The sequence below is a fragment of the Paractinoplanes toevensis genome, from assembly GCF_018332695.1.
GTDB lineage: Bacteria > Actinomycetota > Actinomycetes > Mycobacteriales > Micromonosporaceae > Actinoplanes > Actinoplanes toevensis.
Genome location: NZ_BOQN01000120.1, coordinates 1 through 41,265, shown reverse-complemented (window position 1 = coordinate 41,265; position 41,265 = coordinate 1). Strand labels below are relative to the sequence as shown.

The window sequence follows — 41,265 nt, the reverse complement described above, 5'->3', positions numbered from 1 at the left end:
GATCCACTGACCGGCGGTGTTCTTGCCGATCTGCACCTGGGTGCCGTCGTAGTACGCGTTCTGGTCGTTCAGCCCGACCCGGATCGGCCACGCGCCGCCCGAACCGTTCTGACCGTTGCGGCCCAGCCAGGACGACAGCATCGCGTACTGCTTCTGGGCGACGTAGAACGCGTCCACGCCGCCGCTCTCGCGGTTGGTGCCGACGCCGTTGCCCCACACGTTGTCGGTCCCGGAGAACGTGGCGTTCCCGGTGGCGTTCTGCGCCTTCACCGTCGTGTGCGAGGGGTCCTGGAGGAGATAGGTCGAGCCGGACTTGGTGGTGTCGATCGACACCGAGCCGTAGATCCAGCCCTGCCCGGTGCCCGCCACATTGGTGACGTGCTCCTTCGTGCTCAGCACCGCGCCGGTCAAGGCGTCCACGTTGACCGAGAGCCGGCTGACGCCCTCAGCACTGGTCCCGTTGATGGTCGACTGCCACGCGAGGCGGGCGGCCGCACCTTCGGAAGCGACCACGACGAGCTTGGTGCCCTCCACCGACGAGACCGTCTTCAGCTGCTTCTCGGCCGTGGCCAGCGCCGCCGCGTCGGAGATCTTCGGGACGACGGACAACTCACCGATCGGGCTGGTCTGCGCGACCGAGGTGTAGGTGACCTTGCCGGTGGCGTCGGTGGCCACGACCAGGTCACCGCCCTCGACCTGCAGGCCCTTGTACGACCGGGTGAACGGCACGTAGTTGTGGCCGGCCGAGCTGATCACCGGATGCCGCTGGAACGTGTCCAGGCGGCTGGCGTGCAGCGCGGCCGGCTTGGCGGCGATCAGGGCGTCGGCGCCGTTCGCGGCGGCCGCCAGGGTCTGCGCGGCGGTGGGCGCCGACGGCTGGGCGTTGGCCGGCCCGGCGGCCAGTGCCGCTGCCACCACCGTCGCGGTACCGACGGCGACGGCCATTGTGCTTCGGATCATCACGCGTACTCCTTCTCCGCCCGTGCGGGGGGTGCAAAGGCGGGTGCGATCGATGATCTTTGATTACTTCGGCGGCCGACACCCTTTCCGGCATATCAGTCTGATAGGTAGCGAAGCGGTATGTCTCGATGGCTGACGAACGGCCCGGGCCGGAAGCCGACGAAGGCCGGCGCGTCACCCAGCCCCAGACCGAGGGCGTCGTTCTGCAGGTCGAGGGACCAGCGGCCGGTGCGCACCCGGTGCTCGGCGGCCCGGATCGCGGCGAGGTACTCCGACGGTACGAACGCGCAGTGCCCGCGCCGGTTGACGTAGGACTGCCGCAGCAGCGGACCGCGCGCCTGCCGGGCGTAGCGGTTCTCGTACTCGACCGGGGCGAGCTGGTCGTAGAGGGTGTGCATGGTCAGCATCGGCACATCGAGCCGGCCGGTCACCGTCGACGTACGGGTCAGCTCGGCCAAGGCCGCACGATCCGCCCGGACGGCCGCGTGCCTGGTCAGATCCGCGAGGTCCGCGGTTACCGAAAGACCGGCAGCACGGTAGAGCGCCTCCACCGTCGACCGGTAGGGCGACCGGGCCAGCAGCGCGCCGTAGTTGACCCCGGCGTTCCAGGAGGCGTTGCCGCCGGCGCTGAGCTCGATGAAGTACCGCGACGGCATGATGAACGGCAGCATCGCCACCAGCCAGTCGTACTGGGCCCGGGCGATGCCGGCGGCGTCGCGCGGCGGCGTGGCCTGCCCGGCCGACCAGGTCGGCATGTTGAGCAGCGCGGTGCCGAGGGCGACCCGGGCCCGGCCGGCCGCGGTGTCCTGGGCCGCGGTGGCCAGCGCCGACAGCTGACCGGCGGCGGCCGCGCCCTCGGCCGGGCTCGCGTAGCCGACGAGTTTGATGGCAGCCGTCGGGGCGAGCAGCCGGGTCAGGGCGTACTCGCCGTCGAGCTGGTAGTTGTTCAGGTCGACGCCGCCACCGAGCAGGCCGCAGGTGGAGACCGCGGCGTCGAGCCGGTGCCCGGCCCGCTCGGCCTCCTGGGTGCTGACCAGCCCACCCATGGAGACCCCGAGCGCGACGGTGATTCGTGGGCGCCCGATTTGTCGCGTGACGGCGGCGAGCGCCGCGAACTGGTCCCGGGCGGCACTGGCGAGAGCCCACAGCGACCCGTTCGGGTCGTAGGACGATCCGACGAGGGCATAACCACGATCGAGCAGGGTTCGCTGGGTCGCGGCATCGGGCGCGTCGGCCGCCGCCAGGGACCCGAAGCCGTGGCTGTACAGCACGAGCGTGCCGTTCCACCGGGACGGAACGTCGGCGATCCAGGTGGCGCCGTCGGCCAGCGTGCCGGTGTAGTGGGTGTCGGCGGCGCGGGCCGGAGCGGCCGGAGCAAGAGCGAGGACGAGGACGACAAGTACCGAGAACAAGCGTTTCATGAGGACCTCCGCAGGGTGGGGACGATTCCCTTCGGGACGAACAGGACGACGGCGATCAGCAGCAGCGCGTAGACGGCGTACGACAGGACGCTCGGCGCGTAGCTGGGCATGCCGGGCTGGGTGGCGAGAGTGGTCAGCAACTGGACTCCCACCGTGATCAGGGCGGCGCCGAGGAGCGCCCCGGCGATGCTGCCCAGGCCGCCGACGACGGCCATCACGACGTACTCGATCGAGAGCAGCACCGGGAACGAACCCGGCGCGAGATAGCCGAGGAAGAAGGAGTAGATGCCGCCGGCGAGGCCGGCGAAGGCGGCCGAGACGGCGAAGACCAGCAGCCGGTACGCCCCGACGGGCACCCCGCTGGCCTCGGCCGCCATCTCGCCGGTGGCGAGCGCGCGCAGCCCACGCCCGACCCGGGAGCGCACCAGCCGATGGGCGATCAGGCTGACCAGCAGGACGCCGGCCACCACCAGGTAGGCGTAGTCGAGATCCTGGTCCAGCTCGAACCCGCCCACCGACAGATAGGGCAGCCCCTGCAGGCCGACCGCGCCGCCCGCCCACTCCGCCCCGCCGAGCACCGACAGCAGCAGGATCTGCAGGGCGAGGGTGGCGAACGCGAGCTGGTGGCCGCGCAGCCGCAGGACGGGCACGCCGACCAGGACGGCGGCCAGGGCCGCCGCGACCGGCGCGGCGGCGAGGGCGAGCAGCGGCGGGGTGTGGTGGAGGGACAACAGACCCGAGGTGTACGCCCCGAGAGCGGTGAACGCCGCCTGCCCGAGCGACACCTGACCGGCGTAGCCCATCAGCAGCGACAGCCCGACCACCGCCATCGCGGACAGTCCGAGCAGGATGAACACGGTCAACTGGCCGGGCGCGAGAAACGCCGGCAGCACCAGCGCGATCACCGCCGCGACCGGATAGGCCCACTTCATGCCGCCTCCACCACGTCCCGGCGCCCGGCCCGCGCGATCAACACGACCAACATGAAGACCAGAGCCACATCCGACTGGTACGCCGTGGAGAGGTAACCGCCCACCAGGGCCGACACGACGCCCAGCAGCAGACCGCCGGCCAGCGTGAGCCCGGGCCGGGTGAGGTTGCCGAGGATGGCGGCCGAGAACCCGTTGACGACCAGCGCGACGTCACTGTCGAACGAGACCTGCTGCACCGGCGTGATCAGCACCCCGGCCAGCCCACCGAGCGCCCCACCGACCGCGAACGCGAACAGCCCCATCCGCACGACGTCGATCCCGACCGCCCGGGCCGCGTAGGGGTCGGCCGCGGTGGCGGTGAGCGCCCGCCCGAGGTCGGTGCGGGCGAACAGGAGCGCGACAGCGCCGAGCACCACCGCGGTGACCGCGATGATGAGGAGGTAGTGGATCTGAACCCCGCCGATCGCACCGCCCAGGCCCGGGAACGACCGCGGCTGGTCACCCCAGAAGAGGATCTCCACGGCGTACGCGAACACCCCGAGCCCGAGCGTGACGATCAGCGCGGCCTGCGGCGTGGTCCCGGGTTTCCCGGTGGCGACCAGCCCGACGAGCAGGCCGACCACCGCCGCGAGCAGCACGCCGAGCCCTTCGGCGACACCGTGCGGCAGTCCCGCCGCGAGCACCGTGGTGACGCAGAGCGCGGCCAGCACCGCGAAGCTCCCCTGCGCGAAGTTGACCACCCGGGTCACCCGGTAGATGACCACCAGCCCGCTCCCGGTCAGGGCATAGGCACAGCCGAGCCCCACCCCGGTGACGAGATACTGCGCCAGCTCCCCCATCACGACTCCCGGCCGAGCACTCGAGCAAGCGAACTCATCACGACTCCAGACCCAGGTAGGCGGCGGCGACCTCGGGGCTTCCGGCGAGCTCGGCGGACGGCCCTTCGGCGACGACCCGGCCGGCCTCCAGGACATAGGCGCGGGCGCAGAGGTCGAGCGCGAGCCGCGCGTTCTGCTCGATGAGCAGCACCGCGAGCCCTTCGGCGTTGCGTTCGCGCAGATGGGCGGCCAGATGCTCGACGACCCGCGGTGCCAGGCCGAGCGACATCTCGTCGATGACCAGCACGTCGGGCCGGGCCATCAGCGCCCGCCCGAGCGCGACCATCTGCTGCTGCCCGCCGGACAGTCGCCCGGCCGCCTGCTTCCGCAGCGGCACCAGCTCCGGCAGCAAGTCGTAGATGTGCCCGGTGTCGCGCCCCGTCCGGTCCCGCCACGCGCCGAGCCGCAGGTTGTCGTCCACGGTCAGCGGCCCGAACAGATGCCGCCCCTCCGGCACCAGCGCCAGCCGCCCGGTGGTCGCGAGCTCCCCGGCGGCCGGCCGGAGAATCCCGCACACGGTGTTGACCAGCGTGGTCTTGCCGGCCCCGTTCGCCCCGATCAGCGCGACCATCTCGCCGGCCCGCACCGACAGGCTGACCCCGTCGAGCGCCGTAGCGGCCCCGTAACGCACGACCAGATCCCGAGCCTCAATCATCGCGACCCCTCGCCGGCCCGGTCCGGGTCGCCCAGGTAGGCGGCGATCACCGCCGGGTCGGCGCGGATCTCGGTGAACGGGCCGCTCGCGATCACCCGGCCGAGATCCAGGACGGTCACCCGGTCGGCCAGGCGGGCCACGAACGCCACGTCGTGCTCGACCAGCAGGATGGACAGACCCTCGCCGCGCAGCTGTTCGATCAGGGTGGCCAGCGCGGAGCGCTCCGGGCCGCGCAGGCCGGACGCCGGCTCGTCGAGCAGCAGCAGCCGCGGGTTGCCGCACAGCGCCCGGGCCACCTGCAGAGCCCGCTGCCGGCCGAGCGGCAGAGCGTCGGCCTGATGATCGGCCCACTCCGACAGGCCGGCCCTCGCCAGCGCGACCGAGGCCAGCTCGCGGATCCGGGCCTCCTCCCGGCGGTGGCGGGGCAGGCGGAGGATCGCCGAGACCGGGCCGGCGCCGGTGATCGCGTGGGCGCCGACCATCACGTTCTCGGCGACGGTCATGCCGCGGAAGACCGGTGAGTCCTGGAAGGCGATGGCGATGCCGCGGCGGGCCCGGCGGTGCGGGGCCAGCCGGTCGATGCGGTCGCCGTCGTAGCCGATGGTGCCGGCGGTGGCGACCAGCTGGCCGCCGATCAGTTTGAACAGGGTCGACTTGCCGGCGCCGTTCGGGCCGATCACGGCGTGCGTCTCGCCCGGCGCGACCTCCAGGTCGACGTCGCGCAGGGCGTAGACACCGCCGAACCGCCGGGTCGCGCCGGACACGGTCAGCAGTGCGGGCACGGCATCACCCGCCTGGGCTCGCCGGACACCGTCAGCAGTGCGGGCACGCCGTCACCCGCCGGCTACCGCGGCCAGCTTGCCCTTGGCCCAGTCGGTGGCCTCGAACTTGCCGGCCTTCACCACGTTGATCGAGATGTACTCGGCGGTCAGGCCGGCGTGGTCGGTCGCCGAGTAGCGGTAGGTGCCGTTCGGCGTGGTCAGGGAGAGGGCCTCGAAGGCTGTCCGGATGTTCTCGGGGTCGGTGCCGCCGGCGCTCTTGACCGCCGCGGTGAGCAGCTTGAACCCGGTGTATCCGTCGGCGGCGAACTGCGGCGGCGGATAACCGTGCTGGGTGGTGAACGGCGTGGCCAGCTCGTCGATCGCGGTCTTCTGCGCTCCGGCCGGCAGGGCATCCCCCACGACGGCGATCGAGCTGGCCACGAAGACGCCCTCGGCCGCGGCGCCGGTGGGCTTGAGCCAGAGCGTGCTGGCCTGGGCGCCGGTGAACATCAGCGGCAGGCCGGCGCCGGCCGTGGCGTACTGCTTGGCGAAGGCGACGGCGGGCGGGCCGGTCGCCCAGACCGTGAGGGCCTGCGCGCCGGATTTCTTGATGTTGTTGATGACCGCGCCGAACTCGGTGGTGGACGTCTGGAACTGTTCGCCGGCGACCAGCGTGATGCCGTACTGCGCGGCCTTGGCCTGCATGCCGGCCGCGCCCGCGTTCGCGTACGAGCTGCGGTTGTCGTGCGCCACGGCGACCTTGCTGATCTTCTGCGACTGGTAGTACTGCAGGATCCGGTCGGCGTAGGTCGCGGAGGTGGCGGGCACCACGAAGACGTACGGATGGATGGGTTTGATCTGTTCGTCGGCGGGGGTCAGCGAAACGTAAGGGATCTTGGCCCGGTCGACCTGGGGGATGGTGGCCAGCGCCGAGTTGGAGAACGGCGAGCCGATCACCGCGACCACCCCGCTGCCCTTGAGCTCGTTGAAGCTGAGCACGGACTGCTCGGGCTGGCTCTTGTCGTCCCGGACGATCAGTTCGACGGTCTTGCCGAGCAGCCCGCCGGCGTCGTTGAGCTGCTGGACGGCCAGCTCGACGGACTTCTTGTCCTCGCTGCCGAGCGGTGCGTAGTTGCCGGTCAGCGAGACGATCAGGCCGACCTTCAGTTTGTCCTCGGTGGTCGACGAATCGTTGCTGCTGCAAGCGGTGGAAAGCAGAAGCAGGACTGCTGCGAATGAGGCGGAGAGGCGTCGCATGAGTACCTCCGTGTACTCAGGAGCGGGTGTCGCCAAGTTAGGCGTAATTTTGACGCTGGTCAATAAATTGCCCGACATCACAGCACATGCCGCTAACACCGCCGGTACTGTGCGCCACGTGCCCCCGTCACCGGCCGCCTCGGCGATCATGCTGACGTTCCTGGGTGATCACGTCCTGGACCGGGACGTGTGCGTCTACTCCGGAAGCGTCATCGAGGTGCTCGCGCGCGCCGGCGTCTCGGCCGAGGCGACCCGCTCGACGCTGACCCGGATGACCGCCCGCGGCCTGCTGCGCCGGCAGCGGCACGGCCGCCGCATGTACTTCGGACTGACCGAGCGCTCGGTGCGGGTGCTGCACGACGGCTCGGTGCGGCTGTGGCAGACCGGCGCCGTCAACCACGACTGGGACGGCACCTGGACGCTGCTCGCCTTCTCGTTGCCGGGCGAACGGCAGCGCGAGCGGCACGACCTGCGTGCCGCGCTGGCCTGGGCCGGGTTCGGCCCGGTGCAGGGCGGCCTGTGGATCGCCCCGGGAACCCCGGAGATCGAGTCGGTCCGGGCCCTCGGCCCGCACATCCGGGTCTTCCACGCGCGGGCCGACGCGAGCACCGACGTGACCGAGATGGTCGCCGGGGCCTACGACCTGCCGGCCCTGGCGGCCCGATACACCGATTTCCGTACGCGCTGGGAGAACGCCCCCGAGCTGGATCCGCTGGCGGACAAGCTGCACCTGGTCACCGACTGGCTGCAGATCATCCGCCGCGATCCTCGCCTGCCGGTGGCCCACCTGCCGCTCTCCTGGCCGGCGGCCGGCGCTCAGGAACTGTTCTTCCGCCTGAACGAACGACTGGCCGGCCCGGCCTCGGAGATCGCCGCCGGCCTGCTCGACACGGTGCCGGTGCTACGGGACGACGGTCACCGGCCAGCGGCCGCAGCGGACCAGCTTGGTGGCTAGCGAGCCGGCGATCCGGTGCAGCGCCTGCGCCGACCGGCCGACGATCACCGCGTCGGCCTGGATCTCCCGGGCCACGTCGAGCAGCTCGCTGTAGGGCTCGCCGGTGCGGACGACGAGCCGGGCGTCGACCGCCATCTCGGCGCACAGCCCGATCGAGGCCCGCAACTCCTTCTCGACGTCGTCGTGGGTGGCGATCAGCGTGGTGGTGGCACTCCCGCCGAGATCCGCGAGCGGCAAGATCGTCGAGGGCAGCGACCGCACGTAGACGGCGACGAGTTTGCAGTGTTGCCGGCGGGCCAGCCCCACGGCGTAGGCCGCCGCCCGCATCGAGGGCGTCGAGCCGTCGACGCCCACCAGGATCGCGCCGGGACCGTCCATGGCCGCCTCCGTTCGCCTGTTCCGGACGGTATCGCGACGGTAACCGTTCAGCAATAGCTACGTTCCCATCGCGAAACATTTCCCACTGAGAAGATCCCGGCTACCGCACCTGCGGTATCCCGGACCGCCGCGCCGGGTGGACGACCTTTCCGGCCCCTCGGGCCACGCTGAGCAGGTCGAATTCCCCTGGGAAAGGTCACCGCCGTGCAAGCTCTCGCCCACTGGTGCTCCCGCCGGCGGTTCGCCGTCGTCGGCGGCTGGATCGTCGCCCTGGTGGCCCTCGCCGCCATCGCCATCGGCGGCGGAACCGCCTTCACCGACTCGACCAACCTGCCCGACAGCGAGTCCGCCCAGGCGTACGCCCTGCTGCCGGCCTCGCCCGGCGAGTCCGGGACCATCGCCTGGCACAGCACCGGCGCCGCGCTCACCGACAGGTCCGTGAACGCGTCGGTCACGGCCATGCTCGCCGAGGTCAAGGCGCTGCCCGGGGTGCGGGCGGTGACGATGGGAGCCACCACCGCCGACACGGCGTACGCCAACGTGACGGTCGCCGACGGCACCGACGTCGAGCCGATCATCGCGGCCGCCCGCGGGCACGACTCGGCGACGCTGGACGTCGAGGTCGGCGGGACGGCGTTCGCCGACGAGGTGGGCGCCTCGCACGGCACCGAGGCGGTCGGCATCCTGGCCGCCCTGGTGATCCTGGTGCTGATGTTCCGCTCCGGCTGGGCGGCCGCGCTGCCGATCCTCACCGGCGTGGTCGGGGTGGCCGCGTCCCTGCTGCTCGTGATGATCGGCTCGCACTACGTCGACCTGGCCGCCACCAGCCTCACCATGGGTGCGCTGATCGGCCTCGGCGTCGGCATCGACTACGCGCTGTTCATCGTCAACCGGCACCGCAAGGGATTGCTCGCCGGGCAGTCGGTGCACGAGAGCATCGCGGACGCGCTCAACACCTCCGGTCGCGCGGTCGTGTTCGCCGGGATCACCGTCATGGTCGCGCTGCTCGGCATGTTCGTGGTCGACCTGAGCCTGCTCACCGGCATGGCCCGGGCGGCCGCGGTCACCGTGCTGTTCACCGTCCTCGCCGCGATCACCCTGCTCCCGGCCCTGCTCGCGATGCTCGGCCACCGAATCCTCCCCCGCCGCAGGCGCGTCGCAGCCCGGCAGCCCGGCCTCGCGGCCCGGTGGGCGGGCGTGGTCGGCCGGGCACCGGTTCGCACCGTCGCGGCGGCGGTACTCGTGATCGGCATCCTGGCCGCGCCGGTCACCGCGATGCGGGTCGGGGACGCCGACGCGAGCAGCGACCCGGCCGGCGCCTCGGGCCGGGCCTACCACGACCTGATGGCCCCCGCGTTCGGGAAAGGCTTCGACGCCACCCTGCTGCTGGTGGCCGACGCACCGGACGCCGCATCCGAGCAGGCGCTCGCCGCCCTGGCCACGGAACTCCGGTCGGTCACCGGCGTCGCCTCGGTCACCCGGGCCGGCGCGACCGCGCTCACCGTCGTACCGGAAACGAGCGCTCAGACCGAGGAAACCGCGGACCTGGTCCACCGCCTGCGGGATGAGGTCATCCCGGCTGCCGAAGGCAGCACCGGACTGCGGGTCTACGTCGGCGGTACCACCGCCACCAGCATCGACCTGTCCGACGCCCTGCTCGGGAAGCTGCCGCTGTACCTGGGTCTGGTCGTGCTGCTCGGTTTCCTGCTGCTGGTGATCGCGTTCCGCAGCGTGCTGGTGCCGCTGGTCGGCGCGCTCAGCAACCTCACCACCATCCTGGTCGGCCTGGGCGCCGTCACCGCGATCTTCCAGTTCGGCTGGGGTTCCGAACTGCTCGGCGTCGGTTCCGGCGCACCGATCATGTACCTGATCCCGGTGCTGATCGTCGGCATCGTGTTCGGCCTGTCCATGGACTACCAGGTGTTCCTGGTCAGCCGGATGCACGAGGAGTTCGCACACAGCCGCGACAACAACCGGGCGATCCGGGTCGGCGTCGGCGAGACCGGGCAGGTCATCGCGGCCGCCGCCACCATCATGCTGTGCGTGTTCGCCTCGTTCGGCTTCAGCGGCGAGCGGATCGTCGCCGGCATCGGCATCGGCCTGGGCATCGCGGTCCTCATCGACGCGTTCGTCGTGCGGCTCACCCTGATCCCCGCGCTGATGCGGCTGATCGGCCGGGCCAACTGGTGGTACCCGCGCTGGGCCGACAAGGTCACGCCACGCGTGTCGATCGAGGGCCCGGCGGCGCGTGAGTTGGAGAAGATGAGCAGGTGACGATCCGGGTGCTCCTCGCCGACGACCAGGCTCTGCTACGGGCGACGTTCCGCCTGCTGCTCGAGGCCGAAGAAGACATCGAGGTCGTCGGCGAGGCCGCCACCGGCGCGGAGGCGGTCGCCCTCGCCCGGTCGGCGCGGGCCGAGGTGATCCTGATGGACATCCGGATGCCCGGCATGGACGGCATCGAGGCGACCCGCCGCATCACCGGCGACGAGGACCTGGCCGGCGTGCGGGTGCTGGTGCTGACCACGTTCGACAGCGACGACCTGGTCGTCGCGGCGCTGCGCGCCGGCGCCTCCGGATTCCTGGGCAAGGGAGTCGATCCCGGCGATCTCCTTGCGGCCGTACGGGTGATCGCGGCCGGCGAATCACTGTTGTCCCCGAGCGCCACCACCGCGCTGATCGAACGGTTCCTGGCCCAGCCCGACCCCGGCACCGTCGCGGTCGCGGCCACCCTCGCCGAGCTCACCGGCCGGGAGCGGGAGATCACCGCGCTGGTCGGGGCCGGGCTCGCCAACAACGAGATCGCCGACCGGCTCGGCATCAGCACCGCCACCGCGAAGACCCACGTGAACCGGGCGATGATGAAGACCGGCGCCCGCGACCGCGCCCAGCTGGTGGTCTTCGCCTACGAGAACGGCCTGGTCCGGGCGGGCCGCCGTGACTAGGAAACACCGGCTCTGGATCGCACCGCTGCTGGTCATCATGATCATGATGGCCACCGTCTCCTACAGCCACGGCCGGCCGGTCTTCGCACCCGGCGGCTTCCAGCTGATCCTGATCCTCACCGGCGCGGTGGCGCTGCTGTTCCGCTACCACTTCCCGGTCGCGGTGACCGCCGTGACGGTGGTGACCGGCAGCCTGCTCCCGCTCACCGCCCGCCACCTGGTCCTGATCGACGTGGCCGCGGTGGTCGCCCTCTACACCCTGGCCACCCTGCGCGACCGCCGCACGGCGTGGACCGCCGGCGTCCTCGCGGCGGTCGCGCTCACCGCCGCGAGCCTCCCCTGGCAGCCCGGCGGTCTGCTCGACCTGGCCAACCTGGTGCCGATCAACTACGTGGCGATCGCGGTGGCGGCCGGCGACGCCACCCGCAACCGCCGCGCCCTGCAGACCGAGATCGCCGACCGGGCCGTGCAGGAGGAACGCCTGCGCATCGCCCGCGACCTGCACGACGTGGTCGCCCACCACATCGCCCTGGTCAACGCACAGGCCGGGGTGGCACACCACCTGATGCCGACCCATCCCGAGAAGGCCCGCGAGGCCCTGGCCGGCCTGCGCGACACCAGCCGGGCGGCGCTGGACGAGCTGCGCGCCACGGTCGGCCTGCTCCGCCAGGAGGGCGACCCCGACTTCGAACGGCGGCCCGCACCGACGCTGGCCGGCCTCGACGACCTGCTCGACGGCTTCCGCACGGCCGGCATCGACATCACCGTCACCGGCCCGCCCCCGGCACTCGACGCCGCCACCGACCTGGCCGCCTACCGCATCATCCAGGAGGCCCTGACCAACGCCGGAAAACACGGCACCGAACGCCGCGCCTCGGTCACCCTGACCCGAGCCGACCGCACCCTGGAGATCACCGTGACCAACCCGGCCCGGCCCGGCCACCGCGGCGAGGGAACCGGCCACGGCCTGACCGGCATGCGCGAACGGGCCACGGCCGCGGGCGGCACGGTAACGGCCGGCCTCCAGCCGGACGGCACGTGGACCGTGCACGCGACCCTGCCGATGGGCCGATGATGGGATCATGACACCTTCGCAACCACCGCCCGCCCCGGTCACCGACGGCGACCACCTCTGCTGGCGGGACGCGATCGTCGCCGAGGTCGACGGCTACCGTCCGCTCACCCTCGACCTGTTCCGGCCGGCCGGGGCCCCGACGCCGGTGCCGCTGGTGATCTGGGTGCACGGCGGCGCCTGGCGCTTCGGCACCAACAAGCGGGAGTCACCGCAGCTGGTGCGCGGGCGGATCGGCGAGCGCATCCTCGGCGCCGGGTTCGCCCTGGCCCGGATCACCTACCGGCTCAGTGGCGAGGCCACCTTTCCCGCGCAGCTCGACGACGTCCGGGCCGCGACGACCTGGCTGCGCGAGCACGCCGGTGAACTGGGCCTCGACCCCGGGCGCTTCGCGGTGTGGGGCGAGTCGGCGGGCGGCCACCTGGCCAGCCTGCTCGCGCTGACCAGCGGCGAGATCCGGGCCGGGGTGATCTGGTACGGGCCGAGCGACCTGCTCACCATGGCCGCCCAGAACCATCCCGAAGGCCTGCAGGACCACGACGCGCCCGATTGCCCGGAGAGCCTGCTCGTCGGCGGGCCCGTCCAGGACGTACCGGAAAAGTCCGCCGCGGCCAGCCCGGTCAGCTACGTCTCCGCCGATGCCCCGCCGTTGTTGCTCGTGCACGGCGACGACGACCGGATCGTGCCGGTCGGGCAGAGCCGGGAACTCCATGACCGGCTAACCGCGGCCGGCGCCCCCGCGCAACTGCGGATCGTGCCCGGCGCCGACCACTGTTTCGCCGGCGCCGACCTGGACCCGATCGTCCAGGAAAGCCTCGACTTCCTGAGCTTCCTCAGCTTCCTCAGCCGAAAGTGAACGCGTACGCCCGCGCGCCCGGCTCGCTGAAGGTGATCTCCAGCGTGCGCTCGCCGACTTTCTCCCTCTCCCGGAACAACTGATAGAGGCGGCCGGCGCCGAGTTCGCCGTTGCCGTCCTCGTCGACGTCCTCGCCGTGGTTCGCGCCCGGTGCCTCGCCGTCGACGAACACCCGGAACGGGATCGGCTCGTCGCCGGCCGCCGACAGCACGACGTGCGCGTCACGTGCCTGGAAACGGAAGCCGATGGTGCCGCCGGCCGCGTCGAGCTCCACACTCTCCCGGCCGATCGTCCAGGTGCCGTCCAGCGCCCAGTCGTTGAAATCGAGGTAGCCGGGCCGCGCGTAATCGTGGGAGCCGCTGCGGGCCCCACCCGGCGACGCGAACCGTTCGCCCCGCGCGGTGCCGAGGTACGTCTCCGGCGTACGCAAATGGTCCCAATCGGCCGGCGCCTCGACGCCGAGCGCACGCACCGCGGCCGGCTCCCGGTGAATGCCGAGCAGCCGCTGAATGCGGCGTTCCGACTCCTCGTAGCGCCCCTCACCGAAGTGGAAATCGCGCAGCCCACCGTCGCGATCGGCGAAATACAGCGCGGGCCAGTAGTGGTTGTCGAACGCCGACCAGATCGCATAGTCGTTGTCGACCGCGACCGGATAGTCGATCTCCCGCACCTCGACCGCCCGTTTCACACCGTCGACATCGTGCTCGAAACCGAACTCCGGCGTGTGCACCCCGATCACGACCAGACCGTCGTTACGGTAGGCCCGCGACCAGGCCCGGACATACGGTTCCTGGCGCAGCCAATTGATGCAGGTGAGCGTCCAGAAGTTGACCAGCACGACCCGCCCGCGCACCTGCTGCGGGCTCAGCGGCGCCGAGTTGAGCCAAGCCGCGGCCCCGGTGAACGACGGCAGTTGCGGACTCCCAGCCATGCCAGCCAGCGTCCTCCCGCCGCGCCCCGCGCACAAGAACGTCCACTGAAGACAGACCGGCAGATCTCCCCTCACAGGCCGCGGCCGGGGTCGAGCCGGAATGGGCGTTTCCTCAGTACGTTGCCGCATCAAGCGTGCTGAATGGATGGCACAGCGCATTCGCGGGCATCATTGTCGCCACCGGGGAGTTGCTGCTCTGTCCTCGGCGGGACCATGCCCGGGATGCGGGACGACGACCCGGTATCCGAGAGCGGGCGACCACCCCGCGGGAGGTCGATGGCCGGCGCCCGGGACTGTTCGGTGGGCGGGTTGGGGTGCGCTGAGCTACGGGCGGGGTGACTGGCCGGATTCGAACCGGCGATCTCCGGGGCCACGACCCGGCGCTCTGCCACTGAGCTACAGCCACAGTTTCGGCCTTGCGGCCCGTGTCGCCGGGTGGGATCGAACCACCGGCCTCGGAGTTATCAGCTCCGCGCTCTGACCTGCTGAGCTACGGCGACGCCGAGCGGCTGACCGGAATCGAACCGGCGACCTCCACCTTGGCGGGGTGGCGCTCTCCCTGCTGAGCTACAGCCGCATGAAACAGAAAACCGCCGGTCCCGTTTTCCGGGGCGGCGGCGGTGGGCCTTGCTGGCGCACTGTCAGTGGCGCCACCGCTCCCCGAGACCTCGCACGGCAGCCTCGCCGCGCGACGCATGCCGCCGCGGAACAATGAGGATCTGCCGGAACATCGGTCTCTCCTGACCTTGGTGATCGGTGGTGAGCACTACGGTAGGGCCCCCTCAGCAGGGCGGCAACGCAATTGTTCCGGGCCGACGGCACGAATGGAGGAGCACAGAAAGTAGCAAGATCCCTACCGTTCATGCCATGAAGACGCAGACGACGGTCCTGGCCCTGGCCGCGACCACGCTCGTGATCCTGTCCGGCTGCAAGGCCGGCTCCTCCCCGTCGGCCGCGTCCACCACCGGGGCGCCGACCGAGACCACCGCGGCCGCGGCGGCCGGTGACAACCCGGCGCCGGCCAAGGCCACCGCGACCGTGACCACGACCGGCCCGGTCACCGCCGAGCCGGGGTCGACCAGCTCGCCGAAGGCCGAGAAAACCACCAAGCCCGCTCCGACGGCGACGAAGCCGACCGACTCCGGACCGACGATCGTCTCGTTCAAGCTGGTGCAGAAGCCGAAGTGCCCGGAGGGCACCGCGGTGTTCCGTGCCCCGGCCGTCCCGGCGATCATCAAGTGGAAGATCACCGGTGCGGACAGCGCGGCGCTCAGCGTCGACGACCCGACCCACACGCCCGGCACCTACGGGCCGGAGCCGCTGTCCGGCACCGAGGAGTTCCAGTTCAGCTGCGCGGGCGAGGTCGGTTCGGTGGAGAAGCACACGTACGCGATCTGGGCCCTGGGCGGCGGCAAGCAGCACTCGAAGACCATCACCGCGACCGCCAAGATCCTGGACAACGGCAAGAGCTAGAGATCCGTTCGGGTCGAGGTCCGGAGGACGGGACGCTTCCGCGCGGAAGATCAAACCTTTGCGTACGCGCCGCCCCACTCCCGTGGCACGCGGTCCCGGCAGGTGCCACTCACCCTCCGCGAGCCCGCTGCGGGCGGGCCCGGCCCGCCCCCGGCTACGCCCGAACTTGTGGACTTTCCGTGCGGACAGAGCGGCAACTCCACAAGATCTGCGATGCCGGGCGTTCGCGTGCGGGGGGCTGCGTGCGTTCCCTCGGAAAGAGTTAGAAGATCCAGCGCTCGACCAGGGCCTCGTGGGCCTCGAGGCGTTCCTGGGTGCGCTGCGGTGCGGTGCGGGCGATCGCGTCGAGCAGGCTGATCGCCAGCACCACCACGGCGGCGTGCGAGTCGAAGACCAGTTCGGTGCCGACCGGCGCGACCAGCAGCACGTCGGCGTCGCCGGCGAACGGGACGAGGGCGGTGTCGGTCACCACGACCGAGGCCAGTCCCAGCTCGCGGGCCAGCCGGATCGCGCCGACCGTCGCGGCCGGGCAGCGGGGCATCGCGAAGACCAGCAGGGCGGTGGCGCCCTGCTGGTGCAGCTGCAGGACGGTGTCGTCGATGATGCTCGCGTCGGTGCACACGCTCACCGCGGGCAGCAGCCGCCGTGCGAAATATCCGAAATATTCGGCTAGAGCGGCCGAGGCGCGCAAACCCAGGACGCCGAGCGGGGTCGTGCCGGCCAGCAGACTCACCGCCTCGCGGGCGGCGTCGCTGTCCAGGACCCGTTTCACGTACGCGAGGTTGGCCAGTTCCTGATCGACCGGCGACGGCGCGGGAGTCGCCGAGGCCGGCGCGGACGCGGACAGCACCGCGTCCCGCAGCGCGGCCCGGAACTCGGGGAACCCGGCGAACCCCAGGGCGGTGGCGAGCCGGGTGACCGTCGGCTGGCTGACCCCGGCCAGCTCGGCGATCTCGATGGTCGACTTGAACGCGACGTCCGGGAACAGGCCGAGCATCCGCTGCACGATCTGCCGCTGGGTGGGCGAGAGCCGGTGCCGCTGGGCCAGGGCGAGCAGCCAGTCCTCCGCGCGCGCCATGGGGCTCCCCTCGGCCGTACCTGAATAACTTGAAACACCTAGGCTATAGGGTGCATGTCATGATTCAGATTCGCTTCCTCTCCGGGGGCGACATCGACGGTCTCGGCATCACCAGCACCGAGGTCATCGCCGCCGTCGAGTCGGTCGTCGACGCCCACGGCCGCGGCCACACGGTCTTCGAGCCGCGCACCCACCTGGTCCCGGACAACGGCGGCGCCGGCCATTTCAACATCCTGCGCGGCCACGTCTCCACGCTCGGCCCGCGCGGCCTGAGCGGCGTCAAGGTCGTCGGCGACTTCGTGCACAACTACGAGCAGGGCCTGCCCAGCGAGCTGGCCCTGATGACCGTCTACGACCCCACCACCGGGGTGCCGCTCGCCATCCTGGACGCCACGCTGATCACCGAGGTGCGCACCGGGGCGATGACCGCGGTCGGCGCCAAACACCTGGCCCGCCCCGACTCCCGCGTCCTGGGCCACGTCGGCGCGCGCGGCACCGCGTTCGCCAACGTCACCATGCTGGACAGCCTCTTCCCGCTGGAGGAGATCCGGGTGACCAGCCGCCGCCCCGAGTCCCGGGAGGCGTTCGCCGCGCGGCTGCGCGAGGTCACCGACACCCCGGTGCGGGCGGTGGCCACCGCCGACGAGGCGTTCGACCAGGCCGACATCCTGGTCGAGGCGTCCAGGCTGGAAAAACCGACACCCCTTTTGCGTACGGCGGTGGTAAAGCCGGGCGCCTTCGTCGTTCCGTACGGAACCATCAGCGCCGTGGAACTCGACCTGCTCGACGTGATGGACAAGGTGGTCGTCGACGACTGGCGAGAGTCCCGCTCCGGCCGGTTCGGCGCGCTGCGCGCCCACGTCGACACCGGCCGCCTGAGCGAGGACACCCTGCACGCCCAGATCGGCGAGATCGTGAGCGGCGCCAAGCCCGGCCGCGAACACCCCGACGAGCGCATCCTCTTCTGGCACCGCGGCCTGTCCATCCTCGACGTGGCCCTGGCCCACCTGATCCTGACCCGGGCCGAGACCGCCGGCGTGGGCACCATGCTCCGCTACCGATGAGGATCGACCGCCCCGAGCAGCTCGATCGGGCGGTGATCGCCGCGCTGGCCCGCTCCGAGCAGCGGATCGTCCTCTCCGACGACCTGCTCGCCACCGTGGCCGCCAACCGGCGCGCGATGCTCGGCGACCTCGCCGGCGACGAACCGGTCTACGGGGTGAACACCGGCATGGGTGCGATGGCCGGCGTACGCCTCGATGCCGACGGCCAAGCCCGCCAGCAGAACACCCTGATGATCGGCCGGGCCGTAGGCTCGGCGCCGTGGTTGCGCCGGGCGGAAGCCCGCGCCCTGCTCGTGTCCCGCCTGCGCACCCTGCTGCACCCCGCCGCCGGCGCCTCCCCCGGCCTCTGCCTCCACCTGCTCGCGCTGCTCGACGCCGACGTGGTCCCGGCCATCCCGCTGCGCGGCGGCGCGGCCGGCGAGATCATCCCGCTGGCCCACGCGGGCGCCGTCCTGATCGGCGCCGGCCAGGTGCTCGACCCGGCCGGCCTGGCGATCGACGCGGCCCCGACCCTGGCCGCGGCCGGCCTCTCCCCGCGCCCGTTCGAGGCCAAGGAGGGTGTGGCCTTCCTGGAGGGCGTGCCCGGCCTGACCGGCCTGGCCGTCCTCGCCGCCGCCGAGGTCCGCACACTGCTGAATCAGGTCGTCATCGCGGCGGCGGCCTCGCACGCCGTGATCCGGGCCGGCCCCGACCCGCTGCACCCCGCCCTGGCCGACAGCCCCGAGCTGAGCGAGGTCCTCGCCTCCCTCCGCGCCCTCCTCGGCCCGGACCACCGGCGCGAAGGGCGGGCGCTGCAGGCGCCGGTGTCGTTCCGGGTCACCGCGCCGGCCGTGGCCGTGGCGATGCGGGCGGCGGCGGCCGTGGAGGACGCGGCGGATCGGGCGCTGGGCGCGGTCACCGACTCGCCCGCTCATCTGGACGGACGGTTCGTGGGCACGTTCGGCTTTGCCGGGACCGATCTGGTCGCGACGGCCGGGGCGCTGACCACCGCGCTGATCCACCTCGCCGAGCTGGGTGCGGCCCGGCTGCACCGGCTGCTGGACGGCGCGCTCACCGGGCTGCCCCGCCAGCTGTCCGACTCCCCCGGGCTGCATGCCGGGATGGTGACGGTGCACAAGCGGGCCGTCGGCGTGATTCATCGGCTGCGCCGGTTCGCCGCGCCGGCGCTGATCGGGACGATGGAGACCTCGCTCGGTCAGGAGGACGTGCAGAGCTTCGGTTTCGAGGCCGCCGAGTGCCTCGGTGAGGCGGTGGGCGGGCTCCGGGACGTGCTGGCGTGCGAGCTGCTCGCCGTACATCAGGCGAATTTGATCGGTGCTCCTGTCCCCGCCGTGATCGATGAGATCGCGGCGGTGGTGCCGGCCGGCACCGCCGACCGGCCGTTCGGCCGCGACCTGGACCGGATCATCAGTCTGCTCGAGGGCGGCTGGGCCGGAGGAATCTCCGCAGGCTCCTCCGGGTAGGTCGCCGGCGGGCCGGGCTGGGTCCGAGGTGGTGAACGGTGAGGCCGACGGCGGCGGCGAGGTATCTCATGCGGTCAATCTAGGAAGGATCTGGTCCACCCCTATAGTCCAGTTGCATGGCAGACCAGTGGGCCAGGTTCGGTTTGGATCTTCATCTGCGTGTCGACCGTGAACACGGCCTGCGCGACGGGCTGGAGCAGAGCCTCCGCGAGGCGATCCGGGACGGCCGGCTGACGCCCGGGGAGCGCCTGCCGTCCTCCCGGGCGCTCGCCCAGGAACTCGGCGTCGCTCGCGGCACGGTCAGCCAGGTCTATGAGCAGCTCGCGGCCGAGGGATACCTGGCGGCGCGGCCGAGGTCGGGCATGCTGGTCGCGCCGCGACCCGGTCCGGCGCCGGGCCCGGCGATGCCGCCGGCACCATCGTTCCGTACGCCGGTCGACGGTCACGATCTGCGCCCGGGTATGCCGGACCTGTCGATGTTCCCCCGCCGGGAGTGGCTGGCCGCCACCCGGCAGGTGCTGCAGTCCGTTCCGCACGGCACGTTCGGTTACAGCGACCCGGCCGGGCACGCCGAGCTGCGGGAGGCGCTGGCCGACTACCTCGGTCGCGCCCGCGGCGTGATCACCACCCCGGAGCATCTCGTCGTGTGCGCGGGCTACACCCACGCGTTGCGCATCGTGTGCCAGGCACTGAGCCGGGCCGGGTCGGCGATCGCCTTCGAGGATCCGACGCTGCCCGACTACCCGGCACTGGCCGAGGTCGCCGGCCTGCGGGTGAACCGGATCGCCGTGGATCGCGACGGACTGATCGTCGACGATCTCGGCGACGAGGTGGCCGCCGTGGTCACCCCGGCCCACCAGTTCCCGCTCGGTGTCACGCTCAGCCCCCGGCGGCGCATCCGGCTGCTGGACTGGGCCCGGCGGACCGGTGCGGTCGTACTGGAGGACGACTACGACGGCGAGTTCCGCTACGACCGCCAGCCGGTCGGGGCACTGCAGGGCCTGGCCCCCGATCACGTCGTCTACGCCGGAACCGTCAGCAAGACCGTCGCTCCCGCCCTGCGGATCGCCTGGCTGGTGGTGCCGACCAAGCTCCTTCCGGCGGTACGGGAGGTACTGCGGTTCGAGGAGACGCACGTCAACGTGATCGACCAGCTGGCACTCGCCCACCTGATCCGGCGCGGCGAGCTCGATCGCCATCTGCGACGCTGTCGCACCCGGTACCGCCACCGGCGGGATCGCCTCGGTCAGGCGGTCGCCGACCGGCTGCCCGGCGCCCGGCTGTCCGGGATCGCGGCCGGGTTGCACGCCGTCCTGCACCCGCCCGGCCGTTTCCGGTCGGAGTCCGAGCTGCTCGCCCGGCTGACCGCGCACGGCGTCGCCGTCGACGGGCTCGGCTCCTTCTACCACCGGCCGGGAGATTCGCCGCTCGGCGTGGTCATCGGTTACGCCACTCCGCCGCAGCATGCGTACGACAGCGCGGTCGACGCCCTGATTTCACTACTTGACATTCTCTAGTACCTGGCTTTGTATATAAGCGTGACCGAGACCCACGACCCCCAGCTGCTGAAGGGGGTGCTGTCCCTGCTGCTGCTGCACCTGCTGGCCGAGCACGAGTCCTACGGCTACGAGGTGGTGCAGCGGCTGCAGGCGGCCGGCTTCGCCGACGTGCTCGAGGGCAGCGTCTACCCGGCCCTGACCCGGCTGCAGCGCGAGGGCCGGCTGGAGACCCGGCTGGTGCCGTCGTCCAGCGGCCCCGCCCGGAAGTACTACCGGCTGACCCCGGCCGGCCACCAAGCACTCGCTCAAGGCACCGACTCGTGGGCCCGGCACACCGCCGCGGTCGACGTGGTGCTGTCCCGGCCGCTGCCGCCCGCTTCGAAGGGAAACTGACATGTGGTTCGACCGACTGCGCATCGAGCGTCTCGTCTGGAGCCTCGACCAGCAGATCTACGACCTGCCCAGGGCCCAGCGCATTGCCGTCCGCCGCGAGGTGCGCGCCAACCTGCTGGAGGCGGCCCAGGACGTGGGCACCACCGAGGCCCTGCGCCGGGTCGGCAGCAGCCGCCGCCTGGCCGAGCAGTACCTGGCCGCCGAGTTCGGCGACGGCCCCCGCCCCTCCTGGATCGGCGCCATCTACGCGGCCGGGCTGGCACCCCTGCTGCTCAACTTCTTCCTCAGCGAGGCCGCCAACGCCTACCGCAACGCGGTGACCGCCGCCGACCCGCACGCCACCGGCACGTACGTCTGGTCCGGGGTGAGCGGCCTGCAGTCCGCCATCACCTACACCTTCACCGACGGCGCGGCCAGCTCACACGGCGGCGCCTGGACCCCACTGACGTACGTCCTGTGGCTCCTCGTCATCGTCGGCACCGGCCGCCTGTGGCGGCTGCGCCCACGCCGCCGCCCGGCGGTCGCCACCGCCTGACGGGGATCCGCCTCTATGGTGGAGCGATGGCATCGATCCGGCAGTTCCAGGTCACTTTCGACTGCGCCGAACCCGAGCGGGTCGCCCGCTTCTGGTGCGAGGTCCTGGGCTACGTCGTGCCGCCGCCGCCCGAGGGCTTCGCCAGTTGGAGCGACTACGACCGTTCGCTGGCGCCGGAGAAACAGGGTGCGTCGTTCGCCTGCCTCGATCCCTCCGGGGTGGGCCCGCGGCTGTACTTCCAGCGCGTCCCCGAGGGCAAGGTCGTCAAGAACCGGGTGCACCTCGACGTGCGGGCCGGCACCGGGCTCGTCGGTGCGGAGCGCCTGGCCACGCTGGAGGCCGAATGCGCACGGCTGGTCGCGCTCGGCGCGACCCGCGTGCGACTGCTGGAGGCCGACGAGGAATACGAGTCGTGCATCGTGATGCAGGACGTCGAGGGCAACGAGTTCTGCCTCGACTGAGCGACAGCATCGCAGACAGGCGCGGTCTATGCTGCCTCGGACGAATCCGACCGAGGGGGTCGCGGTGCCGCTATTCGGACGCAGCGACGACAAGGACCGCATCGCATTCACGGTGAAGGAGCGGCTGGAGTCCGGCAACTGGCAGATCACCCAAGGAATATTCGATACAAAGGGTGAGCACCGGGTTTATCAGGGCTCGGACCGTACCGACTCCGTCTTCGTGTGCTATCGCCGGCAGGACACCCACTGGGCAGCGGCGAGTGTTCGTTCGGAACTCGTTCAGCACCTCGGCGCGCCGAGAGTGTTCATGGACACCTCCGACATCGAGCCCGGCGCCGATTTCGTGGAGGCGATCTACGCCGCCCTGACTCGCTGCCAGGTCGTTCTGGTGATGATCGGTCCACGATGGCTGGATCCGGCTGCGCCCGGCGGGAATCCGCGAATCGCCGACCCGCAGGATTATGTGCGATTGGAGCTCGAGACCGCCGTCGCGCTGAAACGCCGGATCGTGCCCATTCTGGTCGACGGCGCTCGCATGCCGACGGCTGAGCAACTTCCGATCTCCTTGACCGGCATCAGCCGCCGCCAGGCAATTGCCGTCACGCCCGGCGACTTCCGCCAAGTGGTCCACCGACTGGTTCGCGTGGTCGACGGCGCCACCTGAGCTCAGCCGAGGCCGCCGGCGCTGAGGGTGGGCCGGGGTGGGCTGGTGGAGCCGCGGACGATGAGTTCCGGGCGGAACGTCGGCACGTCGTCGACGGCGCCCGCCAACTGGCTGATGGCCGCCTCGACGATCGCGTCCTCGTCCCAGGCCATGGTGGTCAGACCGGGGTCGACGAGGGCGGCCAGCTGGTGGTCGTCGTAGCCGACCACCGATAGGTCGTCGGGCAGCCGCAGGCCGGCGTCGCGGGCCGCGCGGTAGACGGCGAAGGCCAGCGAGTCGCTCAGGCAGAGCACCGCGGTCGGCCGGGTGTCGCCGGCGAGCAGGGCGGCGGCCACCTCGACCGCGTCGGCGGTGGCCGCGGGGGCGGAGATCTCGACTAGCTCGATGCCCAGCGCGGCGGCGACCGAGGCGGCGAGCACCTGCGCCGGGCGGCCGGGGGTGGAGGGCAGGGCCGGTGCGAGCAGCCCGACCCGGTGGTGGCCGAGGCCGGCCAGGTGGGCCAGGGCGGTCTGCACGCCGTACCGGTTGTCGAACAGGACGCTGCCGGAGCCGGGCCGGGTGGTCAGGGCGTCGCCGATGGCCACGACCGCCACGTCGGGGCCGAGCAGCCGCCAGTAGTCGGCGGTCGGGTCGACCGGGGAGACCAGGGCGCCGTCGACGCGCTGGGCCGCGAACTGTTCGACGATCAGGCGTTCCTGGGCGGGGTCGGCGTCGGCGTCGGCGATCGTCGCGTACCTGCCCTGGCGGCGCAGCGCCCGGGTGAGCAGCACCGAGAAGTCCTGCTGCCAGAGGTCGCGCAGGGAGCCGCTGACGCCGACCGATCCGGTGCGGCCGCTGGCCAGCGCCCGGGCGATCGGGTCGACCGTGTAGCCGAGGTCTTCGGCGATCTGCCGGACCCGCGCGATGGTGGCCGGTGAGCCGCGGACGCCGCGCAGAGCGTACGAGGTCGCTGCCAGCGAGAGCCCGGCGGCGTCCGCCAGGTCCTGCAGGGTGCGACGGCCGGACACGGGCTGACAGTAACAGTCCAGTGCCTGAGAACGCCTTGCCGCTGTAACCCGGAAGCGCTTCACTAAATGCATCTTGTGAAGCGCTTCCCTCCCCCGGAGACTGGAATGATCGACTGCCATCAGCACCTGTGGCCGCCCCGCTTCCTGGACGCCCTGCGCCGTCGGCAGACCTACCCCTACCTCCGCGACTGGACTCTGCACCTGCCGGGCGAGCCGCCCTACGAGGTGGACCCGGCCGCCCACGACGTGGAGTTGCGGCGGAAGCAGGAGAAGGACACCGACCAGGTGCTGCTCTCGCTGTCCAGCCCGCTGGGTCTCGAGCATCTGGCCGACCGCGAGCTCATCGACGTGTGGCACGAGAGCGCCCTCGAGCTGGGCGACCCGTTCCGGGTCTGGGCCGCGGCGTGCGTGACCGACCTGGATCCGGCCGGCCTGGCCGAGGTGCTGCGCGAGGAGCGCGTCGCCGGCCTGCAACTGCCCGCCACGGCGCTGACCGACCCGGCGGCGATCGACCGGATGGCGCCGCTGCTCGACGAGGCCCGGTACGCCGGCAAGCCCGTACTCGTACACCCCGGACCGGCCCCGGCGGCCGACGCCGGCCTCCCGGCCTGGTGGCCCGCCCTGGTTCCGTATGTCTCTCAGCTGCAGCAGGCCTGGATGGCCTGGCACGTCGCCGGCCGGCGGCAGCGGATCGCCTTCGTCGCGCTGGCCGGCCTCGCCCCGCTGCACCACGAGCGCCTCGCCGCCCGCGGCGGCGCGCTCGGCCCGCTCGACCCGGACGTCTTCTACGAGACGTCCTCCTACGGCACCCGGGCGATCGACGCGATGGTCCGGGTCGTCGGGGTCGACCCGCTGGTCAACGGCTCCGACCGGCCGTACGCGGAAGCCACCGACCCGGGCTTCGGCGCGGCCTTCACGCACGCCCTGTTCACCGCCAACCCCCGGCATTTCTTGACTGGAGAGCCCCGATGATCCTGCCGGTTCTGCCCGGACGCGCGCTGACCACCATCGAGCTGAAGCGTTGGGTGACCGAGCTGGCCGCACAGACCGGGCTGTGGGAGCCGCTGGTCCGGCACGACACCGGCAAGCGGCACTACGCCTCGCTCTACCGCGACACCGACATCGACGTGTGGGTGCTGTGCTGGAACCTGCGGGACGACACCGGCTGGCACGACCACGACATCTCCTCCGGCGCGGTCGCGGTGACCCGGGGTGCGGTGTCCGAGGCGACCCCGCGGATGGGCGGCACGCCGGCGACCCGGGTCGTCAAGGCCGGCCGCACGTTCAGCTTCGGGCCCGACCACATCCACCGGATGGCCGGCGCGATCGACGGCTCGGTCTCGATCCACGCCTACTCGCCGCCGCTGTGGCGGATGGGGCAGTACTCGATCAGCCCGAGCGGCGTGCTGCGCCGCCGAGCGGTGAGCTACGCCGACGAGCTACGGCCGTTGGACTAACGCGGCCAGATCGGGCAGGAGGGCGGCGGCGCGTTCCAGGTCGGTGCCGAGCGGCCGGTCCTCCATGTCCGGGTCGAGGACCTTGGCGGCCAGTTCGAACGCCTCCCGGGCCGGGCCGTCGACGAGCCGGCCGGGCGCCATCCGCAGCGCCCGGACCGCCGCGATCAGCTCGGCGGCGAGCAGCGTCGGGGCCAGCTCGGTCATCCGGCGCAGCGAGCGGGCACCCTGGGTGGCGAAGCTGGCATGCTCCTCCAGGCCGAGCGAGATGGTGAGCGTGCCGGCCGCGACCGCCTGCATGCCGACCCGGATCTCGGTGATCAGGTCCTGCACGACGTATTCGCTGATCATCAGGCCGGAGCTGCCGGTCGGGCCGTCGGCCAGGAAGGCCCGCAGGCCGGTCAGGTCGGGCCGCATCAGCAGGCCGAGCCGGGCCGACGACAGCGACAGCACCGGCAGGAAGGCGTTGCGGACCGCGTCCAGGTGCGAGGCCAGGGTGGCGGTGTGGAACTGCCCGTGGTGGTGCACGCCGCTGACGGTGACCAGCGGGTTCTCGACGGCGGCGTTCAGCTCCTCGGCCAGCACGTTGCGCAGGTCGCGGACGGCGTCCAGCGCGGGCGCGGTCACCTGCGGCATCACCCGCAGCCCGAACGGGTCCTGGATGCGCACCGGGGCGCCGGAGCCGGCCACCAGCGCACGCAGCATCGCGGCCACCTCGGCCTGGCACGGGTGGGCCCGGGCGAGGTGCACGGCGGCGTCGTAGGCCTCCGGGTTGCCGCGCAGGGCGACGAAGGTCAGCGCCCCCACCACGATCGACGCCCGGAGCTGGGCGTTCACCCGGTCGAGGGCGAGGGCGGCGGTCGCCACGGTCAGCGCGCTGGAGCTGATCATCGGGAGCGCGTCGGTGGCGTCGATCGTGGTGACCGGGCCCAGCCCGGAGCGCCAGGGCCGCTCGCCGGAGAGGGTGAGGCCCAGCTCGGCGAGGGCGGCCAGGTCGCCGGTGCCGATCGCGCCCCACGAGTGCAGGGTCGGCACGGCTCCGGCGTACACGGCCTCGGCGAGCGCTTCGGCCACCCGGCGGGAGATGCCCGATCCGCCGGCCAAAATCTGGTTGAGCCGGGTCGTCATCGCGGCCCGGGCCGTCTCGTCGTCCTCCACCGGCCCGACCGCGGCGCAGTGGCTGCGCAGCAGCCGCAGGCCGTGTCCCCCGTCGTCCGCGGTCTGTTCGTGCCGGTTGGCCCCCACGCCGGTGTTGGCGCCGTAGACCGCGCCCGCCGCCCGGGCCTCCTGCAGCACCGCGTGCCGCCGCTCGACGAGCCGCAGGGCGGCCGGGTCGACCGAGACCTCGGCCCGGCCGGAGGCGACGGCGACGAGGTCCTCCACCGTGAGCGATTGGCCGTCGAGCCGGACTTTTGCACGCATAACAACGTCACCTAGTTTCAGGAGCGTAAAGGCTCGGGCCGATCGTTTGACATCCTATTCACTACCCCTGAAGTATGAATAGCCTCATTCACCGGAGCGCCGCCTGGGAGTACCATGATCACATTCGACGACGTCGTGAAGGTGTACCCCGGCGGCAGCACGGCCGTCGACCACCTCTCGCTCGAGCTTCCCACCGGGAAGACGACCGTGTTCGTCGGTCCGTCCGGCTGCGGCAAGACCACCTCGCTGCGCATGATCAACCGGATGATCAACCCGACCTCCGGCCGGGTGCTCATCGACGGCAAGGACGTGGCCGGGCAGGACGAGGCTCTCCTGCGGCGCAAGATCGGGTACGTCATCCAGCACGCCGGCCTCTTCCCGCACCGCACCGTGCTGGACAACGTCGCCACCGTGCCGATGCTGCTCGGCAAATCCCGCAAACAGGCCCGCACCGCCGCGCTGGGGTTGCTCGAACGGGTCGGCCTGTCCGCCGAGTTCGCGAGCCGCTACCCGGCCCAGCTCTCCGGCGGCCAGCAGCAGCGCGTCGGCGTGGCCCGGGCGCTCGCCGCCGACCCACCGGTCATGCTGATGGACGAGCCGTTCAGCGCCGTCGACCCGGTCGTGCGCGAGGGGTTGCACCGCGAGTTCCTGCGCCTGCAGAAAGACCTGGGCAAGACGATCGCGATGGTCACCCACGACATCGACGAGGCGATCAAGCTGGGCGACGTCGTCGTCATCCTGCGCCAGGGCGGCAAGCTCGCTCAGATCGGCACCCCGCAGGAGCTGCTCGACCACCCGGCCGACGAGTTCGTGGCCGAGTTCGTGGGCCGCGACCGCGGGCTGCGCAGCCTGTCCTTCGACACCGCCGCCGGCCTGCCGGTGCGCCCGCTGACCGAGGACCTGGTGCTCGACGACGCGGGCCGCCCGATCAGGTGGAGCAGCGGCGAGCCGACCGGCGGCTCGTTCACCGTCGGCGACTCGCTGCGGCTGGTCACCGACCTGGCGATCACCTCGCCGGTCGGCATCGCGGTGCGGGTCGACGCGGACGGCCGGGCCGACGGCCTCGTGCCACACCACGACCTGGTCGACCACCTCGCCGAACGCCGGGCGGCCAAGTGAGCACCTACCTGTCCAACAACTGGGAGACCATCCTGACCGCGCTGCGCCAGCACATCTGGCTCGCGCTGGTCCCGGTCGTGATCGGCTTCGTGGTGGCGCTGCCGATCGGTTACCTCGGCGTCCGCTTCCCCTGGCTCTACCACCCGCTGGTCAACACGTGCGGGGTGCTCTACTCGATCCCGTCGCTGGCGCTGTTCGTCTTCCTGCCGGTCGTCCTCGGCACCAAGATCCTGTCGCCGCTGAACATCGTCGTCGCGCTCACCATCTACACGGTCGCGCTGCTCGCCCGCACCGTCGCCGACGGCCTGCGCTCGGTCGACGCCCTGGTCGTGCAGTCGGCCACCGCGATGGGCTACCGCCGCCTGCGGCGGCTGATCGACGTGGAACTGCCGGTCGCGCTGCCGGTCATCCTGGCCGGTCTGCGGGTGGCCACGGTGTCCAACATCAGCCTGGTCAGCGTCGGCGCCCTGATCGGCGTCGGCGGCCTCGGCCAGCTGTTCACCCGCGGCTTTCAGCTGTTCTACACCCAGCCGATCATCGTCGGCATCGTGCTGTCGGTGGCCCTGGCCGGCATCTGCGACCTGGCCATCGTCGGCCTGCAGCGGCTCGTCACGCCGTGGACCCGTTACCAGCGAGGTGCCGCGTGAACCTCTCCTACCTGTTCGACGCGGCGCACTGGAGCCTCACCGACGACGGCAGCATCCCGCAGCTGATCCTCTCGCATGTCTGGTACGTCGTGCTCGCCCTCATCATCGGCACGATCATCGCGCTGCCGGTCGGCCTGTACATCGGGCACACCGGCCGCGGGTCGTTCCTGGCCATCAACGCCGGAAACGCCGGCCGCTCACTGCCCACCCTCGGCCTGCTGATGCTCATGGTCACCCTGCTCGGCCTCGGCCTGACCCCGGTGCTGATCGCGCTGACCGTGCTGGTCATCCCCCCGATCCTGACCTCGGCGTACGCCGGGATGCGGACCCTCGACCACCGGGTGGTCGACGCGGCCCGCGGCATGGGTATGCGTCCCTCGCAGGTGCTGTTCAAGGTGGAACTGCCGATGGCGCTGCCGGTGATGATGAGCGGCTTCCGCAGCGCCGCCCTGCAGGTGGTGGCCACCGCGACGGTGGCCGCGGCGGTCGGCCTCAACGGCCTCGGCCGCCTCCTGATCGACGGCCTCGCCGTCAACGATTACTCCCGTGTGCTGGCCGGCGCCATCGTCGTCGCGGTGCTGGCGGTCGTTCTCGACCTGATCCTCGCGCTGGCCCAGCGCTGGATCGTCTCCCCCGGGCTCCGCTAGAAAAGAACGAAAGGCCAACCCCTTGTTGCGTACGCGAATCGCCGGCGTTCTCGCCGCCGGCGTCACCCTTGCACTCACCCTGTCCGCCTGTGGCGCCAACGACGACCCGCTCAGCAACGAGCCGGCCGGCGGCAGCAGCGCCTCGACCTCCACGGTCACCATCGGCTCGGCCAACTTCGCCGAGAGCGAGCTGCTCGGCGAGATCTACGCGCAGGCCCTGGAGGCCAAGGGCGTGACGGTCAAGCGCCAGTTCAACATCGGCGCCCGCGAGCTCTACCTGAAGGCGTTGCAGGACGGCTCGATCGACCTGCTGCCCGAGTACAACGGCGCCCTGCTCTCCGCGCTGGCCAAGGGCGGCGCGCCGGAGGGCGTGAGCAGCCCCGACCAGGTGCTCACCGAGCTCAAGAAGGTGCTGCCGGCCGGCACCGAGGTGCTCGAGCAGTCGGCGGCCGAGGACAAGGACACCCTGACGGTCACCAGCGCGACGGCCGCGAAATACAGCCTGAAGACCATCGAGGACCTCAAGCCGGTGGCGAACCAGCTCACCATCGGTGCCGGTCCGGAGTGGCAGGAGCGTTACCAGGGCCTCAAGGGCCTGGAGTCCCTCTACGGCATCAAGTTCAAGACCTTCAAGCCGCTCGACGCCGGCGGCCCGCTGACCGTCAACGCCCTCACCAAGGGCCAGATCGACGTCGGCAACATCTTCTCCACCGACTCGTCGATCGCCACCAACAAGTTCGTCGTCCTGGAGGACCCGAAGAACCTCTACCTGGCCGAGAACATCATCCCGCTGATCCGCACGGCGGCCAACAACCCGACGGTCAGCGGCGCCCTCAACGCCGTCTCGGCCAAGCTGACCACCGAGAACCTGACCACCTACCTGGCCAAGGTCCAGGTCGACAAGCAGGACACCGCTGCGGTAGCCAAGGCCTTCCTGACCGAGAACGGCCTGGTCTGACCCAAGGTGCCCCGCCTCCCTCACGCCGGGAGGCGGGGCACGCTTTCCAGCAACCTCCTGGTGTACGGGTGGGAAGGCGCACCCAGCACCTGGCTTGTCGGGCCCTGTTCGACCAGGCGGCCGTGCTCCAGGACGGCGGTGTGTTCGCACAGTTCGGCTACCACGCCCAGATCGTGCGAGACCAGCAGGATCGTGAGGCCCCGGTCGGCGCACAGCGAGCCGAGCAGGTCCACTATGCGCACCCGAGTTGTCAGGTCCAGGGCGCTGACCGGCTCGTCGGCCAGCAGCAGGCGTGGGTTGCCGACGATGGCGCGGGCGATCGCTATGCGCTGGCGCTGGCCGCCGGAGAACTCGTGCGGGTAGCGGCCGGCCGTGTCGGTGGGCAGGCCGACGGCCTCCAGGGCCGCGGCCACCTTGGCCGGCTCGGCGCCCAGCCCCAGGCCGCGCAGTGGTTCGGCGACGATGCGGCCGATGCGGTGGCGGGGGTCCAGCGAAGAGTACGGGTCCTGGAAGACCGCCTGCACCGCCCGCCGGTAGTCGCGCAGCCGCCCGCGGGTGAGCAGGCCGCCCTCGAACCGGATGGCCCCCTCGGTCGGCCGGGTCAGGCCCAGGAGCAGCCGCAGCAGTGTGGTCTTGCCCGCTCCCGACTCCCCCACCAGGGCCACGTTGCGGCCGGGCGGCACGGCCAGCGACACGTCGGTGAGAACGGCCGCGCCGCCGCGGTAGGCGTAGCCCACCCGGTCGGCGGAGATGATCGGTTCAGTCACGGCCGGTCCGTTCCAGGGCGGCGTCGAAGCGACGGGCGCTGTCGACGAGCGTGCGGGTGTACGGGTGCTCGGGGCGGGCGATCACGTCGGCGATCGGGCCGGACTCGACGATCCGGCCGTCGCGCAGCACGTGCGTGTCGCGGGTGACGCGGGCCGCCACCGGCAGGTCGTGGGTGATGAACAGCAGCGCGGTGCCGCGGGTCGCGACCAGGCGGTCCAGCAGGTCGAGGATCTCGGCCTGGACGGTGACGTCGAGGGCGGTGGTCGGCTCGTCGGCGATCAGCAGCCGGGGGCGGCAGGCCAGGGCCATCGCGATCGCGACGCGCTGCCGCTGGCCGCCGGAGAGCTCGTGCGGGTACGAGCGGGCGATCCGCTCGGCGTCGGTCAGGCGCACCTCGGCCAGGGCCTCGCCGATGGCGGACCGCAGCGCCGCGCCGCGCAGGCCGTGCAGTCGCCGTAGCGGGCCGGCGATCTGCCGGCCGGCCGTCATCAGCGGGTCGAGCGCGGTGAGCGGTTCCTGGAAGACGATGGCGGCGACCGGGCCGCGTGCGGCGGTCCGCTGCTTCTCCGGCGCGCGGATCATGTCGACGCCGTCGAGCCGGATATCCCCCGTGGCGCTGAGGCCGGGCGGCAGCAGCCCGGTGACGGCGAGTGCGGTGAGCGACTTCCCCGAGCCGGACTCGCCGATCAGCCCGGCCCGGTCCCCGGCCGCGACGGCGAACGAAACGTCGTCGACCAGCGCCCGCCCGGCCTGATCCCGAACGGTCAGTCCCTCGACGGCGAGCAGGCTCATCCGGCCACCTTTCGCGGATCGGCGCCCAGGCCCCGGCCATCGAGCAGCTCGGCACCCAAACTCCGGCCATCGAGCGGCTCAGCGCCCAGGCCCCGGCCATCGAGCGGCTCAGCGCCCAAACCCCGGCCATCAAGCGGCTCGGCACCCAAACCCCGGCCATCGAGCGGCTCGGCAACGCGACGCCGGGCTTCGGCGGTGTGGGCGTTCATCGGTTGGCCCTTCGGGGGTCGGCCAGATCACGCAGGCCGTCGGCGGTCAGGTTCATGCCGATCACCAGGGCTACCAAGGCCAGGCCGGGGGCCAGCGCGGCGGCGGGCGCGGTCAGGACGGTGGCCTGGGCCTCGTAGAGCATGCGGCCCCAGGACGCGTTCGGTGGTGGGGTGCCCAGACCCAGGTACGAGAGGCTGGCCTCGGCCAGGACCGCCAGGCCGGCCTGCAGGGCCAGATTGACCAGGACCACCGGGGCGATGTTCGGCAGGACGTGGCTGGCCACGATGCGCGGCCAGGAGATGCCGGCGATGCGGGCGGCGGTGATGTAGTCGCGGCCGAGGACCTGTTTGACCAGCACGCGCGTCAGGCGGGCCACGATCGCGGCCATGGCCAGGCCGATCGCCAGGATCGCGGTGCCCAGGGAGGCGCCGGTGCCGGCCACGATCAGCATCGCGAGCAGCAGGGTGGGGAAGGCGATCAGGATGTCCAGGACCACGGCGGCGGCGTCGTCGAGCCAGCGGGTGGCGAAGCCGGCCAGCAGGCCGAAGCTCACGCCGAGGATGCCGCCGACGGCCACCGCACCGAGCGCCGTGGCCAGCGCGATACGGCCGCCGATCAGCAGCTGGGTGAGCAGGTCGCGGCCGAGTTTGTCGGTGCCGAGCAGGTGGTCGCCGCCGGGCGGCATCAGCCGGCCGCCGGAGGTGTCGTCGGGGGCGAACGGCAGCCAGAAGTACGAGACGAGCACCCCGCCCGCGATGATCGCGACAAGCATGAGACCGATGACGAGGTGCAGCGATCGGCGCCGCGACCCGGCGCCGGCCTGCGCCGAGGCCGACGGCGGGCCAAGCGGCGAGGTCGGCGACAAACCCGGCGGCGAGGTCGGCGAGGAGCCCGGCGGCGAGGTCGGCGACAAACCCGGCGGCGAGGTCGGCGACAAACCTGGCGGCGAGGTCGGCGAGGAGCCCGGCCGCGGGGCGGTGCTGCTCATGAGGCCGTCCGGTTGCGCAGGCGCGGGTCGACCAGGCGCTGGGCCAGGTCGCCGAGGAAGCCGACGACCAGGACGGTGGCCGTGCTGACCAGCATGACGCCCTGGATGACCGGGTAGTCGTGCTGGCTGATGCCGCGGACCAGCAGGCCGCCGAGGCCGGGCAGGGCGAAGACGCTCTCCACCACTACCGCGCCGAGGAAGGTGGTGGCCAGTTCCATGGCCAGGACGGCGATGACGGGTACGGCCGCGTTGCGCAGCCCGTGCCGGCGCATCGCCTGCCCTTTGGTGTAGCCGAGCGATCGGGCGGTACGCAGGTAGTCGGCCCCGAGTACGTCCAGGGTGGCCGTCCGGACGTACCGGATGAGGCTGGCCGACATGACCAGCGCGACCGTGATGACCGGCAGGACCAGCGCCTCGGTCGCCGGGCCGGGTGCGGCCCAGCCGTCCGGCGGGAAGCCGCCGGCCGGCAGTACCTGCAGCTTCAGCGCGAAGACGGTGATCAACAACAAACCCACCCAGAACGCGGGTACGGCGATGCCGAACTGGGCGACCGCGTTGAGCACCGGGCCGTACCAGCGGTCGGCCCGCACTGCGGCGAGCACGCCGACCGGCACCGCGACGAGTACGGCCAGCAGGAACGCCGCGAGCGTCAGCGGCACGGTGACCGGCAGCCGGGTGACGATCTCGGGGCCGACCGGCAGCGTACTGATCAGCGATTTGCCGAGGTCGAGCGTGAGGACGTGGCCCAGCCAGGTGCCGAACTGGGAGAGCAGCGGCGCGTCCGTGCCGAGCTGCCGCCGGGCGGCCTCGATCTGCTCGGGGGTCGCGCCCACCGGGAGCAGAGCGTTGGCCGGGTCGCCCGGCAGCAGCCGGAGCAGCACGAACAGTGCCACGGCAGCGAGGAACAGCGATCCGATGAGGATCGCTGTCCGCCGCACGAGGTACGAGATCATCAGCTCTTTGTGATGCCGTACGCGAAGAACTGGGCGTTGAGGCCGTTGAGCGGGTAGCCGGACAGCTTCGACGAGGCCACCACGATCTGGGGGTAGAGGTAGAGCCAGTCGCTGGCCGCGTCGGCGGCGATCTGCTCGTTGGCCTTCTTCAGCAGCGCGGTCTGCTCGTCGGCCGACGACGCCTGCTCGGCCCGGTCGATCCACGCGGTGACCTGCTTGTTGTCGTAGCCCCAGTAGAAGTCGGGGTTGCCGTACCAGACGACGTCGCGGTCGTTGACGTGCTCCTGGAGCGTCGCCGTGAAGTCGTGCTTCTGGTAGACCTTCGTGTACCACTCGTCGGCGCTGATCGTGTTGATGGTGACGGTGACGCCGACCTTCGCGAGCTCGCTCTTGATGAAGGTCGCCACGGTCGGGTGCGGGTCGTAGCTGGGCGTGTCGAGCGTGAAGCTCAGCCCCTTGATCGAAGCAGCCGCCGACGGGTCGTAGGCGTTGACCGACGTCAGGTCCTCGTACCACGGGTCGCTCGGCGGGACCATCGAGCCGATCACGGTGCCGTACTCACCCCAGATCGAGGTGAGCAGCTTCTTCTTGTCGATCGCCTTGGTGATGGCCTGGCGCACCTTCACGTCGGTGAACGGCGCGACCTTGTCGTTGAAGGCGAGCAGCAGCTTCGTCGTACCCTGGCCGTTGTTGACCTTGTAGTTGCTGTTGTTCTTGAACTGCGCGAGGGCATCGGGGCTCTGCTCGCTGGTGACGACGTCGACGGCGTTGGTGAGCAGCGCGTTGTTCAGCGCGGTGGCGTCGGTGAAGTAGTGGAACACCACGGACGCGTTCTTGGCCGGCGTACCCCAGTAGCCGTCGAACTTCGTCAGCGTGAGCGTCGAGCCCCGCTTCCATTCGCCCAGCTTGTACGGGCCGGTGCCGTCCGCCTTGGTGGTCAGGTCGGTGGCCGCCGAGTTGATCACCCAGATGTAGCTGAGGTTGTAGACGAACGAGATCGACCGGGTCTTCAGCGTGACGACGACGGTCGAGTCGTCCGGGGTGGCGATCGACTTGATGACCTCGAGGTTGCTCTTGCGGGCCGACTTCGAGTTCTCGGCGGTCACCTTCTCGATGCTGGCCTTCACGTCGGCCGAGGTCAGCGCCTTGCCGGAGTGGAACTTCACGTTCGGCTGGAGGGTGAACGTGTAGGTGAGGCCGTCCTCGCTGACCTTCTGGTCCTTGGCCAGCAGCGGCTCGACCTTGCCGTCGTCGGTGAGCTTGAACAGGCCCTCGTACACGTTGCCGTTCAGCGCCTCGGTGACGCCCTGGCCGCCGCCGGCGGTGTTGTCCAGGTTCTGCGGCTCGTAGAGCGAGCCCACCTGGATGGTGGCGGCAGCGCCGTCCGCGGTCGAGCTTCCGTCCTCCTTGTCGCCGCAAGCGGCCACGAGGCTCAGCGCGGTGACCGCCGCCAGCGAGGCCGTTATCAAACGTCGCACGGTGTATTTCTCCATTTCAGTGCACAAATCCCGGCTTGAAGATCGGAAGCTTTTCGCCGGCCTCGACCGGCACGGCCAGGCGGTTCTGCGGCGGCGGGAGCGGGCAGTTGTAGTGCTCCGAGAACCCGCACGGCGGCACGAAGGCCCGGTTGAAGTCGAGGCGGACCAGCTCATCGGAGAGCCGCTCGACGATCAAGAACCGACCGCCGCCGTACGTCTGGGAGCCGTTGGTCGGGTCGCCGAAGACCAGCAGCAACTCGCCGTCGTCGTCGAACGCGCTCAGCGTGTAGTCACGGCCGGCCAGGGTGAGGTGGAGATCACCAGGAACCGGCAGGTCACGGGTGCGTCCTTTGTCACGCAGGTGTTCGAACGGCTTTTGATCCGGGGCGTCCGTCCAGCGGGCCTCGAGCACCCACGCCGGGTCGTAGGCGAACGTGTCGATCCGCTCGAAGTTCCGGATGGCCGGGGACTCGGCGTCCCAGAGGCGCACGCCCGGTAGCCCCTCGCGGTTGCGCAGCAGTGTGGCGCGCACGGTGGCCGGTTGCCCGGCGAGCGCGGCGTCCGGATCGTCGGCACCCCAGCGGGTGTCGATCAGCGCCAGGTTGCCGGCCGGCGCGGTGACCGCGCTGCGGCGGGCCGCCTTCCAGGCATCGTGTTCCTCCACCGTCACGGTGGCCATCCCCTTAGTTGATCTTGACGACTTCCCAGGCAAACCCTACAACTCTCATAGGTTTACTCACCATGGTCACCATGATCACACCGCCGCGGCCCACCCCACGGGGCCGCGGCGGCAGGATGGTCACGCAGCCGCGGCCGCGATGATCTGGCGATCCTCGTCCCGGTGCAGGCGGTACTGCTGGATCGAGTACGCCAGAGCCGCCGCCCAGATCACGTAGATCACCGTGTAGACGGCGTACCGGGTGGTGTCCGGGGCGTCGATCCAGTCGCTGCGCAGCAGGGTGCGCATGTTGGTCAGGATGATGATCCCGCCCACCGCCGAGCCGAGCACCCGCGGCGGGATGTGCCGGACCAGCCAGGCCGCGATCGGCGCCGCGATGATCCCGCCCAGCAGCAGAGCGAGCGCCCAGGTGGCGTTGACGCCTTCCCCGCCGATCCCGAACAGGAAGCCGAGGCTGGCCGCGATCGCCACCAGGAACTCGCTGGCGTCGATGGAGCCGATCGTCTTACGCGGCTCGAGCCGGCCGCTGGCCAGGATGGCCGGCGTGCCGACCGGGCCCCAGCCGCCACCGCCGGTGGCGTCGACGAACCCGCCGACCAGGCCGAGCGGGGCCAGGAACCGCTTGCGCAGCGGCTTGCCGAGGTCGGCCTTGGGCAGGCCGGCCACGGTGAAGCGGACGAACACGTAGAGGCCGAGGAGCAGCAGGATGATGGACATGAGCGGGGCGGCGGTGTCGGTCGACAGGCCGGAGAGAAACGTCGCACCGGCGAAGGCGCCGACGGCCCCGGGCACACCGATCTTCAGGACGACCTTCCAGTCGACGTTGCCGAAGCGCCAATGGGAGAGGCCGGCGACCAGCGTGGTGCCGATCTCGGCGAGATGGACGGTGGCTGAAGCGGCGGCCGGGCTGGTGCCGATGGCAAGAAGCAGCGTGGTCGAGGTGACGCCGTACGCCATTCCGAGACTGCCATCGACGAGCTGGGCCCCGAGCCCGACGAGCGCGAGCAGAACCAGTTTCGTCATCCCTAATCCCTATAGCACCTATAGGCTTTAGGCAATACCGGCTCACTGGTTGCCGAAAACACCGGCCTCCAGGTCGTCCTCGCGGCGGGCCTCGGTGATCTCGCCGGCCAGCCGGGCCGGGTCGACGATCCGGCCGCCGGGGCTGACCGCGTCGACCAGGTCGGGCAGCAACCCGGCGAGCTGCCGGCTGACCACGCCGGAGTCGGTGCCGGTGGCGGCGGCCAGGTCGCCGAGCGGGCCGTCGCCGAGCGCGGCACGCACCTGGTCGGGGGTCATGGCCAGATTGCGCGTGTCGTCGGAGAGCCAGCTGCGGTACTGCTCGGGGCTCACCGTGCCGGCCAGATCCAGCACGATGGCGTGCAGCCGGGGCGCGGCGCCCAGGCCGAGGATCAGCTCCCGGACCTCAGGATCGTCCAGCAGGATCGCCAGTTTCGTGATGTCGTCCATCAGAGTTCCCCGCCCAGGGCGCTGGCCAGGCGATCGGGGGTCAGTCCGAGCCGGTAGAGCAGGGCGGCGTCGGCGGGGTTCGCCATGTCGAGCCGCTCGGGCAGCTGCTCGGCCACCGACTGGGCGTGGTCGGGCCCGTAGGCGCGGCGGATGACGCGGAGCGCGTGGGTCTTGGTGATGACGGGCATGGAGTCTTCCTCTCGGGCGACGGCATCAGCTAGGACCGGACAGCCCCGCCCGTTGTGACTCTTGCGGGCGCGACTTTGCGCCGACCAGCTCGCCGGGCAACCGGATGCCCAGCAGGGTCTCGCACCCCTCGACCGCCGTGGTCACCTTGACGAAGCCGCTCTCCAGCACCACGACGTGCGAGCCCAGAACGCCCTCGCGCAGGATGCTGCGGCCGCTCTGATAGCGGCGCCGGGCGCTGCGCCGGAGCAACTCCTCGGCAACGGGCCGGGACAGGCCACCGAGGAACGTTCTGGGCGCCCAGCCGGCGGCGCGCCCGGGGATCGCCTCCGCCATGACACCCCCTACGGTCGCCACCGTCCATCATGCCGGTGCCGGAACCGGAACGGGTAGGCCGATCGGCACGGACCGTGGCCGATCATCACGGTCCGTTGTGCACCGCAGGTCGATGGGGTCCGGGCACGGCCGGTTCGAGAATTGGTCCGTGCCGAAACGCTCGCTGTTCCACCCGATCCCCGCCCGCACGACAGGGAGACAGCGATGCCCGGCCCGATCCTGAACACCGTGGAGCTCAACCGGTTGCCGTTCACCCGACGGCCGATCGCCCAGCCGGGCACCGTTCTCGTCTTTCAGATGCCGGACAACCAACTGGTCGCTCCCGAACCCCCGTACACCACCGGGGAGACCTGGTGGAAAGGCCCGACGACGGCGTACGTCGTGGACAACCGCCCGCACCACGCGGTGTTCGCCTGCCGGTTGCCGGCCCTGGGCGGCGCCCTGTTCTTCGCCGCCACCGTTCGTTTCACCTGGCGGGTGCACCAGCCGATCGAGGTCGTCCGCGAGCAGGTGCAGGACCCGGCAACCGAGTGCGAGACCTTTCTGACCGCCAACCTGCCCGCCATCACCCGCACCCACGCGTACGACGTACCGGCCGCGGCCGAGGATGACATCGCGCGCCGGATCGGCCGGCAGCTGCTGCCCCTGCCCGGCCGCGGCGTCGGCATCGTTGCCGTGCACGCCCATCTGCGGCAGGAATGACCGACGCTCAGTGCGCCTGCCGCAGGACCTCGGTGAGACGGGTCTCCGCCCGGCTGGCGGCCAGCCGCCCGCCGTGCAGCACGGTCAGGTCCTCGACCGCGCAGGCCGGTGGGCGGAACATGTTCGCGGCGGCCAGCGCCGGGTTGGCCCGGGCCCAGGCGAGCAGGGCGGCGCGCAGCCCGTCGGGAACGTCGTCGGCTGACCCGCCGGGGCCGGTCGCCGCCGCCACGAACGGCTGCCGGTGCGGCCAGAACGACCACACCTTCGTCTCGTCGATGAGCTGCTCGACCGGGTCCTGCCGCTGGTAGCGCCACGCTATCTCGATCGAGCGGGCACTCCCGTCGGCGATCAGCTCGCCGACCATGCCGTGTCGCGCGTGCGGGCCGGCCACCTCGTAGAACGTGCTGCGGCAGCCGCGCGGCCGGGCCGCGCCCACGATGGTCTTCCAGGTCAGCGGGCGCCCCGGCGAGGCGGCGAGCAGCTCGGCGACCGCCCGGTAATAGATGATCTTCGTCTGCCAATGGTTACGGCGCGGGGAGGGGTTGTCGGCGAGCCGCGTGTACCAGCCCGCGATCGTGGTCCGACCCAGGTCCTCGGTGATCCTCGTTGACATCGTCCCTCTGTCCGTTCGAGATCTACGGGGAGATGTCGAGCCTCGCCGGAGGGACCGGGCCCGCGCATCACGTGTTTTCGTATAACTGCTGTCGTGCCCCGGTCACGTCGTCGAGAACACCGTCGCAGTCGACCGGCGGGCCGTCCGCGCACCACGCGACCAACTGGTCGGGGCGGATCAGCACGAGCCGCCCGCACCAGGCGGCCGGCACCGGAGCCCCGGCCAGCGGCAGGTGCCGCACCGGGATGCCGCGCACCCGCGCCGCCTTGACCAGCGGATAACCATCCTGGCCGAGGGTCAGGTCGACCAGGGTGAACTGCGGGCCCAGCCGATCGAAGAACTGGCCGCCACCGGCGAGCCGGAAGGCGTGCGGGCGGAACCCGGGACTGCCGGCCGTCTCGGCCGGTCCGGTGCCGGCCGGGTCGACCTGGGGCGGCCCGTTCCGGAGTACGGCCGCCAGCGCCGCACCGTCCGCACCGGAATCCACCAGCCGCTGCAGGCGGCTCCGGGTCGACCGGCTGCGGGCGCCCCGCTCCCGGTCGGCCAGGGCGTGCCGCCGCCGCTCGGTCTGGTAGCCGGCCAGCAGCCGGTCACCGGCCCAGCCGTGCACCGCCGCGGCCAGCCGCCAGCCCAGGTCGACGGCGTCGCCGATGCAGGTGGCCAGGTCGTCACCGGGCGTCTCGACCTGGTGGGCGGCCTGCCCGGCCAGGAAGACCCGGCCCTGCCGGTAGGACCGGGCGACCGACGGCACCCCGGACCGCTGCACCACGGTCACGATCCGCGCCGGGTCGTCGGGCAGGCCGAGCCGGTCCTGAAGCAGGTCGGCCGGGTTGGCGACGGCGTCCTGGTCGTCCGCCCCGACCGGCACGTAGGCCACGCACCGGTCGCCGTCGTGGCCCGCGACCACGGTCGCTCCCCCGGTGACCAGCACGGCCGGGTTGGCCCACCGGCCGGCCAGCGCGGGGCTGCGGAAGTGCAGGGCGAGGTAGGGGGCGGGCGGGCCGAGCTTCTCCAGGGTCAGGCCGGCGCAGCGGCGTACGGTGCTGTCGGCCCCGTCGCACCCGGCCAGGTAGCCCGCCTCGACCAGGTGCCGCGCCCCGCCCTCGGCGTCGAGCACCGTCGCGGTCACCGTGTCCGCCGTGGTCTCCACCTCGGTGAGGGTCCATCGGGTGCGCAGGTCGATCAGCGGGTGCCCGCGCAACGCCCGCCGCAGCCGGGAGATCAGTCCGGGACTGGAGATAAGAACGTACGGCTCGACGGGTGCGACGCCGTCGGCGGTGGCGGCGTACGTCTCCCGGAGGGTGGCCACCGGCGGCAGCCGCCACTGCAGCGCCGGTGGCCGGTCCATCCCCGCCGACCAGAGGAAGTCGAGCGGGCAGTCCGGGTCGAGGCCGGCCGCCCGCAGGTCGCCGGTCAGATCCAGCCGGCGCAGCAACTCCATGCTGCGCCCGTTGATCATCAGCAGGTCGGGGATCCGGGCCGGCCGGTCGGCTCTCTCCACCACCATGCTCGGCACGCCGTGATGAGCCAGCTCGAGCGCGGTCAGCGAGCCGGCGACGCCGGCACCGGCCACGAGCACCGGCGTACGCAAGGCGGGTGTCGGCATGGAGGTCCCTTGAGGCGGAGGGATGGGCGGCGTGTTACACCGCCATGCTCGGCGCCCGGAGGGTCATCCGTACATTACGTATTCACGTGGTTGGGCCGCATTCCCGGGCGACCACGGCGGCGAGTTCGGCCCGGCGCCGTACGCCCAGCTTGCTGAAGATGTTCCGCAGATGCGCGTCCACCGTGTGCTTGGAGATGAACAGGATCTCCGCGACTTCGATGTTGGTGCAGCCCCGGCCGACCTCGATGGCCACCCGGCGCTCGGCCGGGGAGAGCTGCGGCAGGCAGGGCGCGGCCGGTGCGGGCGGTTCCGGCGCGACCGTACCGCGGGCCCGCAGTACGGCTTCGATCCGCGCCCGGACCCGTTCGGCCCCGCAAGCGGTGACGATGGACAGCGCCTCCTCGTAGCCGGAGCCGCCGATCGACGCCGCGTCCTCGAGGGCCGCGGCCAGCGCGAGCGGCCGGTTCGCCAGCCGGAACTCGGCGACGGCCTGCTGAATCCGGGCCAGGTCGCCGTCGTGGACGCCGGTGGCGTGCGCCGCGGCACCGGCCGCCGAGTGCGAGCCGGGGTTGCGTTCGGCGAAGCGCCGGGCGGCCACG

45 protein-coding genes, 3 tRNA genes and 1 pseudogene are annotated in these 41,265 nt (G+C 71.6%); 20 read left to right on the top strand and 29 right to left on the bottom strand.

Annotation, left to right across the window (positions count from 1 at the left end; all coding sequences use genetic code 11):
* The 7 genes and pseudogenes from Ato02nite_RS41650 to Ato02nite_RS41620 form a co-directional block, all read right to left on the bottom strand.
* Positions 1–960 (bottom strand): annotated as a pseudogene (locus Ato02nite_RS41650) (M4 family metallopeptidase); the annotation flags it as partial.
* A 95-nt stretch (positions 961–1,055) separates the two neighbouring features.
* Positions 1,056–2,381: an alpha/beta fold hydrolase gene (locus tag Ato02nite_RS41645; protein ID WP_213012224.1), complete on the bottom strand. Its 1,326-nt coding sequence runs from the start codon at positions 2,379–2,381 to the stop codon at positions 1,056–1,058.
* Positions 2,378–3,313 carry a branched-chain amino acid ABC transporter permease gene (locus Ato02nite_RS41640; RefSeq protein WP_213012223.1) on the bottom strand — a complete coding sequence of 312 codons (936 nt, stop codon included), beginning with the start codon at positions 3,311–3,313 and terminating at the stop codon, positions 2,378–2,380. The genes Ato02nite_RS41645 and Ato02nite_RS41640 overlap by 4 nt, the downstream gene beginning before the upstream one ends.
* Positions 3,310–4,152, bottom strand: a complete 843-nt coding sequence (locus Ato02nite_RS41635) for a branched-chain amino acid ABC transporter permease (RefSeq protein ID WP_213012222.1) — start codon at positions 4,150–4,152, stop codon at positions 3,310–3,312. Before Ato02nite_RS41635 ends, Ato02nite_RS41640 begins: the two co-directional genes overlap by 4 nt.
* 37 nt (positions 4,153–4,189) lie before the next feature.
* Positions 4,190–4,846 (bottom strand): ABC transporter ATP-binding protein, encoded by a 657-nt coding sequence (locus Ato02nite_RS41630; protein WP_213012221.1) that lies wholly within the window; start codon positions 4,844–4,846, stop codon positions 4,190–4,192.
* Positions 4,843–5,628, bottom strand: a complete 786-nt coding sequence (locus Ato02nite_RS41625; RefSeq protein WP_213012220.1) for an ABC transporter ATP-binding protein — start codon at positions 5,626–5,628, stop codon at positions 4,843–4,845. The genes Ato02nite_RS41630 and Ato02nite_RS41625 overlap by 4 nt, the downstream gene beginning before the upstream one ends.
* A gap of 51 nt (positions 5,629–5,679) precedes the next feature.
* Positions 5,680–6,864 carry an ABC transporter substrate-binding protein gene (locus tag Ato02nite_RS41620; RefSeq protein WP_213012219.1) on the bottom strand — a complete coding sequence of 395 codons (1,185 nt, stop codon included), beginning with the start codon at positions 6,862–6,864 and terminating at the stop codon, positions 5,680–5,682.
* 118 nt (positions 6,865–6,982) lie between these two features.
* Between Ato02nite_RS41620 and Ato02nite_RS41615 the strand changes: the two genes are divergently transcribed.
* Entirely contained in the window at positions 6,983–7,819 is an 837-nt protein-coding gene (locus tag Ato02nite_RS41615) for a PaaX family transcriptional regulator (RefSeq protein WP_246608031.1), read from the top strand.
* Here the strand turns inward: Ato02nite_RS41615 and Ato02nite_RS41610 are convergent.
* On the bottom strand, positions 7,766–8,197 hold the full coding sequence (locus tag Ato02nite_RS41610; protein WP_213012217.1) for a universal stress protein: 432 nt from the start codon (positions 8,195–8,197) through the stop codon (positions 7,766–7,768). The two genes, Ato02nite_RS41615 and Ato02nite_RS41610, sit on opposite strands and share 54 nt — an antisense overlap.
* A gap of 204 nt (positions 8,198–8,401) precedes the next feature.
* On the opposite strand from Ato02nite_RS41610, the gene Ato02nite_RS41605 reads away from it, so the two are divergent.
* The 4 genes from Ato02nite_RS41605 to Ato02nite_RS41590 are packed head-to-tail and all read left to right on the top strand — an operon-like array spanning position 8,402 to position 13,070.
* Positions 8,402–10,471, top strand: a complete 2,070-nt coding sequence (locus tag Ato02nite_RS41605) for an MMPL family transporter (protein WP_213012216.1) — start codon at positions 8,402–8,404, stop codon at positions 10,469–10,471.
* On the top strand, positions 10,468–11,142 hold the full coding sequence (locus Ato02nite_RS41600; protein ID WP_213012215.1) for a response regulator: 675 nt from the start codon (positions 10,468–10,470) through the stop codon (positions 11,140–11,142). The genes Ato02nite_RS41605 and Ato02nite_RS41600 overlap by 4 nt, the downstream gene beginning before the upstream one ends.
* Positions 11,135–12,217, top strand: coding sequence for a sensor histidine kinase (locus Ato02nite_RS41595; RefSeq protein ID WP_213012214.1), 1,083 nt, complete (start codon positions 11,135–11,137; stop codon positions 12,215–12,217). The genes Ato02nite_RS41600 and Ato02nite_RS41595 overlap by 8 nt, the downstream gene beginning before the upstream one ends.
* A 7-nt stretch (positions 12,218–12,224) precedes the next feature.
* Positions 12,225–13,070 (top strand): alpha/beta hydrolase, encoded by an 846-nt coding sequence (locus Ato02nite_RS41590; RefSeq protein ID WP_213012213.1) that lies wholly within the window; start codon positions 12,225–12,227, stop codon positions 13,068–13,070.
* On the opposite strand, the gene Ato02nite_RS41585 is transcribed toward Ato02nite_RS41590, so the two are convergent.
* From Ato02nite_RS41585 to Ato02nite_RS41570, 4 genes are all read right to left on the bottom strand, one after another.
* The gene (locus Ato02nite_RS41585; RefSeq protein WP_213012212.1) at positions 13,057–14,001 is read right to left on the bottom strand and encodes a redoxin family protein; all 945 of its coding nucleotides are present in this window, start codon (positions 13,999–14,001) and stop codon (positions 13,057–13,059) included. The two genes, Ato02nite_RS41590 and Ato02nite_RS41585, sit on opposite strands and share 14 nt — an antisense overlap.
* 334 nt (positions 14,002–14,335) lie before the next feature.
* A tRNA-His gene (locus Ato02nite_RS41580) sits at positions 14,336–14,407 on the bottom strand.
* 20 nt (positions 14,408–14,427) lie between these two features.
* Positions 14,428–14,501, bottom strand: a tRNA-Ile gene (locus Ato02nite_RS41575).
* A 4-nt stretch (positions 14,502–14,505) separates the two neighbouring features.
* Positions 14,506–14,578: transfer RNA gene (locus tag Ato02nite_RS41570), tRNA-Gly, on the bottom strand.
* Between the two features lie 290 nt (positions 14,579–14,868).
* Between Ato02nite_RS41570 and Ato02nite_RS41565 the strand changes: the two genes are divergently transcribed.
* Positions 14,869–15,474 (top strand): hypothetical protein, encoded by a 606-nt coding sequence (locus Ato02nite_RS41565; RefSeq protein WP_213012211.1) that lies wholly within the window; start codon positions 14,869–14,871, stop codon positions 15,472–15,474.
* A 262-nt stretch (positions 15,475–15,736) separates the two neighbouring features.
* Here Ato02nite_RS41565 and Ato02nite_RS41560 read toward each other — a convergent pair whose 3' ends face one another.
* On the bottom strand, positions 15,737–16,552 hold the full coding sequence (locus Ato02nite_RS41560; protein WP_213012210.1) for a MurR/RpiR family transcriptional regulator: 816 nt from the start codon (positions 16,550–16,552) through the stop codon (positions 15,737–15,739).
* A 59-nt stretch (positions 16,553–16,611) separates the two neighbouring features.
* Here Ato02nite_RS41560 and Ato02nite_RS41555 point away from each other — a divergent pair, with 59 nt between their 5' ends.
* The 7 genes from Ato02nite_RS41555 (at position 16,612) to Ato02nite_RS41525 (ending at position 22,631) form a co-directional block, all read left to right on the top strand.
* Positions 16,612–17,616 (top strand): ornithine cyclodeaminase family protein, encoded by a 1,005-nt coding sequence (locus tag Ato02nite_RS41555; RefSeq protein ID WP_213012209.1) that lies wholly within the window; start codon positions 16,612–16,614, stop codon positions 17,614–17,616.
* Complete coding sequence (locus Ato02nite_RS41550; RefSeq protein ID WP_213012208.1) at positions 17,613–19,079, top strand: aromatic amino acid lyase; 1,467 nt, start codon at positions 17,613–17,615, stop codon at positions 19,077–19,079. Before Ato02nite_RS41555 ends, Ato02nite_RS41550 begins: the two co-directional genes overlap by 4 nt.
* A 116-nt stretch (positions 19,080–19,195) precedes the next feature.
* Positions 19,196–20,596 carry a MocR-like pyridoxine biosynthesis transcription factor PdxR gene (gene pdxR / locus Ato02nite_RS41545; protein WP_246608030.1) on the top strand — a complete coding sequence of 467 codons (1,401 nt, stop codon included), beginning with the start codon at positions 19,196–19,198 and terminating at the stop codon, positions 20,594–20,596.
* Positions 20,597–20,617: 21 nt separating this feature from the next.
* The gene (locus Ato02nite_RS41540) at positions 20,618–20,971 is read left to right on the top strand and encodes a PadR family transcriptional regulator (protein WP_213012207.1); all 354 of its coding nucleotides are present in this window, start codon (positions 20,618–20,620) and stop codon (positions 20,969–20,971) included.
* A 1-nt stretch (position 20,972) separates the two neighbouring features.
* Positions 20,973–21,506: a hypothetical protein gene (locus Ato02nite_RS41535; RefSeq protein WP_213012206.1), complete on the top strand. Its 534-nt coding sequence runs from the start codon at positions 20,973–20,975 to the stop codon at positions 21,504–21,506.
* 26 nt (positions 21,507–21,532) lie between these two features.
* Positions 21,533–21,967, top strand: coding sequence for a VOC family protein (locus tag Ato02nite_RS41530; protein ID WP_213012205.1), 435 nt, complete (start codon positions 21,533–21,535; stop codon positions 21,965–21,967).
* Positions 21,968–22,031: 64 nt separating this feature from the next.
* Positions 22,032–22,631, top strand: coding sequence for a toll/interleukin-1 receptor domain-containing protein (locus Ato02nite_RS41525; RefSeq protein ID WP_213012204.1), 600 nt, complete (start codon positions 22,032–22,034; stop codon positions 22,629–22,631).
* A gap of 2 nt (positions 22,632–22,633) precedes the next feature.
* Here Ato02nite_RS41525 and Ato02nite_RS41520 read toward each other — a convergent pair whose 3' ends face one another.
* Entirely contained in the window at positions 22,634–23,638 is a 1,005-nt protein-coding gene (locus Ato02nite_RS41520) for a LacI family DNA-binding transcriptional regulator (RefSeq protein ID WP_213012203.1), read from the bottom strand.
* Between the two features lie 105 nt (positions 23,639–23,743).
* Here Ato02nite_RS41520 and Ato02nite_RS41515 point away from each other — a divergent pair, with 105 nt between their 5' ends.
* Together Ato02nite_RS41515 and Ato02nite_RS41510 are read left to right on the top strand one after the other, a co-directional pair.
* Positions 23,744–24,610, top strand: a complete 867-nt coding sequence (locus Ato02nite_RS41515; protein WP_246608029.1) for an amidohydrolase family protein — start codon at positions 23,744–23,746, stop codon at positions 24,608–24,610.
* Positions 24,607–25,095 (top strand): cysteine dioxygenase, encoded by a 489-nt coding sequence (locus Ato02nite_RS41510; protein WP_213012201.1) that lies wholly within the window; start codon positions 24,607–24,609, stop codon positions 25,093–25,095. The genes Ato02nite_RS41515 and Ato02nite_RS41510 overlap by 4 nt, the downstream gene beginning before the upstream one ends.
* On the opposite strand, the gene Ato02nite_RS41505 is transcribed toward Ato02nite_RS41510, so the two are convergent.
* Positions 25,078–26,514, bottom strand: a complete 1,437-nt coding sequence (locus tag Ato02nite_RS41505; RefSeq protein WP_213012200.1) for an aromatic amino acid ammonia-lyase — start codon at positions 26,512–26,514, stop codon at positions 25,078–25,080. The genes Ato02nite_RS41510 and Ato02nite_RS41505 overlap by 18 nt on opposite strands.
* A 114-nt stretch (positions 26,515–26,628) precedes the next feature.
* Between Ato02nite_RS41505 and Ato02nite_RS41500 the strand changes: the two genes are divergently transcribed.
* From Ato02nite_RS41500 to Ato02nite_RS41485, 4 genes are read left to right on the top strand one after another with little or no spacing between them, the layout of a single operon-like run.
* Positions 26,629–27,633: an ABC transporter ATP-binding protein gene (locus Ato02nite_RS41500; protein ID WP_213012199.1), complete on the top strand. Its 1,005-nt coding sequence runs from the start codon at positions 26,629–26,631 to the stop codon at positions 27,631–27,633.
* Positions 27,630–28,280, top strand: coding sequence for an ABC transporter permease (locus Ato02nite_RS41495; RefSeq protein WP_213012198.1), 651 nt, complete (start codon positions 27,630–27,632; stop codon positions 28,278–28,280). Before Ato02nite_RS41500 ends, Ato02nite_RS41495 begins: the two co-directional genes overlap by 4 nt.
* The gene (locus Ato02nite_RS41490; protein ID WP_213012197.1) at positions 28,277–28,927 is read left to right on the top strand and encodes an ABC transporter permease; all 651 of its coding nucleotides are present in this window, start codon (positions 28,277–28,279) and stop codon (positions 28,925–28,927) included. The genes Ato02nite_RS41495 and Ato02nite_RS41490 overlap by 4 nt, the downstream gene beginning before the upstream one ends.
* Before the next feature lie 22 nt (positions 28,928–28,949).
* Positions 28,950–29,885 (top strand): ABC transporter substrate-binding protein, encoded by a 936-nt coding sequence (locus tag Ato02nite_RS41485; protein WP_246608028.1) that lies wholly within the window; start codon positions 28,950–28,952, stop codon positions 29,883–29,885.
* 20 nt (positions 29,886–29,905) lie between these two features.
* Here Ato02nite_RS41485 and Ato02nite_RS41480 read toward each other — a convergent pair whose 3' ends face one another.
* The 11 genes from Ato02nite_RS41480 to Ato02nite_RS41430 form a co-directional block, all read right to left on the bottom strand.
* Positions 29,906–30,652, bottom strand: a complete 747-nt coding sequence (locus Ato02nite_RS41480; protein WP_213012196.1) for an ABC transporter ATP-binding protein — start codon at positions 30,650–30,652, stop codon at positions 29,906–29,908.
* Positions 30,645–31,445: an ATP-binding cassette domain-containing protein gene (locus Ato02nite_RS41475; protein ID WP_213012195.1), complete on the bottom strand. Its 801-nt coding sequence runs from the start codon at positions 31,443–31,445 to the stop codon at positions 30,645–30,647. The genes Ato02nite_RS41480 and Ato02nite_RS41475 overlap by 8 nt, the downstream gene beginning before the upstream one ends.
* Positions 31,442–31,654 (bottom strand): hypothetical protein, encoded by a 213-nt coding sequence (locus tag Ato02nite_RS41470; protein ID WP_213012194.1) that lies wholly within the window; start codon positions 31,652–31,654, stop codon positions 31,442–31,444. The genes Ato02nite_RS41475 and Ato02nite_RS41470 overlap by 4 nt, the downstream gene beginning before the upstream one ends.
* Complete coding sequence (locus tag Ato02nite_RS41465; RefSeq protein ID WP_246608027.1) at positions 31,651–32,643, bottom strand: ABC transporter permease; 993 nt, start codon at positions 32,641–32,643, stop codon at positions 31,651–31,653. The genes Ato02nite_RS41470 and Ato02nite_RS41465 overlap by 4 nt, the downstream gene beginning before the upstream one ends.
* Positions 32,640–33,596: an ABC transporter permease gene (locus Ato02nite_RS41460; protein ID WP_213012193.1), complete on the bottom strand. Its 957-nt coding sequence runs from the start codon at positions 33,594–33,596 to the stop codon at positions 32,640–32,642. The genes Ato02nite_RS41465 and Ato02nite_RS41460 overlap by 4 nt, the downstream gene beginning before the upstream one ends.
* Complete coding sequence (locus tag Ato02nite_RS41455) at positions 33,596–35,074, bottom strand: ABC transporter substrate-binding protein (RefSeq protein ID WP_213012192.1); 1,479 nt, start codon at positions 35,072–35,074, stop codon at positions 33,596–33,598. Before Ato02nite_RS41455 ends, Ato02nite_RS41460 begins: the two co-directional genes overlap by 1 nt.
* 16 nt (positions 35,075–35,090) lie before the next feature.
* Positions 35,091–35,753, bottom strand: a complete 663-nt coding sequence (locus Ato02nite_RS41450) for a DUF1684 domain-containing protein (RefSeq protein ID WP_213012191.1) — start codon at positions 35,751–35,753, stop codon at positions 35,091–35,093.
* Between the two features lie 120 nt (positions 35,754–35,873).
* Positions 35,874–36,776, bottom strand: coding sequence for a sulfite exporter TauE/SafE family protein (locus Ato02nite_RS41445; RefSeq protein ID WP_213012190.1), 903 nt, complete (start codon positions 36,774–36,776; stop codon positions 35,874–35,876).
* 42 nt (positions 36,777–36,818) lie between these two features.
* Positions 36,819–37,223, bottom strand: coding sequence for a YidB family protein (locus Ato02nite_RS41440; RefSeq protein WP_213012189.1), 405 nt, complete (start codon positions 37,221–37,223; stop codon positions 36,819–36,821).
* Positions 37,223–37,411, bottom strand: coding sequence for a hypothetical protein (locus tag Ato02nite_RS41435; protein WP_213012188.1), 189 nt, complete (start codon positions 37,409–37,411; stop codon positions 37,223–37,225). The genes Ato02nite_RS41440 and Ato02nite_RS41435 overlap by 1 nt, the downstream gene beginning before the upstream one ends.
* Before the next feature lie 25 nt (positions 37,412–37,436).
* Complete coding sequence (locus Ato02nite_RS41430) at positions 37,437–37,745, bottom strand: cyclic nucleotide-binding domain-containing protein (protein WP_213012187.1); 309 nt, start codon at positions 37,743–37,745, stop codon at positions 37,437–37,439.
* Between the two features lie 204 nt (positions 37,746–37,949).
* On the opposite strand from Ato02nite_RS41430, the gene Ato02nite_RS41425 reads away from it, so the two are divergent.
* A complete protein-coding gene (locus tag Ato02nite_RS41425; protein WP_213012186.1) occupies positions 37,950–38,447 on the top strand; it encodes a hypothetical protein in 498 nt (165 codons plus the stop codon).
* A 7-nt stretch (positions 38,448–38,454) separates the two neighbouring features.
* On the opposite strand, the gene Ato02nite_RS41420 is transcribed toward Ato02nite_RS41425, so the two are convergent.
* From Ato02nite_RS41420 to Ato02nite_RS41410, 3 genes are all read right to left on the bottom strand, one after another.
* Positions 38,455–39,060 carry a hypothetical protein gene (locus Ato02nite_RS41420; RefSeq protein ID WP_213012185.1) on the bottom strand — a complete coding sequence of 202 codons (606 nt, stop codon included), beginning with the start codon at positions 39,058–39,060 and terminating at the stop codon, positions 38,455–38,457.
* Positions 39,061–39,127: 67 nt separating this feature from the next.
* Positions 39,128–40,666 (bottom strand): FAD-dependent monooxygenase, encoded by a 1,539-nt coding sequence (locus tag Ato02nite_RS41415; RefSeq protein WP_213012184.1) that lies wholly within the window; start codon positions 40,664–40,666, stop codon positions 39,128–39,130.
* An 82-nt stretch (positions 40,667–40,748) separates the two neighbouring features.
* A partial coding sequence (locus Ato02nite_RS41410; protein ID WP_213012183.1) for a helix-turn-helix transcriptional regulator occupies positions 40,749–41,265 on the bottom strand: 517 nt, incomplete at its 5' end.

Excerpts from the sequence above, each read along its gene's own strand:
- pdxR (WP_246608030.1), top strand. The coding sequence starts at position 19,196 with ATGGCAGACCAGTGGGCCAGGTTCGGTTTGGATCTTCATCTGCGTGTC.
- Ato02nite_RS41460 (WP_213012193.1), bottom strand. The coding sequence starts at position 33,596 with ATGATCTCGTACCTCGTGCGGCGGACAGCGATCCTCATCGGATCGCTG.
- Ato02nite_RS41565 (WP_213012211.1), top strand. The coding sequence starts at position 14,869 with ATGAAGACGCAGACGACGGTCCTGGCCCTGGCCGCGACCACGCTCGTG.
- Ato02nite_RS41500 (WP_213012199.1), top strand. The coding sequence starts at position 26,629 with ATGATCACATTCGACGACGTCGTGAAGGTGTACCCCGGCGGCAGCACG.
- Ato02nite_RS41475 (WP_213012195.1), bottom strand. The coding sequence starts at position 31,445 with ATGAGCCTGCTCGCCGTCGAGGGACTGACCGTTCGGGATCAGGCCGGG.
- Ato02nite_RS41465 (WP_246608027.1), bottom strand. The coding sequence starts at position 32,643 with ATGAGCAGCACCGCCCCGCGGCCGGGCTCCTCGCCGACCTCGCCGCCA.
- Ato02nite_RS41445 (WP_213012190.1), bottom strand. The coding sequence starts at position 36,776 with ATGACGAAACTGGTTCTGCTCGCGCTCGTCGGGCTCGGGGCCCAGCTC.
- Ato02nite_RS41630 (WP_213012221.1), bottom strand. The coding sequence starts at position 4,846 with ATGATTGAGGCTCGGGATCTGGTCGTGCGTTACGGGGCCGCTACGGCG.
- Ato02nite_RS41635 (WP_213012222.1), bottom strand. The coding sequence starts at position 4,152 with ATGGGGGAGCTGGCGCAGTATCTCGTCACCGGGGTGGGGCTCGGCTGT.
- Ato02nite_RS41620 (WP_213012219.1), bottom strand. The coding sequence starts at position 6,864 with ATGCGACGCCTCTCCGCCTCATTCGCAGCAGTCCTGCTTCTGCTTTCC.
- Ato02nite_RS41450 (WP_213012191.1), bottom strand. The coding sequence starts at position 35,753 with ATGGCCACCGTGACGGTGGAGGAACACGATGCCTGGAAGGCGGCCCGC.
- Ato02nite_RS41425 (WP_213012186.1), top strand. The coding sequence starts at position 37,950 with ATGCCCGGCCCGATCCTGAACACCGTGGAGCTCAACCGGTTGCCGTTC.
- Ato02nite_RS41645 (WP_213012224.1), bottom strand. The coding sequence starts at position 2,381 with ATGAAACGCTTGTTCTCGGTACTTGTCGTCCTCGTCCTCGCTCTTGCT.
- Ato02nite_RS41420 (WP_213012185.1), bottom strand. The coding sequence starts at position 39,060 with ATGTCAACGAGGATCACCGAGGACCTGGGTCGGACCACGATCGCGGGC.
- Ato02nite_RS41415 (WP_213012184.1), bottom strand. The coding sequence starts at position 40,666 with ATGCCGACACCCGCCTTGCGTACGCCGGTGCTCGTGGCCGGTGCCGGC.
- Ato02nite_RS41555 (WP_213012209.1), top strand. The coding sequence starts at position 16,612 with ATGATTCAGATTCGCTTCCTCTCCGGGGGCGACATCGACGGTCTCGGC.
- Ato02nite_RS41470 (WP_213012194.1), bottom strand. The coding sequence starts at position 31,654 with ATGAACGCCCACACCGCCGAAGCCCGGCGTCGCGTTGCCGAGCCGCTC.
- Ato02nite_RS41510 (WP_213012201.1), top strand. The coding sequence starts at position 24,607 with ATGATCCTGCCGGTTCTGCCCGGACGCGCGCTGACCACCATCGAGCTG.
- Ato02nite_RS41435 (WP_213012188.1), bottom strand. The coding sequence starts at position 37,411 with ATGCCCGTCATCACCAAGACCCACGCGCTCCGCGTCATCCGCCGCGCC.
- Ato02nite_RS41610 (WP_213012217.1), bottom strand. The coding sequence starts at position 8,197 with ATGGACGGTCCCGGCGCGATCCTGGTGGGCGTCGACGGCTCGACGCCC.
- Ato02nite_RS41440 (WP_213012189.1), bottom strand. The coding sequence starts at position 37,223 with ATGGACGACATCACGAAACTGGCGATCCTGCTGGACGATCCTGAGGTC.
- Ato02nite_RS41590 (WP_213012213.1), top strand. The coding sequence starts at position 12,225 with ATGACACCTTCGCAACCACCGCCCGCCCCGGTCACCGACGGCGACCAC.
- Ato02nite_RS41535 (WP_213012206.1), top strand. The coding sequence starts at position 20,973 with ATGTGGTTCGACCGACTGCGCATCGAGCGTCTCGTCTGGAGCCTCGAC.
- Ato02nite_RS41515 (WP_246608029.1), top strand. The coding sequence starts at position 23,744 with ATGATCGACTGCCATCAGCACCTGTGGCCGCCCCGCTTCCTGGACGCC.
- Ato02nite_RS41585 (WP_213012212.1), bottom strand. The coding sequence starts at position 14,001 with ATGGCTGGGAGTCCGCAACTGCCGTCGTTCACCGGGGCCGCGGCTTGG.
- Ato02nite_RS41550 (WP_213012208.1), top strand. The coding sequence starts at position 17,613 with ATGAGGATCGACCGCCCCGAGCAGCTCGATCGGGCGGTGATCGCCGCG.
- Ato02nite_RS41560 (WP_213012210.1), bottom strand. The coding sequence starts at position 16,552 with ATGGCGCGCGCGGAGGACTGGCTGCTCGCCCTGGCCCAGCGGCACCGG.
- Ato02nite_RS41430 (WP_213012187.1), bottom strand. The coding sequence starts at position 37,745 with ATGGCGGAGGCGATCCCCGGGCGCGCCGCCGGCTGGGCGCCCAGAACG.
- Ato02nite_RS41505 (WP_213012200.1), bottom strand. The coding sequence starts at position 26,514 with ATGCGTGCAAAAGTCCGGCTCGACGGCCAATCGCTCACGGTGGAGGAC.
- Ato02nite_RS41530 (WP_213012205.1), top strand. The coding sequence starts at position 21,533 with ATGGCATCGATCCGGCAGTTCCAGGTCACTTTCGACTGCGCCGAACCC.
- Ato02nite_RS41640 (WP_213012223.1), bottom strand. The coding sequence starts at position 3,313 with ATGAAGTGGGCCTATCCGGTCGCGGCGGTGATCGCGCTGGTGCTGCCG.